The 57,230-nt window shown below is 52.1% G+C and carries 53 protein-coding genes, 3 tRNA genes, 1 pseudogene and 1 riboswitch (1 of these 58 only partly in view); of the genes and pseudogenes, 21 read left to right on the forward strand and 36 right to left on the reverse strand.

Annotation, left to right across the window (positions count from 1 at the left end):
* Nucleotides 1-51, forward strand: partial view of a type II toxin-antitoxin system VapC family toxin gene (locus IPI86_RS13810; RefSeq protein ID WP_345298594.1) — the 3' end only. Its footprint begins 291 nt before the window's first position; the window shows 51 of its 342 coding nt (coding positions 292-342); its start codon lies off the left edge, out of view; its stop codon occupies nt 49-51.
* 9 nt (nt 52-60) lie between these two features.
* Here IPI86_RS13810 and IPI86_RS13815 read toward each other — a convergent pair whose 3' ends face one another.
* From IPI86_RS13815 to ychF, 3 genes are all read right to left on the reverse strand, one after another.
* Entirely contained in the window at nt 61-1,917 is a 1,857-nt protein-coding gene (locus tag IPI86_RS13815) for a M3 family oligoendopeptidase (protein ID WP_345298595.1), read from the reverse strand.
* A 164-nt stretch (nt 1,918-2,081) separates the two neighbouring features.
* Nucleotides 2,082-3,041: a hypothetical protein gene (locus IPI86_RS13820; RefSeq protein WP_345298596.1), complete on the reverse strand. Its 960-nt coding sequence runs from the start codon at nt 3,039-3,041 to the stop codon at nt 2,082-2,084.
* A 78-nt stretch (nt 3,042-3,119) separates the two neighbouring features.
* The gene (gene ychF / locus IPI86_RS13825; protein WP_345298597.1) at nt 3,120-4,178 is read right to left on the reverse strand and encodes a redox-regulated ATPase YchF; all 1,059 of its coding nucleotides are present in this window, start codon (nt 4,176-4,178) and stop codon (nt 3,120-3,122) included.
* A gap of 53 nt (nt 4,179-4,231) precedes the next feature.
* Between ychF and IPI86_RS13830 the strand changes: the two genes are divergently transcribed.
* From IPI86_RS13830 to IPI86_RS13875, 10 genes are all read left to right on the forward strand, one after another.
* Nucleotides 4,232-4,314: transfer RNA gene (locus tag IPI86_RS13830), tRNA-Leu, on the forward strand.
* A 351-nt stretch (nt 4,315-4,665) separates the two neighbouring features.
* The gene (locus IPI86_RS13835; protein ID WP_345298598.1) at nt 4,666-5,916 is read left to right on the forward strand and encodes a glucose-1-phosphate adenylyltransferase; all 1,251 of its coding nucleotides are present in this window, start codon (nt 4,666-4,668) and stop codon (nt 5,914-5,916) included.
* 63 nt (nt 5,917-5,979) lie between these two features.
* Nucleotides 5,980-6,237, forward strand: a complete 258-nt coding sequence (locus IPI86_RS13840; protein WP_345298599.1) for a hypothetical protein — start codon at nt 5,980-5,982, stop codon at nt 6,235-6,237.
* Entirely contained in the window at nt 6,234-6,971 is a 738-nt protein-coding gene (locus IPI86_RS13845) for a DUF6754 domain-containing protein (RefSeq protein ID WP_345298600.1), read from the forward strand. Before IPI86_RS13840 ends, IPI86_RS13845 begins: the two co-directional genes overlap by 4 nt.
* Nucleotides 6,971-7,579, forward strand: a complete 609-nt coding sequence (locus IPI86_RS13850) for a hypothetical protein (RefSeq protein ID WP_345298601.1) — start codon at nt 6,971-6,973, stop codon at nt 7,577-7,579. Before IPI86_RS13845 ends, IPI86_RS13850 begins: the two co-directional genes overlap by 1 nt.
* On the forward strand, nt 7,579-10,668 hold the full coding sequence (locus IPI86_RS13855) for a hypothetical protein (protein WP_345298602.1): 3,090 nt from the start codon (nt 7,579-7,581) through the stop codon (nt 10,666-10,668). The genes IPI86_RS13850 and IPI86_RS13855 overlap by 1 nt, the downstream gene beginning before the upstream one ends.
* A gap of 1 nt (nt 10,669) precedes the next feature.
* Complete coding sequence (locus tag IPI86_RS13860) at nt 10,670-11,380, forward strand: hypothetical protein (protein WP_345298603.1); 711 nt, start codon at nt 10,670-10,672, stop codon at nt 11,378-11,380.
* 2 nt (nt 11,381-11,382) lie between these two features.
* The gene (locus tag IPI86_RS13865) at nt 11,383-13,140 is read left to right on the forward strand and encodes a glutamate mutase L (RefSeq protein WP_345298604.1); all 1,758 of its coding nucleotides are present in this window, start codon (nt 11,383-11,385) and stop codon (nt 13,138-13,140) included.
* Between the two features lie 4 nt (nt 13,141-13,144).
* The gene (locus IPI86_RS13870) at nt 13,145-14,200 is read left to right on the forward strand and encodes a hypothetical protein (protein WP_345298605.1); all 1,056 of its coding nucleotides are present in this window, start codon (nt 13,145-13,147) and stop codon (nt 14,198-14,200) included.
* Between the two features lie 60 nt (nt 14,201-14,260).
* The gene (locus IPI86_RS13875) at nt 14,261-14,851 is read left to right on the forward strand and encodes a hypothetical protein (protein ID WP_345298606.1); all 591 of its coding nucleotides are present in this window, start codon (nt 14,261-14,263) and stop codon (nt 14,849-14,851) included.
* Nucleotides 14,852-14,928: 77 nt separating this feature from the next.
* Here the strand turns inward: IPI86_RS13875 and IPI86_RS13880 are convergent, their stop codons facing one another.
* From IPI86_RS13880 to IPI86_RS13895, 4 genes are read right to left on the reverse strand one after another with little or no spacing between them, the layout of a single operon-like run.
* Entirely contained in the window at nt 14,929-16,611 is a 1,683-nt protein-coding gene (locus IPI86_RS13880) for an AMP-binding protein (protein WP_345298607.1), read from the reverse strand.
* Entirely contained in the window at nt 16,608-17,681 is a 1,074-nt protein-coding gene (locus tag IPI86_RS13885) for a hypothetical protein (protein ID WP_345298608.1), read from the reverse strand. The genes IPI86_RS13880 and IPI86_RS13885 overlap by 4 nt, the downstream gene beginning before the upstream one ends.
* 13 nt (nt 17,682-17,694) lie before the next feature.
* The gene (locus IPI86_RS13890; protein WP_345298609.1) at nt 17,695-19,146 is read right to left on the reverse strand and encodes an MBOAT family O-acyltransferase; all 1,452 of its coding nucleotides are present in this window, start codon (nt 19,144-19,146) and stop codon (nt 17,695-17,697) included.
* 3 nt (nt 19,147-19,149) lie between these two features.
* The gene (locus tag IPI86_RS13895; protein WP_345298610.1) at nt 19,150-19,392 is read right to left on the reverse strand and encodes an acyl carrier protein; all 243 of its coding nucleotides are present in this window, start codon (nt 19,390-19,392) and stop codon (nt 19,150-19,152) included.
* Between the two features lie 103 nt (nt 19,393-19,495).
* Here IPI86_RS13895 and IPI86_RS13900 point away from each other — a divergent pair, with 103 nt between their 5' ends.
* The 4 genes from IPI86_RS13900 to IPI86_RS13915 all read left to right on the forward strand — a co-directional run bounded on the left by IPI86_RS13900 (nt 19,496) and on the right by IPI86_RS13915 (nt 24,303).
* On the forward strand, nt 19,496-21,433 hold the full coding sequence (locus IPI86_RS13900; RefSeq protein WP_345298611.1) for an alginate lyase family protein: 1,938 nt from the start codon (nt 19,496-19,498) through the stop codon (nt 21,431-21,433).
* A gap of 80 nt (nt 21,434-21,513) precedes the next feature.
* Complete coding sequence (locus IPI86_RS13905; RefSeq protein WP_345298612.1) at nt 21,514-22,317, forward strand: class I SAM-dependent methyltransferase; 804 nt, start codon at nt 21,514-21,516, stop codon at nt 22,315-22,317.
* A gap of 209 nt (nt 22,318-22,526) precedes the next feature.
* Complete coding sequence (locus tag IPI86_RS13910) at nt 22,527-23,453, forward strand: magnesium transporter CorA family protein (protein ID WP_345298613.1); 927 nt, start codon at nt 22,527-22,529, stop codon at nt 23,451-23,453.
* A 1-nt stretch (nt 23,454) separates the two neighbouring features.
* The gene (locus IPI86_RS13915) at nt 23,455-24,303 is read left to right on the forward strand and encodes an SMP-30/gluconolactonase/LRE family protein (RefSeq protein WP_345298614.1); all 849 of its coding nucleotides are present in this window, start codon (nt 23,455-23,457) and stop codon (nt 24,301-24,303) included.
* Nucleotides 24,304-24,355: 52 nt separating this feature from the next.
* Here the strand turns inward: IPI86_RS13915 and IPI86_RS13920 are convergent, their stop codons facing one another.
* The 4 genes from IPI86_RS13920 to IPI86_RS13935 form a co-directional block, all read right to left on the reverse strand.
* Nucleotides 24,356-24,784 (reverse strand): hypothetical protein, encoded by a 429-nt coding sequence (locus IPI86_RS13920; RefSeq protein ID WP_345298615.1) that lies wholly within the window; start codon nt 24,782-24,784, stop codon nt 24,356-24,358.
* Nucleotides 24,785-24,797: 13 nt separating this feature from the next.
* Complete coding sequence (locus tag IPI86_RS13925; protein ID WP_345298616.1) at nt 24,798-25,547, reverse strand: hypothetical protein; 750 nt, start codon at nt 25,545-25,547, stop codon at nt 24,798-24,800.
* A 2-nt stretch (nt 25,548-25,549) separates the two neighbouring features.
* Nucleotides 25,550-26,218, reverse strand: a complete 669-nt coding sequence (locus IPI86_RS13930; RefSeq protein ID WP_345298617.1) for a SprT family zinc-dependent metalloprotease — start codon at nt 26,216-26,218, stop codon at nt 25,550-25,552.
* 35 nt (nt 26,219-26,253) lie between these two features.
* Nucleotides 26,254-26,325 (reverse strand) — tRNA-Met (locus IPI86_RS13935).
* Nucleotides 26,326-26,476: 151 nt separating this feature from the next.
* Between IPI86_RS13935 and IPI86_RS13940 the strand changes: the two genes are divergently transcribed.
* Nucleotides 26,477-27,382 (forward strand): diguanylate cyclase, encoded by a 906-nt coding sequence (locus IPI86_RS13940; protein ID WP_345298618.1) that lies wholly within the window; start codon nt 26,477-26,479, stop codon nt 27,380-27,382.
* Between the two features lie 79 nt (nt 27,383-27,461).
* On the opposite strand, the gene IPI86_RS13945 is transcribed toward IPI86_RS13940, so the two are convergent.
* The 4 genes from IPI86_RS13945 to IPI86_RS13960 form a co-directional block, all read right to left on the reverse strand.
* Nucleotides 27,462-27,773 (reverse strand): AzlD domain-containing protein, encoded by a 312-nt coding sequence (locus tag IPI86_RS13945; RefSeq protein WP_345298619.1) that lies wholly within the window; start codon nt 27,771-27,773, stop codon nt 27,462-27,464.
* Complete coding sequence (locus tag IPI86_RS13950; RefSeq protein WP_345298620.1) at nt 27,770-28,471, reverse strand: AzlC family ABC transporter permease; 702 nt, start codon at nt 28,469-28,471, stop codon at nt 27,770-27,772. The genes IPI86_RS13945 and IPI86_RS13950 overlap by 4 nt, the downstream gene beginning before the upstream one ends.
* A complete protein-coding gene (locus tag IPI86_RS13955) occupies nt 28,468-29,820 on the reverse strand; it encodes an FAD-dependent oxidoreductase (protein ID WP_345298621.1) in 1,353 nt (450 codons plus the stop codon). Before IPI86_RS13955 ends, IPI86_RS13950 begins: the two co-directional genes overlap by 4 nt.
* A gap of 143 nt (nt 29,821-29,963) precedes the next feature.
* Nucleotides 29,964-30,911 carry a type I phosphomannose isomerase catalytic subunit gene (locus IPI86_RS13960; RefSeq protein WP_345298622.1) on the reverse strand — a complete coding sequence of 316 codons (948 nt, stop codon included), beginning with the start codon at nt 30,909-30,911 and terminating at the stop codon, nt 29,964-29,966.
* 110 nt (nt 30,912-31,021) lie between these two features.
* Here IPI86_RS13960 and IPI86_RS13965 point away from each other — a divergent pair.
* Both IPI86_RS13965 and IPI86_RS13970 read left to right on the forward strand, forming a co-directional pair.
* Nucleotides 31,022-31,094: transfer RNA gene (locus IPI86_RS13965), tRNA-Glu, on the forward strand.
* 53 nt (nt 31,095-31,147) lie between these two features.
* Nucleotides 31,148-32,071: a DMT family transporter gene (locus tag IPI86_RS13970; RefSeq protein WP_345298623.1), complete on the forward strand. Its 924-nt coding sequence runs from the start codon at nt 31,148-31,150 to the stop codon at nt 32,069-32,071.
* 109 nt (nt 32,072-32,180) lie between these two features.
* Here the strand turns inward: IPI86_RS13970 and IPI86_RS13975 are convergent, their stop codons facing one another.
* From IPI86_RS13975 to IPI86_RS14075, 21 genes and pseudogenes are all read right to left on the reverse strand, one after another.
* Complete coding sequence (locus IPI86_RS13975; protein WP_345298624.1) at nt 32,181-33,176, reverse strand: polysaccharide deacetylase family protein; 996 nt, start codon at nt 33,174-33,176, stop codon at nt 32,181-32,183.
* Nucleotides 33,177-33,183: 7 nt separating this feature from the next.
* On the reverse strand, nt 33,184-33,948 hold the full coding sequence (locus IPI86_RS13980; protein ID WP_345298625.1) for a type III pantothenate kinase: 765 nt from the start codon (nt 33,946-33,948) through the stop codon (nt 33,184-33,186).
* Nucleotides 33,949-34,582: 634 nt separating this feature from the next.
* A complete protein-coding gene (locus IPI86_RS13985; protein WP_345298626.1) occupies nt 34,583-35,434 on the reverse strand; it encodes a hypothetical protein in 852 nt (283 codons plus the stop codon).
* Nucleotides 35,431-35,856, reverse strand: coding sequence for a hypothetical protein (locus IPI86_RS13990; protein WP_345298627.1), 426 nt, complete (start codon nt 35,854-35,856; stop codon nt 35,431-35,433). Before IPI86_RS13990 ends, IPI86_RS13985 begins: the two co-directional genes overlap by 4 nt.
* A gap of 117 nt (nt 35,857-35,973) precedes the next feature.
* The gene (locus IPI86_RS13995) at nt 35,974-37,818 is read right to left on the reverse strand and encodes a bifunctional homocysteine S-methyltransferase/methylenetetrahydrofolate reductase (protein WP_345298628.1); all 1,845 of its coding nucleotides are present in this window, start codon (nt 37,816-37,818) and stop codon (nt 35,974-35,976) included.
* A gap of 40 nt (nt 37,819-37,858) precedes the next feature.
* Nucleotides 37,859-39,589 carry a hypothetical protein gene (locus tag IPI86_RS14000; RefSeq protein ID WP_345298629.1) on the reverse strand — a complete coding sequence of 577 codons (1,731 nt, stop codon included), beginning with the start codon at nt 39,587-39,589 and terminating at the stop codon, nt 37,859-37,861.
* Nucleotides 39,590-39,594: 5 nt separating this feature from the next.
* Nucleotides 39,595-40,974: a glycosyltransferase family 87 protein gene (locus tag IPI86_RS14005; protein ID WP_345298630.1), complete on the reverse strand. Its 1,380-nt coding sequence runs from the start codon at nt 40,972-40,974 to the stop codon at nt 39,595-39,597.
* A 112-nt stretch (nt 40,975-41,086) separates the two neighbouring features.
* Nucleotides 41,087-44,599 (reverse strand): methionine synthase, encoded by a 3,513-nt coding sequence (gene metH, locus IPI86_RS14010; RefSeq protein ID WP_345298631.1) that lies wholly within the window; start codon nt 44,597-44,599, stop codon nt 41,087-41,089.
* 339 nt (nt 44,600-44,938) lie between these two features.
* The gene (locus IPI86_RS14015; RefSeq protein ID WP_345298632.1) at nt 44,939-45,424 is read right to left on the reverse strand and encodes a DUF5946 family protein; all 486 of its coding nucleotides are present in this window, start codon (nt 45,422-45,424) and stop codon (nt 44,939-44,941) included.
* A complete protein-coding gene (locus IPI86_RS14020) occupies nt 45,421-46,356 on the reverse strand; it encodes an alpha/beta fold hydrolase (protein ID WP_345298633.1) in 936 nt (311 codons plus the stop codon). The genes IPI86_RS14015 and IPI86_RS14020 overlap by 4 nt, the downstream gene beginning before the upstream one ends.
* A 2-nt stretch (nt 46,357-46,358) precedes the next feature.
* The gene (locus tag IPI86_RS14025; RefSeq protein WP_345298634.1) at nt 46,359-46,790 is read right to left on the reverse strand and encodes a nuclear transport factor 2 family protein; all 432 of its coding nucleotides are present in this window, start codon (nt 46,788-46,790) and stop codon (nt 46,359-46,361) included.
* A 2-nt stretch (nt 46,791-46,792) separates the two neighbouring features.
* Entirely contained in the window at nt 46,793-47,131 is a 339-nt protein-coding gene (locus tag IPI86_RS14030) for a hypothetical protein (RefSeq protein ID WP_345298635.1), read from the reverse strand.
* A 105-nt stretch (nt 47,132-47,236) separates the two neighbouring features.
* Nucleotides 47,237-47,337: riboswitch (SAM riboswitch) on the reverse strand.
* A 91-nt stretch (nt 47,338-47,428) separates the two neighbouring features.
* Nucleotides 47,429-47,881, reverse strand: coding sequence for a hypothetical protein (locus IPI86_RS14035; RefSeq protein ID WP_345298636.1), 453 nt, complete (start codon nt 47,879-47,881; stop codon nt 47,429-47,431).
* A gap of 29 nt (nt 47,882-47,910) precedes the next feature.
* Nucleotides 47,911-49,140, reverse strand: a complete 1,230-nt coding sequence (locus IPI86_RS14040) for a TIGR03862 family flavoprotein (protein WP_345298637.1) — start codon at nt 49,138-49,140, stop codon at nt 47,911-47,913.
* Between the two features lie 341 nt (nt 49,141-49,481).
* Nucleotides 49,482-50,642, reverse strand: a complete 1,161-nt coding sequence (locus IPI86_RS14045; protein ID WP_345298638.1) for a hypothetical protein — start codon at nt 50,640-50,642, stop codon at nt 49,482-49,484.
* A gap of 11 nt (nt 50,643-50,653) precedes the next feature.
* Nucleotides 50,654-51,508 (reverse strand): zinc ribbon domain-containing protein, encoded by an 855-nt coding sequence (locus IPI86_RS14050; protein WP_345298639.1) that lies wholly within the window; start codon nt 51,506-51,508, stop codon nt 50,654-50,656.
* Nucleotides 51,505-51,774: a zinc finger protein gene (locus tag IPI86_RS14055; RefSeq protein ID WP_345298640.1), complete on the reverse strand. Its 270-nt coding sequence runs from the start codon at nt 51,772-51,774 to the stop codon at nt 51,505-51,507. Before IPI86_RS14055 ends, IPI86_RS14050 begins: the two co-directional genes overlap by 4 nt.
* A gap of 158 nt (nt 51,775-51,932) precedes the next feature.
* Entirely contained in the window at nt 51,933-52,097 is a 165-nt protein-coding gene (locus tag IPI86_RS14060; protein WP_345298641.1) for a hypothetical protein, read from the reverse strand.
* 41 nt (nt 52,098-52,138) lie between these two features.
* Nucleotides 52,139-52,708, reverse strand: a pseudogene (locus tag IPI86_RS14065) (histone deacetylase); the annotation flags it as partial.
* 3 nt (nt 52,709-52,711) lie between these two features.
* Entirely contained in the window at nt 52,712-53,425 is a 714-nt protein-coding gene (locus IPI86_RS14070) for a hypothetical protein (protein ID WP_345298642.1), read from the reverse strand.
* A 63-nt stretch (nt 53,426-53,488) separates the two neighbouring features.
* The gene (locus tag IPI86_RS14075; RefSeq protein WP_345298643.1) at nt 53,489-53,713 is read right to left on the reverse strand and encodes a hypothetical protein; all 225 of its coding nucleotides are present in this window, start codon (nt 53,711-53,713) and stop codon (nt 53,489-53,491) included.
* Nucleotides 53,714-53,994: 281 nt separating this feature from the next.
* Between IPI86_RS14075 and IPI86_RS14080 the strand changes: the two genes are divergently transcribed.
* The 3 genes from IPI86_RS14080 (at nt 53,995) to IPI86_RS14090 (ending at nt 57,186) form a co-directional block, all read left to right on the forward strand.
* Nucleotides 53,995-55,023, forward strand: coding sequence for a sulfotransferase (locus tag IPI86_RS14080; protein WP_345298644.1), 1,029 nt, complete (start codon nt 53,995-53,997; stop codon nt 55,021-55,023).
* A gap of 94 nt (nt 55,024-55,117) precedes the next feature.
* Nucleotides 55,118-55,651, forward strand: coding sequence for a hypothetical protein (locus IPI86_RS14085; RefSeq protein ID WP_345298645.1), 534 nt, complete (start codon nt 55,118-55,120; stop codon nt 55,649-55,651).
* A 38-nt stretch (nt 55,652-55,689) separates the two neighbouring features.
* Nucleotides 55,690-57,186 carry a sulfatase-like hydrolase/transferase gene (locus tag IPI86_RS14090; RefSeq protein WP_345298646.1) on the forward strand — a complete coding sequence of 499 codons (1,497 nt, stop codon included), beginning with the start codon at nt 55,690-55,692 and terminating at the stop codon, nt 57,184-57,186.
* Nucleotides 57,187-57,230 lie beyond the last annotated feature (44 nt).

A 57,230-nucleotide genomic window follows, 5' to 3' on the forward strand; every position in this document is an offset into this window, starting at 1 on the left:
ATAAACCCAAAAAAAACCTCCAAGTTCTTCGCGAGAACTCGGAGGTTTTGACTCTACCTACTACTTCTTTCTTCTTACTTCTTTCTTCTTCCCACTCTTCTTCACAGGCTTCGCCGCTTTCTTCACCACAGCCTTTTTCACCTTCGGCTTATCCGCTGGCAACTGTTCCAACTCGCTCACCAGTTTTTCGAGCACATCGAAACCGCCCTGCCAGAACTTCGCCGAGCGAATATCCACGCCTGCTTCGGCGAGGACTTTCTCCGGCGCTTCTGATCCGCCTGCCGAAAGGATTTTGAGATACTTCGGCTTGAACGATTCGCCTTCCGCTTTGAACTGCTGATACAGCGAAAGCACGAGCAATTGTCCGAAGGCATAGGCATACACGTAGAACGGCGTGTGGTAAATGTGCGGAATGCCGACCCATTCCCACTTGAATTCGTCGCTCAACTCCACCGAATCACCGAATTGCTCTTTCAGGTTTTCCATGTACGCCGCGCACAGTTCATCCACTGAGGCGTTCTTCTGCACCATTTCGTGCGCCTGCTTTTCGAACAGCGCAAAATATGACTGGCGCAAAATGGTGGCGTAGGCATCGTCCATTTGCTTGAAAAGGATGTCGCGCCGAACGGATTCGTCGGTCTCTTCGGCCAGCATCTTGTCGATCAGCATCATCTCCGCAAATGTGGATGCGGTCTCTGCCAACGGGAGAGAGGATTGGAACGAGAAGGTGTTGTGTCCCGCCGCCAGCATGGAATGGATGGCATGACCGAGTTCATGCGCCAGCGTCGCAACCTCGCGTCCCGTCCCCTGATAGTTGACCAGCACCCACGGAGTCATCTCCGGCAGGACAGACCAACAGAACGCGCCGCCGCGCTTGCCCTTGCGAATTTCACTGTCAATGCGGTTTTCATCGAACACGCGCTTTGCCAATTCCGCCACTTTCGGGTCGAAGGCTGAAAAAGCCTCCAGGACCATATTTGCGGCGGTATCGAATCCGTAGGTTTTCTTTGAGCGTGCCACGGGCGCATAAATGTCATAGCGGCGCAGTTTCTTCATGCCGACATGTTTGGCTTTCAGGTTGAAATAACGCTGGAAGATTTTTACATTCTTACGGGCTGTGTTCAACAGCGCATCAACGGCTTCGTTGGGAATATCATTGGTCAAATTCCGCGCCGCAATGGGGCTGCCGAATTTGCGCATGTCAATGTTTTCGTTGTGCCAGTCGCGTACACGGGTCTGATACATCTGCCCGAGGATCACGCCGTCATTGCCATACACGCGGAACTGCTCCTGATAACTTTCCGCGCGCACCTTCGGGTCCGTGTTATAGCGGAAGGATTGAAGTTCCGACGAGGTCATTTCCTTTTCTTTGCCGCCCACGCGCATTTTGAAAGTATAGCGGTTGGTGATCGCATCGTAGAGATTGATCAGCGCGTTGGAACCAGTCACATTCTTGATGTTAACGATCTTCTCTTCCGCCTCGGTCAGGGTGTGCGGCTTGAACAGTCTCAGCGCTTCGAGATAGTAGCGATAATCGCCAGCGGCATCCAACAGGCGTTTGGCGTTGGCTTCGTCCACTTCCTTCCACCATAGGCTGAAGAACATCGTGCGGTTTTCGATCTCCGCTAAAAATTGCAGGGCGCGGTTTTGCAGGGATTGTGCAGCCTGATCCTGTGTATCGGCTGTGAAAGACAAGCCTGCGAAGGAATACAACTTGTTCGCGATGCGCACCGTCTCTTCACTTGCACGGACGATCTGCATGAATTGTTCGGAAGAAATCTCGGGGTTGAGTTTTCCGCGCACCCCTTCGAAAGAGGTGACCTGCTCTTCGATCATGTCGAATGCGTTTTGCAGTTCGGCACTTTCATAACCGGGGTAAAGCGGAGCCAGGCTCCATTTGGATTGAGTATAGGCCATTGTATTTTCTCCAAAAAATAATTTGCAGGATGCGACTTGCAGCCTGCAAATTATACGTCATGGGGACGGATTTTTGATGCTACCGTAGTATGGAATTGATTTGCTCAGAAAGCAGGTCACGCTTGAAACGTGACCTGCTTGAGTGGCGGATGCCGCTGGGAGCATTATGGCACAGCCAAAAAGTGATTCTTCAGCGTGTAGTGGATGTAATTCTCCCACAGCGGGATCACATCTGCCATTTTGTAATCATGATCCGAAAAGGTCTGGATGATGACTCGGCCTTCATAGCAGGTGGCCAGCACGCCTTCCTCGTTCGATTTCCGCGCGGCGAGGCCTGCCAGCAGCACCGCATCCCCGGAGCCGCCGAGGCGAATCTGATCTCCGGTTTGGTTGGCCCAGTATCGGTCATAGTGAAGAAGCGGAAGCACCGTATTCGGTTCATTGAAAATCGGATGCGTCGGGTCCCACCAGTAGATCGAATCGGCCAGTGAATAATCCTTTTGGTAGCGAATTCCGCAACCGCCTAATATCTTGCTGATCGGTCCATTCGCCTCGGTATCAAGATACCAAACCTCGGCGATCAGCGCCACTTTGTCACGGGTCAGGCGGGTGTTGATCACATCCCAAAACTCACCAGAGATGCGGTCCTTCGCTTCCGCGCCGACGATGATCAGGTCGTATTTGGTGCCGGAGTTGAGATACTCCATGAAATGTCCGCTGTAGGAACCGGTCTGTGTATATTTGATGCCCATGTTGTCAAGCGCATCTTGAATCCACATGCCGATGCCGTACTCGTCCGTGTTTTCGTAGACCAGCACATTGGCGGCGCGGATGCGCGCTTCCACATCCTGTGTGGGCGTGGGCTGCACCTGTGCGGGCGCTTCTGGTTGTGCAATGGTCGGTTGGGGTGGGGGTGAAGTTGGCTGAACAGCCTGTTGTGCGTTCAATGCGGCCTGAGTCAATTGAAGGGCCATGCTGGTGGCCTGAAGTTCGAGTGCCGCCTTGGTTGGGTCAAATGCAGGCGGGGAACTGGTGTCTGGCGTGATCGAGATCCCACAAGCCAGAACAAACAGAAAACTTAGCGATAACAGTATGGCCCCCCATACCCCACGCTCTCTAAACATGGTGCCCTCCCAAAAAATGAGATTGCGGAATTTTCCGCAATCTCATTATATAAAAACCAGAGGGGTGTATCAACTACATTATAGACTGGATCGGATGTGCATAATGTCACCATCCTTAACTGGATATTCCTTGCCTTCGAGTCTTAACTTCCCTTTGGCCTTCGCTTCATTCATGGACCCGAGGCTGACCAGGTCTTCGTAGGCAACGACCTCCGCCCGGACAAATCCACGCTGCAGGTCGGTGTGAATTTCCGCGGCAGATTCCGCTGCGCTTGCGCCTCGTTTTGTCGTCCACGCGCGCACTTCATCTTCGCCGACGGTGAAGAAGGTCTGTACCTTCAACAGGTCATACGAGAGGTTGATCATTCGGTTCAAACTTAATTCTTTAATGCCGTATTCTTCCATGAAAACGGCGGCATCTTCCGCGCTGAGTTGGGCGATCTCCATTTCGAGTTTGCCCATCAACGCCACGCTGGGATGATCGAGTTGGGCGTCTGGTGCAGTTTGCCCTTCACCCATGTTGAACACAGTGAGAATGGGTTTGCGGGTGAGCAGGCCGTAGCTGGCAAGTTCCTTTTGTTCTTCGTTCGTGAATTCCATGCTGCGCAGGGGTTTGTTATCTGAAAGCGTTGCGTGAAGTTTTTCGAACAACTCTGTCTGGCGCGCATTGACGACCTTGTCGGTGCCGCCTTTTTTACGTTCCTCGGTCAACTTCTCAAGCTTTCTTTCCACGGCGATCAGATCGTTGAGCAGAAGTTCGGTCAACATGCCGTCCACATCGCGCAGTGGGTTAACGGTCCCGCTGGGATGCATGACGTTCTCGTCCGTGAATCCACGCACGATGAGGATCAAGCCTTCCATTTGGTTGAGTTGATTCAACAGTTGCCCGGAAATGCCGCTTTTGGCCGAACCAGATTCCAGTCCGGCAATATCCGCATAGGTCACTTTGGCGAAGATCGTTTTCTTCGGGTTGAACATTCCAGAGAGTTTGGTCACGCGCGGGTCGGGTACATCCACAACTGCGGTGTGGACTTCGATGCGTCCGGCGGAGGCGCTGGTGGGGGTGTTGCTGCGCGTGAGCGCGTTGAAAATGGTTGTTTTTCCTGATTGGGGGAGTCCGATAATTCCTAGTTTCATCTTGACCTTATTCGTGAGAGTTTGTTATACTATCGGGCGCTCAGTAACCACAAGCCGAAGTGGCGGAATAGGCAGACGCGCACGACTCAAAATCGTGTTCCCTACGGGAATGAGGGTTCGATTCCCTCCTTCGGCACTGGCACAAAATACCCGAAGCGGTATTATAACCCGAACGTCCTCCCATTACGGGAGGACGTTTGAGTTTTATATATATTGAGTCTTATCGCGTTGACAACCCTTTTTAAAACTGTAAAATAATATGTGTAACAGTTATGTCGAAAAGTTTTACTGTGTTATATGAATCGTAAAAAAGGAGGTGTGTGATGAAGCTTTATCTATTCTTCGCCGTCATAGACCTGCTGATCTTGCTGGCGTATCCGATCGTTTATGTTGTGCATCGCGTGCGAAAAATAATAAGCGTAAAGCAGAAAAGCGTGTCTTAGCAAGTTGCCAAAAAAACAGTAAAATACACCCAGGAGACACTACTATGCCCTCGTTGAATGAAGTCTTGGCAGTGATTTTGGGTGGAGGCCGCGGTGCACGTTTGTATCCCTTGACGCAGATGCGCTCCAAGCCTGCGGTTCCGATCGCGGGAAAATATCGCCTCATTGATATTCCGATCAGCAATTGTATTAACTCGGGGATCTATCGCATTGCAGTGCTGACCCAGTTCAATTCGGTGTCTTTACACCGCCATATTACGAATACCTATCATTTCGACGCATTCCATCCTGGATGGGTGCAGATTTGGGCGGCGGAGCAGACTATTGAAAGCGCCGACTGGTATCAAGGCACGGCCGATGCGGTTCGAAAGCAGACGCTCGAGATACAATCCAGCGGTGCGAAGAATGTGTTGATCCTCGCTGGGGATCATCTCTATCGCATGAATTACAAGGAAATGGCCGAATATCATTGGGATACAAAAGCCGATATTACGGTGGCGGTTCAGCCTGTTCCGCGCGACGAAGCTTCACGTTTGGGCATCCTGAAGCGCGAGAAGAATGGCCGCATTTCCGCCTTTGTGGAAAAACCCAAGGATGTTGAAACTCAAGATAAATTCATCAGCCGTGATGATGTGGTGCGTCCGTTCCTGGGGTCGATGGGTATTTACATGTTCAAGACCCGCGTGTTGATGGAATTGCTGTCGAACTTCCCCAGCTTCCATGATTTCGGCGGCGATATCATCCCGCAGGCGATCCAATCCTACTCCGTCTATGGCTTCGATTTCAGCGGCTATTGGCAGGATATTGGAACGATCCGCTCGTTTTATGAAACCAACCTTGCCCTGACCACATCGGAAACCCCGTTCAATTTTTACGATCCGAAACTTCCCATCTATACCGAAACACGCTTCCTGCCCGGTTCCATTGTTGAAGACAGCAAGATCCGCGATGTGTTGATCGCCGAGGGCAGCCGCGTCCAAAAATCCGATATTACACATTCCATCATCGGCATTCGCAGCCAGATCTCGCGCGGATGCGTGATCAAAGACACCATCATGCTCGGTTCCGATTATTACGAGCGTGATGACGAAGGCCTGCCTATCGGTATCGGCGAGAACTGTCATATCGAAGGCGCGATCCTGGATAAGAACGTGCGCATCGGCAGCAACGTCACCATCCGCCCGTTCCCGCGCAACACCGATATCGATCATGCGAAATGGTATGTCCGCGATGGAGTTGTCGTGATCCCGAAGGATATGGTGATTGAGTCTGGAACGCAGATCGGTCCTGAATAAAGGGTTGTTTCCTGATCTGCAATTTACTTGTTATCAACCCTTGCGCGAGACATCAATAAAATTATGCTATACTCGCTTTATATGAAGCCATCGCGCGAATACTGGCCGCGCTGGGCAGAAACCCTGCGCCGTTATCAGCTTCACGAATTTGCCGCCTCGCTCCTTGATGCAGGAAGTCCTCTTGCCCTGCTTGGAGCGCAGGCGCTTTATTTTGGCCGTGGTTTGATCGAGAGCGATCAACTCATGGCTTTGGCCGTGACCCTTGAAGAGGATAGCGAAGCATTTGCATCCTTTCTGGTTAAAGATGGAGCCGCATCGTGAAGATCCTTGAGTTGGCGATCCTTGCGGTCAGTGCGATCCTTTTATTGACGATCACACTCTGGAAGCGCAAATCCCCTGCGAAATTAAGAGACATTCCCGCCCTGACCCGCCTGTTCCGCACACTGGGTTTGAGCGTTGAAGATGGTACGCGCCTGCATATTTCACTTGGGCGCGGCAGTTTTCTCGATTCACGCGGCGGCTCCGGTTTGGCCGGGCTGGCCGTGCTACGTTACATTGCAGAGCGAACTTCTGTCAGCGATGAACCTGCGGTCGCTTCTGCCGGTGACCCCGCGCTTGGTTTGCTTGCACAGGATACTTTGCAGGCTGGCTATCAAGCCGCTGGTGTGGAGGAACTCTATGTTCCCACGACCGGGCGTGTTACGGGTCTGACCCCATTCGGGTATGCCGCCGGGGCGATGAATATTTCACAGAACGAAAATGTTTCCACGAACATCATGCTCGGTCATTTCGGACCCGAAGCCGCATTACTTGCCGAAGCCTCCGACCGTGAGAACATTACGGTGATCGGCGCGAGTGATGACCTTGCCGGGCAGGCCGTCCTATTTGCAAACACTCAGGATGCTTTGATCGGCGAGGAATTATTTGCGGCAGGTGCCTATCTCGGTGCGGGCGCTTCACATACAGCCAGCCTGACCGTTCAGGATATTTTGCGTTGGACCATCATCGTCGCCTTGCTGGGCGGCGCATTCGCCAAATTAGCGGGGATCTTCTAATGCGAATATTCACAGCACTTATCGCAATTACTGCTGGGATTCTGGTCCTTTTCGGGTATTTCATTCCCGCATTTTCAGGATTGCAGATCCTTTTGTTGAATTGGGCCATCATCCTCGCCGGGGCGGCCGCGATCGTCGGCGTTTTCAACTTGATCCTGGTGCATTCCGACAAAGTACGCCGCAGTGAAAAGGGAAGTGTTTACAGTGCTTTGCTCGTTGTCAGCCTGGTGGCGACATTAATATTTGGAATCATTCTACGGCCCGGACACACCATTATGAAGATGGTGGTGAGCGGGATCATCGTCCCCTCCGAAGCTGCATTGATGGGTCTGCTGACCATTTCCCTGCTTTATGCGGCGATCCGCTTGTTGCGCCGTCGTGTTGATCTCATGAGCATCATCTTTTTGGTGACAGCCGCGTTCGTTATTTTGGGCACTGCTTCTTTGCCTTTTGGTGCAATTCCCCTTGTCAGTGATTTCTCCCGCTGGGTGACAGAGGTGCTGGCCTTGGGCGGCGCGCGCGGTATTTTGATCGGCGTTTCGCTTGGCATCCTCACTACTGGTTTGCGCGTTTTATTCGGCACCGACCGGCCTTACGGGGGTAACTAATGGCTGACCTCATTAAGTGCCCCGTTTGTGGCGAAAATAATCGGCCCGACCAAGAGTTCTGTCAGAATTGCCAGACTCGGTTGGGCCCGTTACCCAGCTCTTCCAGGGATGGCGATGAAATCCTTAAACCCGGCCAGGCCCCAACCAAAAAGAATACAGCTGAACTCGAACCGATCCTTCCGCAATGGTTGAAGGATGCGCGTGATTCAGCGCGGAATCTCAATACAGGGGACCCGCAAGCCGAACAACCGCCACAGAAGCCACAACCCGCTTCGCCCGTCGACTTTTTAGCTGGTCTGCAATCCCAGGCACATGACGGCGACGAAGAGGATATTCCGGACTGGCTTGCAAGCCTCACTGGTGATGCGCCGAAGCCCAAGAAGGCCCCGCCAGAATCTTCCGAGGTGCGCTGGGTGGAGATGGGTGCGAAGAACGACTTTGCCCAGGATGAACAGCCTGCGGGTGAACCCGATGCCCCGCCGTGGTTATCCGGGCTGGCTTCGACCCCGCAGCCTGATGAAAAAGATGAATTAACCGATTGGTTCCGCGATGCAAGCGGAATTCAAAAGCCCCCAGCGCAGGAGCCTCAGCCGGAAGCATCGAGCGCCGATACCCCGGACTGGCTGCGTGCTATGGCCGCAGAGAGTGACGTGCAGGATAGCTTTACGCCGTCGAACGAGTCCAATGATATGTTCGGTGGCCCTTCCACTTCAAGTGATACGCCAGATTGGCTGCGTGCCATGGCTGCGGAGAGTGATCCGCAGGTGACCAATGCGCCGTCCAATGATTCAAATGATCTTTTTGGCGCATCTTCCGCTTCAACTGACACACCGGATTGGCTGCGTTCGATGTCTGCCGATGGTGGCGCACAAGCCAGCAATGCTCCGACGCATGATGAAAACGATCTATTCGGTTCTGCTTCAAACGATACACCCGACTGGTTGCGTTCAATGTCTACCGATGGTGGACAAAGCGGAAGTAGTGCGTCAGTAGCAAATGAATCCGATGATCTTTTCGGCGCATCTTCTGCTTCTTCAAACGACACGCCAGATTGGTTACGTTCGATGGCTGCGGATAGTGGTGCGCAGAGCACGAATGTTCCGTCTAATGATGCCCAAGATCTTTTTGGCGATCCTTCTGCTTCTTCAAACGATACGCCGGATTGGCTGCGCTCAATGTCTGCCGATAGCGGTGTGCAAAGCAGCAGTGTTCCGTCGGACGATGTCAACGATCTTTTTGGGGCTCCCACGGATTCAAATGATGCGCCAGACTGGCTGCGTGGTGTTCAATCTCAAAACGCTGAGCCTGCTGGTTTTTCAGAACCAGTTTCCAGTGGAATTCCTGAATCGTCTGCCGACCTTTTTGCCGGAGATGTTCCAGACTGGTTAAAAGGCGCCGAGCCTGAAAAATCCGCACCCGCGTCATCCTCCGATCAGGAGTGGCTGGCGAGTTTGCAAACGGGCGGCGATGAAAAGACTTTATCAGATCAGCCTCCCGCGTGGGCGGCTGGTGCAGGTGCAACCTCTGGCGATGAATTGGAGATGCCCTCGTGGTTATCCGGTGCGAAGACATCGGAATCTGCAGCGCCTGCGCAGGATGATTCTTTGGGTGATGTGCCGAGTTGGTTGAAGGCCTCCGCTCCACAGGAATCCATGTTCGGAGAAACACCGGCGGCGATGCCTGCTTCTGCAGAATCTGCTTCGATGCCAGACTGGCTCAACTCGATCCAATCCGTGGAACCTGAGTCTTCATCGAAACCTGCCGATGCGCAGCCTACTTTTGCGGACAATTCGGGCGGCAACATTGATGAGCTATTTACCGACCTTCCCGATTGGCTTTCAAATGCAGGCGATACAGCTGCACCGGCTTCCTCTTCCCCGGCGCCGATCACCAATACCGATGCGATAGCGCCCGGCGAGTTGCCTTCGTGGGTACAAGCCATGCGCCCGGTGGATTCTGGCGTGCCATCCTCTTCATCAGGTTCACTCTCCAGCGATCAGACGCTCGAGTCTCGCGGTGCGTTGGCGGGGCTGCAGGGTGTACTGCCCGCCGTGCCGGGTTTTTCTCCGGCGAGCAAGCCAAAAGCCTATTCGATCCGTTTGCAAGCCAGTGATGAACAACAAGCTCATGCCGCACTGCTTGAGCAGATCCTTGCTGCAGAGACCGCTCCCGTTCCGCTTTCATCGTTTACTACACTGAAGAGTTCGCGCGGTTTGCGCTGGTTCCTTGTTGCGTTGTTCTTCCTGATTTTGCCTGTGATCCTGATCATGCGCACGCAGACCTTCACCCTGCCCTTAAGCGAGCCAGCCTTCGCAGTAAGAGGAGCGTTGGATGTGGCCCAGTTACTTCCGGAAGGCGCGCCTGTGTTGGTGGCCTTCGATTTCGAACCCGCCCGTGCAGGCGAAATGGAAGCAACAGCTGCACCGATGTTCGACCAGATGCTGTTGCTGCATCATCCGCGATTTACCTTTATCTCCACCAGTGAGTCGGGTGCGGTTTTGGCAGAGCGCTTCATTTCCACTGGACCTTTGGCCGGGCACCAATATCAAAGCGGGATCGAATATATGAATCTGGGTTACCTGCCCGGTGGACAGATGGGCATCCATGCCTTTTCACAGGACCCGCGTAGAAGCACTCCGTATTTGTTCAACAGCGGCATTACTGAAAGCGTTTTATTTGACTTCAATCTCACCCCGGCATGGACGGCTGACCCGTGGAGCAATATCACATCACTTTCGCAGTTTACGGCCTTCGTCATTGTGACGGATAACGCCGATTCCGCCCGCGCATGGATCGAGCAGACCAGTTCCGCGCGTGGAACAATTCCAGTGGTGGTGATCTCCAGCGCACAGGCTGCGCCCATGATCCGCCCGTATTATGACTCGCAGCAGATCAGCGGCATGATTTCCGGTTTGTATGACGGCGCTGTCTTCGAGCAGAACAATCTCAATCGCCCGGGCACCACCCGTGTATATTGGGATGCGTACAACATCGGCCTGTTGCTTGCCATGGCCTTGATCGTGCTTGGCGGTCTGTGGAATTTCGTTTTGGGTCTGCGTGACCGCGCTGCAGCCAGGGAGGCAAAGTAGCATGGTTCTCACTCCTCAAATGCTTGATTTGATCGTTGGTGCGATCAGCTTTTTATTTACGGTTCTCATCTTCAGTTATGTGCTGGGAGATAATCCTCTCTTTCGCATTGCGGTATATATTTTTGTGGGGGTTTCTTCCGGTTACATTGCTGTAGTTGCCTTTTGGCAGGTCATCTGGCCGCAGTTGTTTTATCCGCTGTTATTCGGTGCCATTTCCCCGCTTGAGAAGGGATTATTGCTGGTGCCCCTATTTGGATTGGCATTGATCCTGATGAAGATCTCGCCGCGCCTTGCCGGGCTGGCGCGCATCGTGATGGCTTTCATTGTAGGTGTGGGGGCGGCGGTGGCAATTGCGGGCTCTCTCTCTGGCACATTGATCCCACAGATCATGGGTGCCATCAATGCGTTCGATATCGTTGCCGCAGGTGCGCGTAACATCGGCTTCCTTGAGGCGATCACGAACGGCTCAATCGTTCTGGCTGGCACGGTTTTCACGCTTATTTATTTCCACTTTGGTGCACGCGCCAAGGCAGACGGCACCATGCACCGCTTTGGGTTGATCGAATTGTTTGCCTGGGTGGGACGTATCTTCATCGGCATTACATTGGGCGTTGTGTTTGCAGGCGTATATTCCGCGGCTTTGACCGCGTTGATCGAACGCTTCAGTTCGTTGGTTAATTTCATTACCAGTTTCCTTGGGAACTTCCAATAATTATGGCTTCCTCGCTGATTGACGGTAATTCCATTCTCGCCATAGATGTTGGCGCAGCCAATACCCGAGCGGTCTTCTTCGACGTGGTCGAAGGGGAGTATCGTTTCGTGGCTTCTGGTATTGCGCCTTCCACCGCTGAAGCGCCGTACAAGGATGTGAGTGAAGGCGTTCGTAATGCCATCGGGAATTTGCAGGCGATTTTAGGTAGAGCCCTGCTTGATAATTCACGTAATCTGATTACGCCGAGCCAGCCCAACGGGTCCGGTGTGGATGCGTTGGTGGCGACCCTGTCCGCTGGCCCGACCATTCGAACGGTCCTCGTGGGATTGCTCAAAGATGTCTCGCTCGAAAGCGCGCGCCGTCTTGCAGAATCCACATACATGCGCATTGTTGAGACCCTCAACATCAGCGACCGCCGCAAACCCGATCAGCAGATCGATGCCGTTCTGCGCGCCAGGCCCGACTTGATCGTGATCGCAGGCGGAACGGATGGCGGCGCTTCCCGCTCCATTCAAAAACTGCTCGAACCCATCGGCCTCGCGAGTTTCACGATGCCGGATGATAAACGCCCCGCTGTTTTGTATGCAGGCAACGAAAAGATCGAGGAAGAGATCAAGACCTTGATCGGTTCGCTTGCGACCTCATTGCATTTCAGCCCGAATGTGCGCCCCTCGCTCGATACCGAAGATCTCGAACCTGCCCAGCGCGAACTAGCACGTATGACCATCAATATTCGTAAGCGTCAGATCAGAGGCGTTGACCTTTTGGATAGTTGGTCTGGTGGACATTTACTTCCGACCGCTTATGCAACAGGACGCATGGTGCGTTTTCTTGCAAAAGTCTACAGTTCGAAGAAAGGTATTTTGAGTGTGGACCTCGGTGCATCCGCCGCGATTATTTCAGCGGGCTTCAGTGACAAATCCACCTTGAACGTGTATCCGCAATTTGGATTGGGCGAGAACCTCACGGGTCTGCTCAATTACACAAAGCTCGAAGATATTTTGCGCTGGTCTTCGCTTGATGTTTCGCCGGGCGTGCTGCGCGATTACATGTATCAAAAAGCAATGTATCCATCCGCGATCGCGGCCACCAAGGAAGACCTTGCCATTTCACAGGCGATCGCGCGGCAGGCGCTTTACCTTGCGATGCAATCGGCTCGTCGCGATTTTCCGCGCAACGTGGCTGGCATCAAACCGACTTTGACTCCGCTCTTTGAGCCGATTCTGGCAGGAGGCGGAGCCTTGAGCGACGCTTCGCGCCCCGGCCAGGGCCTGCTTCTGCTTCTTGACTCGATCCAACCTGTGGGTGTGACCACAGTCATCATCGATCAAAATAACCTGTTGCCTTTGTTGGGTGTGACCGCTTCTCAAAATAATATTCTTCCCGTTCAAGTGCTTGAATCTGGTGCGTTCCTCAGCGTGGGGACCGTAGTTGCCCCGGTGGTCTCTGCCGCCTACGGTACACCCATTCTGCGTGCCACATTGACTTATGAGAACGGCACCGAATCACGCATGGACTTGAAATACGGAAGTCTTGAAACCCTGCCGTTATCAAGCGGCGAGGCTGGCAAGTTGACCGTCCAATGCTTGCGCGGCGCAGATGTGGGCTTTGGTCCCGGTCGTGGCGGCACGATCCCTGTCAGCGGCGGCGCGTTGGGCGTGGTCTTCGATGGCCGTGGACGTCCGCTCGACCTGCCAGCGGATGGCGTGCGTCGTCGTGAATTGATCAAAAAATGGAATTGGACTCTCGGAGGCGAATAGACTCATGCAAGCGCCCGTACATCATATCGTTGGCCTGACATCCATTGTGCGCGAACGGCTTCTGCCGGTTTCGGGTACTGTGCTGGCGCGCCTTAACCAAAAGGTCAGCCCAACAGATGTAGTCGCCGAAGCGACCTGGTCGCGTGAGCATGTGCTGTTGAATGTCGCTCATCAACTTCATGTGAGGCCTGAAGTTGCCGACCGTCTGATCAAATTCAATTTTAAAGATATGGTCCCAGCCAACGCGGAAGTGGCGATCGGTGAGGGATTATTTCCGCGTGTTGTGCGTGCCCCGCGTGAGGGACGTGTCGCTGCAGTGGGCGGCGGACAGGTTCTGCTCGAAGTGGGCGAATCAAAGATCGAACTGCGGGCCGGTATTCCCGGCACGGTGATCGAGATCGTCCCGAATCGCGGTGTGATCATACAAACTGCGGGTGCTCTTGTGCAGGGTATCTGGGGAAATGGCCGTATTGATTCAGGCCTGCTTGTGAACATTGCTGAAAAACCCGATGGCGTGTTGACCGCTGACCGCCTGGATGTAAGCCTGCGCGGTTCCATTATTCTGGCAGGCATGGTCAAGGATGCTGAGGCGTTACAAGCTGCGGCTGAACTGCCCGTGCGTGGATTGATCCTTTCAAGTCTGTATCCATCCTTCATTCAACTGGCGCGTGAAATGCGTTATCCCATTGTCGTAACCGATGGCTTTGGCTCCATGCCGATGAATTCGGCTGCGTTCAGGCTGCTTAGTACCAATGCCAAGCGCGATGTGACCGTCAATGCGGAAGTGTTTGACCGTTACAGCGGCGCCCGCCCGGAAGTGATCATTACCCTGCCCATTTCCAGTGAACCGCCTGCCTCGCGTGAAGTGGAAACCTTCGCACCGGGTTTGCAGGTGCGCATGCGTCGTCCACCTGCGATGGGGATGATCGGTGTGATCTCAGCCATCAAGCCCGGATTGACCACACTTCCAAGCGGTTTGCATGCTCATGCGGCGGATGTCAAACTTGAAAATGGCGAAACCGTTGTTGTGCCTCTCGTAAATCTTGAAGTTGTGGGATAATATTCAAAGTTATTGTAAATAATTCGTCTATAACAGGCGATATAACAAGGAGAGTGCTCCATGTCTTTTGATGAAACCAATTTCGATGATAACGGTGAGGCTCCTCTTCCAGAGGAATCAAATAACAATCGTACCTTTTTGGTTGCGGTTGGTATTTTGGGCGGGATCATCCTGATTTCCGTTGCCTGTCTAACTGGGGTATGGTTTTTTGGATCACGAAATAGTGCTTCGGTGCAGCAGACCGAAGTTGCCAATGCGGCGATCACCACAGCCACCGCCAATGCGGTCAATGAGACGGTGAACCGCGCGATCACGGCTACCTTCGAAGCATCCATTTTGCCGACGGCCACAACCACTTTTACGATCACCCCGACCTCTCCCGTAGGTGTTGCGTCTTCCACACCCACCCCTGACCCCGCGTTTGCGGGTTTGAATGGCACGTCCATTGCTCAGACCGCCACCATTGGTGCGGCATATACGCAGGCTGCCCTTGCAGCGCTTAGTACTGTGCCTCCCACTTCAACAGCCCTGCCAAACACCGGCTTTGCCGATGAGTTCGGGTTGCCGGGTATCGTGGTCATGGCGTTGGCTTTTGTTATTGTGATCCTGCTGGCTCGCAGACTGCGCACTTCCCCCGAAACTATTCGATAATTTATTCCTGAAATGCAAACGGGATGGCATGCTATGCGGCCATCCCGTTTTTGTTTTCGTTTTAATGACTGAAGTTGCTACGACGATGATTCTAGCTCCTGCAAAAATTTTTCACGGTTGGCGGAGCGGGCGGTCTTGCCGCTGGATGTTTTAAGGATCCATTTTGGGTCAACGATGTGGGCGTGGCGCAGGGCAATGGCGGAATTTTGGGTGATGTGTTTGCGCAAGGCGTCGGCGATGCGCTGACGTTCTTCGGGATTTTCGGTATCCACTTCGGCGACGATGACCACTTCTTCGGTGCCTGCTTTTGCATCTTCGATGCCGAATGCAACGGCGCGTCCTGCGTGGATGCCAGGCACTTCATACGCCAGCGATTCCAGATCCTGCGGATACACGTTCTTGCCGCCGACGATGATCATATCCTTTTTGCGGCCCGCCACAAAGACCTCGCTGTTCAAGGTGTAGCCGTAATCTCCCGTAAGATACCAGCCATCGCGCAGCGCTTTTTCGGTGGCGTCGGGGCGGTGATAATAACCCGTCAACATGCAGTCGCTTTGCAGGGCGATCTCGCCGATCACTTTATCGGGGAGGGGCTTTCCATCTTCAGACAGGATCAGCAAACGGGTATTGGGAAGCGCGCGTCCCGAAGACATCATCTTCAACGCGGGTTTTCCATCCATAGGCGGATTTGCGATCCGCTCGTTGATGTAGGACTCGCGGTCGATCTCATCGGTAACTGGTTTTGTCCCGAGCGGGGTTTGAGTGACCCCGAAAACATTCTCTGCCATGGCGTAACTGCAATTGAGCGCGGACTCACGCAAGCCGTACTTTTCGAAGCGTTGAAAAAAGGCCTGATGGCTTTCCCATTTGACGGGCTCGGAGCAATTGGTGATGACGCGCCACGACGAAAGATCCACGCCTTCGAGGTCGCGCTCGCGGACCTTTTGCGCGCAGAAGTTGTAGGCGAAATTCGGCAGCCACGAAAGCGTACCTTTGTATTTGCTGACCGATTGAAATAATTTATGCGGCGCGCGCACCCAATCGAACGGCGATTGCAAAACGAGGGTGATGCCCATGAGGATGGGCATGAGGAAGCCCGCGATGAGTCCCATATCGTGATACAGCGGAAGCCACGAGACGAGGACATCGTCGCTGGTGAGTTGAAGGGCGCGGGTATAGGCGTTAAGTTGATTGAGCACAGCCTCATGCGAAAGCGCGACGCCTTTTTGCAGGCCTGTGGTGCCTGAAGAGTGCTGGAGCAGGACGATGTCGGTGGGCTTGCAATGCAATCCGCGCAGTTGACTGAAATCAGGCTCGGTTTCGGGCGCGAGTTGGCTGGTGAGCAAAACCGTGCGGACGGAACTATCTGCTGTCATTGCGGATCGAATATCCGATTCGAATTCGGGATAAGTGACGATGGCGGTCGGTTGTGTTACCGAAAGGAGTGCGGCGAGATCGGCGCGGTAGCGCTCGGGGGAGAGCTTTTCGGTAAGGAAGGGCATGATGGCGGGAATTGCGCCATGCAAGATAGCTCCCCAGAACGAATAGACCAGGTCTTCGCCGTGCTGCAAAATGAGGATGATCACTTCGCCGGGTTGAAGCCCTGCTTCGGCGTAGGTACGGGCATATCGCGCAGAACCTGTTACCAGGTCATGATAAGAAACGGGTTTGTCATCCTGCCCTGCATGCTGGAGGATGATGGCGGCCTTTTCGGGATTCTTGCTATAGTTTTGATGGATCAGGTCGGCAAGCGTGGTCATTTTTGGGATTCTTTATAAGACTTGATGGGGGAATCGAATTGGGAAAGATAGTTATTGAGGTTTTTCAAACTTCGTTCCACAATTTCGATGACGATTATATCCGGGTTAAATTGCTCGATGGCTGCGCGGTTTAGATACATGGGGGTATCTTCTCCGCTGTTAATAAAATAAGCTTTTTCGAAATTCATACTCATGTATTCATTGAGGAAGCGGTAGCCGAACGAGTCGTGGATCATCAGCAGGGTGGGCAGGTTTTCATCATCGACAGAGGTGATGTGATTGAAGCCGTAATAATCTATCAGCGTGAGCGATTGAACGGGATGGCCTTTGGGCATGTAGAAGAAGTGCGGCTCTTTGATGAAGTTGGCCTGCAATAGTTTGGCGATGTCCTGCACGGTGGCGCGTTTTGTGCCCAAATCCAGTTCTTCAGGTTTGTAGGGACGCAATTCAGGATGCGTTTTCGAGAGCTCATTGAGAATGGCAGTATATGCCGCGAAGGCACCGTATCCGTTCCAATGGGTGTTTGTCTTGTAAAAAACATCCTGTTCAAGTCTCGCATTTAGTAATGCAGGCCTGAGGTCTAATATTGTGGGGAGGTTGTTTGTATTTAGATGGGAGACTATATAGTCGAGCCTTGATTGCTCTGACAGGATTTTTATCTGTTCCGGAAGTTTGTCTGGATAGATGCTGGCTTTGTTTGGGGCGATTACAATTAATAGCGTAATACCTTGTGCCTGTAGATATTGGTTGAATGATTCCAGTCTTTTTACAAGAATTTTTTCGCCATTTTTGGGAATTGGGATCGCATTCTGATAATCATTAAGATTTCCATCGCCTGTGTATTCCATCCATCCGTCTTTCCCTATGAGTACGTTGGGAAAGACCCTATCTCCGATTTTGAGGCGCAGCCAGTTGGCTTTTTCGATGAGCAGGTTCTTCAGGATGAGGTTGTTTTCGAAATCTGAAACTCCAACGAGGCTGCTCGAAACCATGATAAAGAGCAGGCCGCCCAGCAAGAGCAGGACAAAGGCTTGGGAATACCGCTGGCGTGAAGTGGATTCGGCGGACATGACGTTTTCCATTTTAGAATTTTGCATACAAGTTCGGCAGGAAACTGCCGCTCAATTGAAGTGCCAGCCCGAGGATGAAAAACAGGATCAGCGAAACATCTTCCACGACCTGAAACAGGAAATAGGAACTGGCTTGGCGCGATTCAAATCGTTCACGCAATTGCCGCCACAACGAGGTGAGCGGGAACGAGAACAGCGTACCTGCGATCATTGCCATGACGAAAGACGGCTCAATGAACGGCATGGGCGTGGTCTGGCTGAATGGCAATGGCGTCAGGTTAGAACTGTCACCTGCGAGGCGGCGGAAGAATTCGAAGGCAAAGTCCAGATTTCGTGAGCGGAAGAATACCCAGCCTGCGATGACGATGGTCAAGGTGTAGATGTGTTGCAAAGGCCGCCATGTCCCTTTGAGCCAGCGTCCAAAGCCGAGACTTTCCGCCGCCAACGCGATTCCGTGGATCATGCCCCAGACGATGAAGGTGGGATTGAATCCATGCCAGAGACCGGTCAGCAGGAAGACGATCAAAATATTGATCTGCTGTCCCATCCACTTGAAGCGTTTGCGCTCCAGCGGATAGAAGACATATTCACGAAACCATGTAGACAGGGTGATATGCCAGCGTCGCCAAAAATCGCTGACGCTTTGCGCGATATAGGGAAAATTGAAATTTTCAGGCAGGCGGATGCCGATCATTAGTCCCAGCCCGAGGGCCATATCGGTGTAGCCTGAAAAATTGAAGAAGATCTGCAGGGTATAGGCGGCCAGCCCGAGCCATGCGAATTTCGGTTCCACATTGGCGGTCGGCAGGTTGAAGACGGCATTGGCCATCAGTGCCAGTTGATTTGCGATCACGGTGCGTTTGATAAACCCCGAAAGCAGGCGCCGAAACCCTGCGGCGACATCGTCCATCGATGGGTTGAGTTGCTCCATCTGCGCTGCAAAAGGTTTGTAGCGGGTGATGGGACCCGAAACAAGTTTCGGAAAGAACAGCAGGTAGGTGGAAAAGGCGATGAAGTTTTTTTCAGCGGGAGTGTTGCCCTTCCACACATCCACCAGATAGGCGATCAATTGAAAGGTGACATAGGAAAGGCCAATGGGCACGGCCAATCCGCTCAGGTCGTCGAGCCAGACTTTGGGGATGTTGAGCCAGAGCAGGCCTTTCTGTCCGAAGGCGGTCAGGTATTTGAAAAAGGCGAGCAGCAATATGTTGACCCCAAGCCCGATCCATAGCCATTTTGCCGCGCTTTGACCTGTCTGCTGCGCTTTTGCGATGGCGAGCCCCACCCAATATCCGCTGACCAGAATGCCGCCCAGCCACCAGATTGCGGCAGCATTTCCCCACGCCAGAAAAATGATACTGGCAAGTAGGAGAATGCCCGTCCGCGATTTCCCACTGCTGACCAGATAGATCAACAGAAAGACTGGCAGGAATAGGAAAAGAAAGAGCGGCGAAGAAAGGTCCATGAATTACTGGCGCGATTGAATCAGTTTGGCGAGTTGTTCCAACGTATCGAAGGTTTCTGCATTAAGCTCAGTATCGTCAATGCGGACGCCGAAATTTCCCTCCACGAACAGACTGATATCCATGAGGCTGAAGGAGTCGATCAGTCCGCTGGAAATCAGGGCTTCATCGGCGCGGATGGCGCGTTTGGGCTGTTTGAGAATATCGGTGGCAATGAAGGCGGCGAGTTTTGAAACGAGTTCTTCCATGAAAATTTCCTTTTTGTTTGTGATTAGCCTCGAATTCTACACTAATTATCAGGGGCGGGCGAATGCTGCTCGTTTACGAATTGGCTGGTAAACTTTGGGGATCATGACATCGAAATTCATTGTCGGCATCAAATATCTGTTCCAGTTGGGCTTTCGTCCGCTGGCTTTGTATGGCTTGTATAAATTGGGGTTGAAGACTGGGCATTACAAACGCGTCACACCTTCAATCTCTACTTCCCAAATTCCAAGTTCCCATTCCCTGTTCTCCCTTCCCAACCGCGATCAACTTGAAAAAATTCTCGGCGAGGAAGGAAAATCGAATCTTCTCAACGAAGCAGATGAAATTGTCGCTGGAAATATCCGCGTGTTTGGAGAATCGACCGCACTCGATTTCAAGCTCAACCAACCGCTTCAGCATTGGACGGAATACGAATCCACGCCCGCACTTCTTTCTTCTTTCCTCTTTCTTCACAACGATATCAAATTCCTCTGGGAACCCGCCCGCTTCGGCTGGGCCTTCATCCTCGGCCGCGCTTACCACCTCACACAAGAAGAAAAATACGCCGAAACATTCTGGAAAAATTTCGAATCCTTCACCGAATCGAATCCCGTCAATATGGGGCCGCATTGGATGAACGGACAGGAAGTTGCGATTCGCTTGATGGCTTTCGTCTGGGCTGACCATGTTTTCGAAACAGCATCAGTTTCCAGCGCGGAAAGACGCGCGGTTCTTCATCGGTCAATTAGCCAGCATGCAGAACGCATCGTGCTCACCCTCGTCTATGCCCGCGCGCAAAATAATAATCATCTCATCACCGAAGCCGCCGCGCTTTACACAGCAGGCTTGTTCTTCAAAAATAAAACCTGGCGCGAGTTGGGCTGGCATTGGCTCAACTGGTGTTTTCAAAATCAGATCGGTGACTTCGGCGAGTACATTCAACATAGCGCCAATTATCATCGGCTGATGTTGCAAACTGCGCTGTGGGTTAATTTGATTAAACAGGATGTCTTCTCGGCGCACACATCACAGGCGATTGCACGCTCTGCCCACTGGCTTTTCTCTCTCCTCGATAACGCATCGGGGCGGACCCCGAACCTGGGTGCCAACGATGGGGCTTTGATCTTCCCTTTGAGCGCGACCGATTTCCGCGATTACCGCCCGACAGTGCAGGCCGCATCGCGCGCGTTTTTGAGAACCAGCCTGCCATCAGGTGTGTGGGATGAAATGTCGTTGTGGTTTGGGCTGCCCGCCAACGAACGCGTGATCAACTCCGATGCGTATTTGACGGAAAACGTGCGCGGAAAAAATTCATGGGCGTATTTGCGGGCTTCGCGTTTTCGTTCGCGCCTTTCGCACATGGACCAATTGCACCTCGACCTGTGGTGGCGTGGACTGAACATCGCGCAGGATGCAGGGACCTATTTGTATAACGCCGAATCGCCCTGGGATAATCCACTGGTGACGACTCGCGTGCATAACACGGTGACCGTGGATGGCCGCGACCAGATGACTCGCGCAGGCCGCTTCCTCGTGTTGGATTGGGCGAGTGCCTACTCAAAAAATTTGATCGAAGCCGACGATACGATTTTGGGCCGCGCGCGTGGCTACCATCGTGGTTATCACGGCTTGAAGCATGAGCGCACAGTGACGGTTTATCAAAACGAAAGGTGGGTGGTAAATGATCACTTTTTTGCGCGTAGCCGCTCAGAACGCGTATACCGTTTGCATTGGCTGCTCCCCGATTACGAATGGGAGTTGGAGAATCGGGACGCTTCACAAGGAATCGGGCTTCGTATTAAATCACCTTATGGTTGGATCACACTCTCGGTTCATTCATCATTCATCATTAATCATTCATCACTTTCTCTCGTCCGTGCTGGTGAATTGGTTCATGGTCAACGGGATGTTCAACCTTACGAAGGCTGGGTCTCCCATATTTACGGACAAAAATCTCCTGCACTGTCATTTGTGGTTGAGTTGAGTTCTGCTTATAACATTGAAATAACCAGTGAGTTTATCTTCCCTGATTCGGCGGCATGATAAAATATTTTCAAGTTTCAAATCTGGGATAGGCCGCTTTTATCAGCGGTCTTTCTTAATGGAATGGAGTCGATTGCTTCATGAATGTCAACTTTGGGTTAACAGCAAGTGACTATGCCAAACATCGCGCAGGATTCCCAGATAGGTTCTTTGAGCGAGTGTTCAACGAAGGGATCGTCAAAGCAGGCGATTTGCTTGCAGACCTGGGCACAGGGACAGGCACTCTCGCGCGCGGATTCGCCGAACGCGGCTGCACGGTGACGGGTATTGATATTTCTGCGCAATTGATGGAACAGGCGAGGGATTTTGCCTTGCAGGCAGGCCTGGAAGTTGACTTCCGTTTTGCCAAAGCCGAAGCAACTGGTTTGCCTGATGATCATTATGATGTTGTCACCGCGGGGCAGTGCTGGCACTGGTTCGACCGCCCAGTTGCGGCGCTGGAGATGAAGCGAATCCTCAAGCCCAACGGACGCGCGGTCATCGCGCATTTTGACTGGATTCCGCTCGATGGCAATGTGGTCGATCTCACCGAGAAATTGATCGAAACCTACAACCCAAAATGGTACGTGGAATTCGGCGGGAAGACGGGCGTATACCCCGATTGGCTGCGTGATCTTGGCGAAGCGGGCTTTCTAGACATTCAAACCTTTTCATTCGATATGGATGTGCCCTACACCCACGAAGACTGGCGGGGACGCATCCGCGCGAGCTCGGGAGTGGGGGCGAGTTTGTCGGAGGCGGAGGTTGGTAGATTCGACTCTGAGTTGAAGTCCATGCTTGAGGTGTATGAGCAGGATGCGGGTGGGCGCGAAGCGGGTTCACATCCCATTTTGAAAATTCCGCATCGAGTGTCTGTCATCCATGCGCAAAAACCGAGTTTCTAAGTTGTACGGTTGTGTAATTCAATCAATGGGCGTAAAATACCTCAGCCAATAATGGTAAGGAAATCATGTATCACACGGACGAGAGTGACCTAAGTTCTTCAGATAGTAACCCGCCCAGTAGACGCGGGCGGCATATGTTTAATTTAATTTTCAACATCACGTAGGTGCATGTGCCTCTGCGTGATGTCAATTCACGCAAGGAGGTTGCCATGCTGAGTATTTACAAAACCACTGAGCAGGGGCTCGAAAAACTCGATATGATCGCGAACGGTGCCTGGGTCAATGTTGTGGACCCTACACCCGAAGAGATGGAAAAATTGGTCACGTGGGGGATGGACATGGACTATATCAATTATGCACTTGACCAGGATGAAATGGCGCGTATGGAACGCGATGAAGATTACACCTTCATCCTTCTTCGCATTCCCATGCATCAGCCTGAGAGCGATGTCCCTTTTAATACCGTGCCGCTTGGCATTATGATCCTGGGAAACAAGATCATTACTGTTTGTCGTTATGACAGCGATATTTTTAGAGTGCTTGCAAATGGGAAATATCGTTTGCTGAAAACAGGTAAACGATACCGCCTTGCGTTATACATCTTTCTCGAAACCTCGGCTCGTTATTTGAACCTGTTGCGCGAGATCAACCGCTCCACCGAGCTTGTGGAAGACCAGTTGCAAAAATCCACACGCAATCGTGAGGTGTTGGAGCTGCTCAAGTATCAGAAGAGCCTGACGTATTTTGCTACTGCGCTGCGTTCCAACGAGGTGATGATGGAGCGCGTTCAAAAGACACAGCTGTTTAATTACTATGAAGAAGATCAAGACCTGCTCGAAGATGTGCTCACGGAAAATCAGCAGGCCATTCAAATGACCAGCATCGCCACAGAAATTCTTTCAGGCATGATGGATGCTTTCGCTTCGATCATCTCCAACAATTTGAATGCCGTGATGAAAGCACTGGCCGCGCTCACGATTATCCTTAATATGCCTTCATTGGTTGCCGCATTCTACGGAATGAATGTTGCCCTGCCTGGTGAAGGTCATCCGCTGGCGTTTCTCACGGTCATCGGCTTATCGCTTGCGCTCACTGCGGTCGCCACGTATATCTTCTACAAACGGGATTGGTTCTAACATGCAAACCGAATTGCTCCTCGATGCCAAAGCTACATTAGGTGAAGGCCCCGCATGGGATGCGAAAACGCAAACCCTTTATTGGTTGGATATTCTTGAAAAACGCGTTTACGCGGATACTCAAATCCTTGCTCAACTGGATGAATTCATCGGGTGCCTTGCCCCGCGCAAGAATGGAAATCTGCTCCTCGGCACGCGCTTCAGCTTCGCGGACCTTACGCCTGATTCTGCCCAATTGACAGTTCTTGCCACGTTGAATGAACTTCCCACCAACCGCATGAACGACGGCAAATGTGACCCCGCTGGCCGTTTCATCGCAGGCACGATGGACATGAATGAGAAAGACCCGCACGGTGCGTTGTATTCCTTCGATGGGAATCAAGTAACCCGACTGCTTGATGGCGTCACCATTTCCAACGGCCTCGCGTGGAGTGTTGACCATAAAACCTTTTACTACATCGATACGCCTACACGCGAGGTCAAGGCATTTGATTACGACCTCGCCACTGGGCAGATCGCAAATCCGCGGGCGGCGATTCGCATCCCGGAATCTCTTGGCTGGCCCGATGGCATGACCTCCGACACCGACGGCAATTTGTGGATCGCCCTCTGGGGTGGGGCGCAGGTGACGAAATGGAATCCGAACACGGGTAAGCTGCTCGAACAGATTCCCGTCCCTGCGCTGCAAAGCTCCGCGTGTGTGTTCGGCGGCAGAGACATGAACGAGTTGTACGTCACCTCCGCGCGGGTGGGAATGAGCGATGCCGACCTGAAAAAATACCCGCTCTCAGGCGGGCTGTTCAAAATCGTTACAGGGGTGACGGGGATGCCGACGTTTGAATTTGGGTAAATGAAGAAGAAAGAGGAAAGAAGGATGATGAAAATCTTTCTTTCCTCTTTTATTAGCCCCAGAGCTCTTTTGTTAATCTCACAACATCCCCACATTGACTTTCCGACAGCGGCACAAATGGGGAATTTTCGACAACTGTGTCGCGGTTTTCCACGATCAACACATGGGCATCTTCGCTGAAGGTGTGCGAATGCCATACGCCTTTCTTTACGTTATATAGCTTGTACAACTCCATGTCCACCGCGTGGATCTTGGTCACGGTCTCTTCCCCCTCGCCGATAAATAAGATGCAACGGCCCTTCATCAGCACGAAGACCTCATCGGTCTCGGTGTGTTTTTGCACACGGTTGATCTTTTCAGGGAGCAGGTCGGCGGTGTAGTTCATCAATGCCACACGCCATGATTGATAATCGACCATCGGCTTGTAATCTGGCTCGTGGTGCTCGCGGATCTCGATCAGGGATTCGGGTAATACGGTCATCAGTGTCTCCATATTAAGTTTGGATTCTGCCTTGAATTAACTCATCGAAGAACTTCCAGCGTTTCGTCTGTGTATAATCACCTTCTGGCGGGTAAAAATAACGGGCGTAATCTGACCATTGGTCCGCGATTCGGTAGAGCGGGTCTCGTTCGCCGTTGGGCAGGGTGTAGCGTTCGATGCGTCCATGGGCAATGCGCGAGAGCAGGTTGTTTTGCCCCCAACCGCAGTACATGACCAGTGATTCAGCGAAATCCTCTTTGCGGTTGAATTGCCAGTTCGAGCCGCTGGGTTTATCGCCGTAGAAATATCCAAAGGCGTTCACACCGGGTTTCCTGCCATAGCGGCCCGGGATTTGTTCCGCACCGTGCCTGCCCGCATCCCATTGACCGGGAATCCATTTTTTGATGCGCGATAAAAGACGGGAAGTAAATCCGCCTGTGTATTTTTCCAGCAGCACAGAAAGCATCCAATGATGTTTTGCATCCCATGCGTGCGAGAGTTCGTGAATCACAGACCAGGCTGAGAACGGAGTGCTTCTGCTTAATTGGATTCGTCCGCGATAGGCCAGCCCGAGATGTTTCCCCGTATCGGTTCGCTCAACAAGAACTTCTCCAAGCCGCTGCTTGAAGTTTTCTTTTCCACCCATTGCGTTTGAAAGAATTGTGATGGAGGCGCGAAGGAATTCCAGATCGCTTGGCCGCCAAATTTCATCCCCTGCAATCTTGATCTGAAAATCGGCATACAGGCGCGTTGCCTCTTCCATAATTAGAAGTATAACGTTTCTCCGTATTCGCGCAACCATTTTCTTTTGGTTTTGTAATCGGGGTCGATGGATTCGACGACCTGCCAGAACTTGCGCGAATGATTTCGGACGCGCAAGTGGGCAAGCTCATGCACGACGACATAATCGATCACACTTAACGGAGACATGATCAGCCTCCAAGTGAAATTCAACGTCCCGTTGGCACTGCACGATCCCCAGCGTGTTTTCGCGGAGGAGATTTTCACCTGTTTGGGTTGAAAGCCATATTGAGCGGAGAAATGATTGACGCGTTCGGTAATGATCTCGAGTGCGCGTTCCTTGTACCAATTGGTGAAGACCTGCCTGCCTCTTTTCTGCGCGGCGGCGCTGAGGATGAATCCGTTCTCAAAGCGCAGAGCAGGCCGCTGCCGCCCGACCAGTTTCAAGTCAAAGGAGGAACCGAGGAAGAGGAAACTTTCCCCGTCTGTGAATTGTTTCTCGGGAGCGGTCAGGATGGGAGTCAGTTTTTCGCGCGTGCGGGTGATCCAATCCGCTTTTTCGTGGATGAATTCCTCGATGGCCGCCTTGCTCGCGCGCATCGGCGCACGGACGGTGAGGGTACCGTCACGTTCGATGATCAATGCGATCGTTTTGCGCCTGCTGCGCGTGAATTTATCGATTTGAATTTGCATATCAAAGAAAAAACCCGTTTGCACGGGTTTTTGTGTGCCGAGGGGGAGATTTGGACTCCCGACCAAGGGCTTATGAGTCCCCTGCTCTACCACTGAGCTACCTCGGCATTTTGCGGTGAGCGGGGCAAATATTACTATGGGAAATGCCATTTGTCAACGTGAGGTCTGACAATCATATTAAAACCAGAACAGGTGACCAATGGGGATTTGTTCAATCGGCTCTCCTGCTATAATTGTAAAATCATGGAAGGTGCATCAATGAAAATACTGGTGCTTGAAAACGACCCGAAGGAACTGGCGATCATTCAACAGGCATTTAACGACGGCAAGACCAGCCTGATCCCGATCGCTTCGAGTGAATTGGCCTGGCCGTATATTCAATCTGGTGAGGCGCGTTTTGTCATCGCGAACTGGGATACGAGCGATGTGCGTCATTCGCAGTTTATTTTGCGTGCGCGGGCGATCAAACTCAGCCATCCCCTGTATATATTGCTGACAATGGAAAAGGTCACCGACGATGACCAGACCCCATCCGGTGCGGATGATATTATCCAGCGGCCGTTCAGGGCGAAGGATCTTAAGAATCGCATCGGCATGGCAGAGCGGATCATTTCGCTGGCAAGTAATTTGGCGGTTGCGCGCGATCAATTGGAACATCAGGCCGTATTCGACAGCCTGACAGGCTTTTTGAATCGCACCGCCTTTTTCAAACAAGCCATGGGTGAGTTGGAGCGTGCACGGCGTACCTCCATGCCCGTGAGCTTGATCGCATTGGATGTGGATAATTTCAAAGCCATCAACGATACGTTGGGTATGGAAGTTGGAAACCAGGTTTTGCACACTGTGGCACAGTCCATCCGTGAAAAGAGCCGACCGTATGACTGCATCGGCCGCTGGGCGGGAGATGAGTTCGTGTTGATGCTCTCAGGTGTAATCGGCACGGATGCGGAGAAGGTCACAGAGAGGATCATCACCGGGGTTCGCAGCTCCCGCATCGTGGTCCAGAAAGATACGCCGCTGAATGTAAAGGTCAGCGCGGGAATTGCTTCCGTGGCGCGTATCAGCACTTCGGTTGAGATCGAGCCGTTGATCCAGCAGGCATTGCAGGCCATGAAACGCGCCAAAGAGGCAGGCGGCGATCAGATATTCCTGATCTACATGTAAACAGAATGACTTGAAAAAAAGCGCGGATTTTGCTTTCCCCTAGCAAAATCCGCGCTTTTTATATTAACGAGCCAAAGGGTTACAGAAATTGTAAAAGCAGCAATGCCAGCATCCCTGCAAGGATGGTGAGCAGGGTGTTCTTCGTGTACCAGGCCACCAGGATGGCGACGATGCCTGCGAGCAGGCGTATGTTACCAAATGAAAAGTCGATCTGATTGGCTTTATACAACAACTCGGGGAAAATGATCGCGGAGAGAACTGCAGGCGGGACGTAATGCAATGCCTTGCGCATCGTTTCTGGGATCTCGAATCTGCCGAACAAAAAGATGAGGGAAAATCTCATTCCGAACGTGATCAAACCACCGATGACCATGACCAACCAGATGTTCATTGCGCCCCCTTTGCGGCTTGTCTGCTTTCGAGTACCGTTCCAATGGCAATGCCTGTCAGCGCGGCGAGGATGAGTCCAAGTTTAAATGGCAGGCTGTAGGCAAGCAGGGCCATGGCCCCGGCGGATAGTGCCGCAGCGACCATCGGACGATTTTTCAAGGCGGGGACGACCATCGCGATGAAGGTCAACGGCAGTGCGAAATCCAGGGACCATGATTCAGGGATGGATGTGCCGAGGAATATTCCGATCGCTGTGCTGACCTGCCAGGTAGACCAAAGCGAAAGCCCTGCGCCAAACAGGAACCAATGGCTTGAGGCATTGACCCCTTCGGCTTCATATTTGAGCACACTAGGTGCGTAGGCTTCATCTGTCAGCAGGTAGGAAAGCAGGGCCTTCCATTTGAGCGAAAGGTTTTTCAGATATGGCGCAAGCGATGCACTGTATAGCATGTGACGCAGATTCACCACCGCAATGGTCACAATGATGACCATGCCGGGCGCGGCATCATGCACCAACTGGGCGGTGACGAATTGCGACGAACCCGCAAACACGATGGCTGACATCATTTGCGATGTCAGCGTGGATAACCCTGCATTGAGCGCCAATGCGCCGTAGATCATGCCGAAGGGGAAAACGCCGATCAATAACGGGAACTCGGCACGCACGCCTTCCCAAAACGCCTTTCTTGCTTCACTCATACACTCTCCATGATATTTTTCGCGGCGCGCTGACCGCTTTCCACTGCGCCTTCCATAAAGCCCTGATAGATCGTTGCGTGTTCGCCTGCGAAGAACAGACGGCCCGCAGGGGCGGATAATGTCTTCCAATGTGCGGTTACTTCACCGGGGGCAAGCGCCATGTACGAGCAGCGGGTGAACGGTTCGTTCATCCATGCGACGGTGGCGGTGTTTTCGATCAAGTCTGATGAACCGGGGAATATTTTTTCGATGACGGCAACGGCGGTTTTCGTACGTTCTTCGTCTGAAAGCGCGGATAACTTTACGCCTGGTTCGCCGCCGGTATAAGCAGTGAGGATGCCTCGTTCGCCTTCCAGATGACTGGTCGCATCCCATGTCTGAACGATGGCCTGGTCGGTGGACAAGCGGCCGTTCCAACCCGTATCATGCCAGAAGCGTTTGCGGTATTCGATCATCACCTTGGTGACGGCTCCGTAGGAAATTTCATTCACCATGCTTTGATGCGCCTGTGGCAGGGAGCCGTTGAAATCGATCAGGCGCGCCGTGGTGAGCGGAATGGCTAGAATGGCAAAATCTGAATTGATGGTGTGAACCATATCACCCTGCTTGTAGGCCACGATCACTTTTTGCGGCTGGATGTTGATGGACATTACAGCCGCATTCATGCGCACATCGGGCAGCAGGGATGCGATCGCGCGCGGAATTTGGTCATTGCCGCCCACGATGCGATAGGTGGGGTTGAGAATATTTGCGGAACTGTAGTACATGGCGGCATTTCGCGCCAGATCGAGCATGGAAAAATTTTCAGGCTCACAGGTATATTCAGAGCGGATATGGTCTGCGAAGGCCCTGCGTGCCAGTGGGTGTGCGGTTTGCGCGTTGATCCAATCGGCGGCGGAGCGTTTATCCAACTCTCCTGCATTCGGCGCGGATTCGGGATGGGCGGGGTCGGGCATTTGTTTTGCCAGTTCCGCGAGTGCGGCCCACATTTTGTCATATTCGCTTCCCAGGTCAAAGCCCCACACAGCGATGTCGTTCGATGGACCTGCCTTGCCTTCATACGCGCCCCAATCGCCAGTTTGTCCCTGCCAACTGCCCACCTCACCCAGCGATAATCCAAACTCTTTTGCGAAAGCCAGCATGCGCGTGTGATTCTTGTCAATGTACTCACCGCCGCCTTCGGCGATCAATCCGTTGGAAAAGGTGCGTACGGTATGCACCCGCCCGCCGACGCGGTCACGTGCTTCAAGCACGGTGACCTGCCAGCCTGCGCGATGCAGGTCAAGCGCAGCGGAAAGACCAGCCATGCCCGCGCCAATGATGGTTACGGTTTTGTCTGTGGTTGTCATGATTGTTCCCTTTGAGTTGATATGGGGCAATATAAAAAAATAGCCGTGTAATTTGTGGAAAAGAATTCAGTTTCAGAGTGATGGTCACGAATGAAATTGATCTGACCAAACGCTCATCCCTGATTGAAATGGATTGAAAAAAATTAAACGCTGGATTTCAAAATGCGGCACGCTTCTTCCAACGGGCGGAGCTGGTACTTTCCCAAACTGGCAGGGACCAGCGCCGTTTGAAATTTTTCGAGGGTCACCGTTTCGGTTGCAGAGACAAGCTCGGCGCGGCCTTCGATCACCGTCAGCGCGTGGAATGTTTCGTTTTGGGTATCCAGCTCAACGGTCCGCGTGGATGCGGAAATTAATTCGAGCGTGAAGTATTCGCATTGGGTGAGGATGTGCCGTGTCCCATCGCCAAAGGTTGGTGATGGAAGGATCGGCGCGGCGAGGTCGTGACGGGTGACCGCGATGGATTTATCAATGTGCAGGCGGCGCGTTTCGGTTTGCGGACGTCCCCAATCGTAGACGCGGTACGTCCAATCGGAGGTTTGCTGAACTTCGTAAATGAGCAGGCCCGGACCGAGCGCGTGGAGCGTGCCCGCGGGCATGAAAACCGTATCGCCCTGTTTTACGCTGGCATATTGCGAATATTCGGTGATCGTGCCGTTGCGGATGGCCTCCGCAATTTCAGCCGCACTTGCCCCGGGTTTGATTCCCGCGATCAGCTTTGCTTCGGGTTGGGCTTCGAGCACATGCCAGGCTTCGGTCTTTCCAAATTGCCCGGGGCCTTCGAGTTGAACGGCTTGTTCGTCGTTGGGGTGAACCTGCACCGAAAGCCATTGCGCGCAATCGAGCAATTTGACCAACAGCGGAAAGCGTGTGCCTGTACTTTTTAGGACTTTTTCGCCGAGCAATGCCGCGCCAAATTCATTTGCGGTTTCGCTCAATGTTTTGCCAGCCAATGCGCCTGCTTCGATGCGGTCATTTTCATACACCACCCATGCTTCGGCAGTGGGGTTGTGTCCGGGTCGCAGTTTCTCTCCACCCCAGATGTAATCGCGATATTCGGGTGTTAGTTTTAGAAAAGAGGGGAGAGTCATGGAGCGAATACCTTTTAAATCAGTGGTTGGCTGATTATACTAATGTTTATTCTTTACCAAACTTGTTGACGGGTAAAATTTGCGGTGATACAATGCAACCCGCCAAGCAAGCCCCCATCGTCTAGTGGCCCAGGACGAAGCCCTCTCAAGGCTTAAACCGGGATTCGAATTCCCGTGGGGGCACAATTCTGACAGTCACCTACAATTGCAGGTGACTGTCTTTTTTTGGAGCAACCATGAAATCATCGTCCCAACTTTCGCGCGGATATGTCATCGCGCTCACGGCTACGGTCATTTGGTCTACCACGGGGATCATCATCAGTTACCTGAGCAAGACCTATTCCCTGCCGTCATTGGTGTTGGCTTTCTGGCGTGACTTGTTCGTTTCTTTCGGCATGGCGGTCGGATTGCTGGTGTTCAGCCGTCCGCTCTTTCAACTTGATCGCAAGCATTGGGGATTCATGGTCTGGTATGGATTGACCCTCGCGATCTTCAACTCGATGTGGACCTTCTCGGTTCAATACAACGGGGCGGCTGTTGCCACCGTAATGGCATTTTCCTCCCCGGCAATGACCGCCATCCTGAGCCGCATTGTGTTGAAAGAGCAGTTCAGCCGCATCAAGATATTTTCCATTCTGCTGAGCCTGGCGGGCATCATTTTTGTTTCGGGCGCGTATGATCCCTCGGCGTGGAATCTCAACCCGCTGGGGATCATCTTCGGTCTGCTCTCGGGTCTGCTGTTTGCAATTTACAACCTCGAAGGCAAACACGCTTCAGACACCCACATCGATTCATGGACGGCCCTGCTCTACAGTTTCGCATGGGCGACCGTCTTTTTATTCTTCTTCAATTTGGGAAATGACCTGTTCCTGACTGGAAAAGGCGCGTTTGCCGATCTGCTCTGGCTCGGGGATTCGGTCAGCGGGTGGGGATTGTTGTTCTTCCTCGGCGTGGCCCCCACACTCGGCGGATTTGGGCTTTACACCTTGAGCATCCGCTATCTTTCCCCGACCACTTCCAATTTGATCGCCACCCTCGAACCCGCCTTCACTGCCATTTGGGCATACTTCCTTCTGAATGAAGTGCTGACGGGTACGCAACTCTTCGGTGGTCTATTGGTTTTGATGGGCGTGGTCTTGTTGCGGTTTGGGGAGAAATAAATTAAGACCCTAAAGGTTTTCTAGCTCGATTAAGACTTGGCAAGACAAAAATGATTTGCTGGCTAAGGTCCTGTTTTCGAGGAAAACCTTTAGGGTCTCTGTCTATAAATTACGGCGTTGACGTACTCGGCACGATCCATGTGTAGGTTGGGATGGGTGTGCGGGTGGGAGTCATTGTTGGTGTGGGGGTATCGGTGGGTAAAAAGATGGAATCGCCCTGCCAGGGGAGGAAGGATGCGAATTGCTTCACGTCATATGTCCCTTTCACATCGCGGCGTTGTAAATTGAACAGATTGGTCAAGCCTTGATCGTGGGTGTAGCCCAACCCCATGCCGCCGATATAACCAGCGAAGTGGGCATAGTCAATCACGCTGCTGTTGCTGACGCCGAATGGATAGGCGATGGTGACGACGGGCACGCCGAGTCTGGATTCCAAAATGGCGCGTGAATCCACCACTTCAAAACGCTGACGTTCGGGTTCAAGCGAGGTCAAATCGGAGTGGCTGATGCTATGGCTGCCGATCTCCCAACCTGCGGCTGCCATTTCCTTGATCTGCTCCACGGTCAGGTAATCTTCGGCATCGAGATAATTGGCAACGAGATACAGCACGCCCGTGAATCCATATTTCTGCATGATGGGGAAGGCGTTGGTGTAATTGTTCATGTGACCGTCATCGAAGGTGATGATGACGGGGCGCGGGGGTAATTCGGCGCCTTCACGGATGGCTTTGATAAGCATCTCGGTGGTGATGGTGGTGTAGCCCCAGTCGTACAGCAATTTCATTTCTGCATCGAAGACTTCTGGCTTTACATAGTAGGGACTGTCGTAATTTGTATCTTCGTAGGGGGAAACTGCGATCCAATGATAGAGCAGGATGGGTACTTCCACACTATCGGGGCCTTGATGCACCCAGGTGGGTGTGGGGCTGGGCGAAGCCGTAAATGTTGGGGTGATGGTAAATGTTGTTGTCGCTGTAGCAGTTTCGGTTGGGGGAAGAGGCGTGAAAGTCATGGTCGGTGTTGATGTTGGTTCGGCGAATACTCCAGTTCCGCATCCAGACAATAAAATAGACATCCCCAAAAACAAGGCATATATTTTTTTCATTCGATTCCTATTGATTGAGTTCCCAGATGATTCGTAATCCGTCGAGTGTGAGCCACGGCGCAATGTGATCCACGACCTGTGTTTCCTTGGCGATGACTTCTGCCATGCCGCCCGTGGCGATGACTTTCATATCGCTTCCCAGTTCGGACCTGAATCTGGATACCATGCCCTCGACCATGCTCACATACCCGAACAGTAACCCCGATTGCATGGCATGGACAGTGTTGCGCCCGATGACGGACGGCGGGCGCTGCAAGTCAATGCGTGGAAGTTTGGCGGCATGCGTGAATAGCGCTTCGGCGGCCAGGTTGACGCCAGCAGTGATCGCGCCACCGAGATATTGACCATCTTTGGTGATTGCGTTGAAGGTGGTGGCGGTGCCAAAATCCACCACGCAAGCGGGGCCGCCGTAAAATTTCATCACGGCCACGGCGTCGCAAATGCGATCTGCACCGACAGCTTTGGGGTCTTCATAGCGGACCTTGATGCCAGTCTTCACACCTGCATCCACGATGAGCGGTTCCTGTTTGAGATATTCGCGGCAGGCTTGAATGACACGCCCCGTGAGCGGCGGCACGACTGAAGCCAGTGAAATGCCGTGAATGTCTTTCAATGTTTTTCCCGCATTTTGCAGCAGACCTAAAAATTGCAAGCCGTATTCATCGGGCATGCGGCTGTGGTCGGTGGCAAGACGCCAGTGCGCGCCGAGTTGGTCGCCTTCATAAAGGCCAAGGGTGAGGTTTGTGTTTCCAACGTCAATGGTGAGGAGCATGGGATACCTGTTACCACAAAGGGTCACAAAGGTACACAAAGGGAATTTCGTTTTCCTTTGTGACCCTTCGTCTCCTTTGTGGTTTAAAAGGGTGTTGGTGATGAGTTATTCCGCAAAAATCATTTCCGGAGTCTGACTCGCGGCGAGGGTGACGAACAAAATGGTGGGATACACGTGGATGAAAAGGCGGTCAATGGAGGAACTGAGATGCCAATCCAGTTCGTAGGGCGAGATCAAGTAAAAGGCATAATACCCGATAATCTGCAGGGTGAATATGGCAAAGCCGATGAAGACCGCCTGCGGATTTTCCTTTGCACGCGAATGAAAGACCAGAAAGTAAACGCACAAAATCGGCAGGATGCCGACGCGATACCAGCCGTTGCTGAAAAGGAAGATGTTTTTGAAATAGGCGAGGATGATTCCGTGGCGGGCTGGGTCGGCGATGTCTTGCAGGATCTTGGTCAAGCCGCCGCTGAGGAATTCGCTGGCAGGAGCGAGGGCGACTTTGAAATACAGCGCAACACACAACGGGAGGACTGATCCTGCTACGAAATAAAGAATCCCACGAAACGAGCGCAGACGCAATTCGTTAATTGCAACGACCGCACCAGCGATGAGCAAAAACAACAACCCTTCATTTTTCGTCCATGCGGCGAGGGCGGCGGTGAAGCCTGCAAAGACAAGCAGGGAAAATCTCTTTTCTTCGTAGATGGAAAAAGATAAACACGACTGTAGCGAGGAAGAAAAATGCCAGCGGAAGGTCTGCGGTTTGGCGGCCACCCTCATAAAGGTAGAACGGGACTCCGCCGAGCAGAATCAGCCCAAGGCTGGCCTGACCCGTGGATTTGAATTTTCCAAGCGCGCCGAAGACCAATCCCAGCGCGGCGAAGGCGAATAGCACGCTTTGGAACATCGGCACGTAGGGCGTTTCCTTGTTTAGGATATCCCAACGGGCGGCGACGTTGGACGCGAGCAGCAGGGGATAGTCCGCGTGGAAGATGACGCTCATTTCCTGCGGAAAGGATTCCTGCCAGTTTGCCTGGTCACGGTAAAGAAAACGCGCGGCGCGGTTGTAGATCATCCATGCATCCCAATCGCCTTGTGCGCGCTGACGCGAGTAGTTGAGGATGCCGAGGGCGGTTGTGAGGAAGACAATGCCTGCAAGGATGAGCACCCAGGTTTGCAAAGAGTTTATTTGTTTTTTCTCTGTGTCTCTGTGTCTCCATGGTTTCAGTTTTTGCCATGTAAAAAACAGGATGATTCCAGCCATAAAAATTTCAACAAACAAAAACCAGCGGCTCCCCGCAAAGAGAAACAGATAAACAAAGTACAGCAGGGAGGAAAGCCCCAGCCCGATTCCCGTTCCCAAAGATAATTTCAGCGCCCAATCGAAGAAATTGTTTTTCTCCGCCCACAAGGCATGGACGAGCAAAATCCCCGTCAACACGGGCAGGCTGAAAGAAAGCAGACTGAGCAACAGGTTCATGGAGACCCCTTGTGGGCCAGATAGAATTTCCCGCCGAATTTGATGACTTCATAATCAGTCCCTTTTTCCGCGCTCCATTTTTCGTACGCTTGCGGCGTAAGGCTGAGGATATTCCATTCCTGTTGGTCTGACCCCTGAATCAAAACAATGGGCGCGATGGCGAACTGCGTGAGGGTGAATTCGCCCACGAGGTTCTGCCTGTCGTAGGCAATATCGGGAATGTCAATGTCTGAGATGTAGCCCACGAATCCGCGCTTGAAAGGGAGGGCCTCAGTTACAGCCGAAACGCGCTCATCCCAATTCGAAACTGCATTGTCAGGGCTGGCCATGTTGATGGTGGAGATGAATCCCTGAACCCCCGTTTTTATGCCCAGCAAAACGAGGATCACCAGAATTGTTTTTTGAAGAATCTTTTTCCACATAAAAGATGTGCCTGAAAAATAGTGATTTGGATTGTTCTAAAACCTGAAAAATCTCTGCCGCAAATTACGCGGATTTTTACGAATTTATAAAAATTCGCGGCAAAATGTTCGAATTCTTTAGCGAATCTTTTCGATGATCTCCGCGACCATGTCGTAGCGATGGAATTGCGGCATGATGTAAATGCCTTTCGCCCAACCCTTGATCTGCTCGATCAATTCGACAGCCAACTCCACCCCGACCTTGACTCCGCGCTCGGCGTCGCCTGCGGATTCGATCTTCTTCCGCGCTTCTTCGGGGATGAAAATGCCTGGCACTTCGTTGTGCAGGAAATTGGCATGCTTCGCGCTGACCAGCGGCAGAATCCCCGCCAGAATAGGCTGCTGTAATTTGCCATGTTTGGCTTCGTACGCCTGAATCAACTTCGGCCCGTCATCGGCGCGGTAAATCGGCTGGGTGAGGAAGAAATCCGCGCCTGCTTTTACCTTGCGGTGCAAATTCTTGATCTCGTTATCCACATCCTGCGGGCACAGGTTCAGCGCTGCACCCACGAAGAAATTCGTCGGCTGGCCGATGCTGGTGCCGGAGTGATCCACGCCCATGTTGAATCCCTGCTTGATGAGTTTGATCAGGCCCGAGGGGACGAGATCGTAGTTGTCTGTCGCTTCGGGGTAATCCCCGATGGAGGTTGGGTCGCCCATTACGACGAAGACATTTCGCAACCCAATCGCATGAGAGGCGAGCAAATCACCTTGCACGCGCAGCAGGTTGCGTCCGCGGGTGGGGAAGTGCAGGGTCGTCTCCACGCCGATTTGGCGCTGGACGAGGTCGCACACGGCCCATGCCGACATGCGCATGCGTGCCATCGGTGAATCGGCCACGTTGATCACATCTGCGCCTGCATCGTAAAGCAGGGATGCGCCAGCCAGCAATTTGTGGGTCGAGAGTCCGCGCGGGGGATCCATTTCAACGCAGATCGAAAATTTTCCAGCGGAAAGTTTTTGCGCCAATTCGGTCGGCTGATCGGCGGGTTCTTCTGTGATCTCATCTTCATCCACGATCGTCACGGAATCCATGACGAAGGCGGGGGCGGTTTCAAAGGCCTTCTTCATCGCGAAGATGTGTTGCGGAGTCGTGCCGCAGCACCCGCCGACGATGTTTGCACCCGCCTCACGGAAGGCCAGCGCGTAATCGCCAAAGTAATCGGCATCGGCGGGGTACATAATTCTTCCGCCGACCTGCTCGGGCCAGCCTGCATTCGGCTTCACCCAGAACTTGCCATCAGGCACGGCATGTTTCATTTGCTTGAGAATCCGCAGCAGTTGCGAAGGTCCGCCTGAACAATTCACGCCGATCACATCTGCGCCTGCCTCTTTCACTTTGCGCGCCACCTTCATCGGATCATCGCCGAGCACGGTAAGGTCATCACGGGTGAAGGTCACCGAAGCCACAACAGGCAGGTCACAGGTTTGTTTTGCGGCTTTGATGGCTTCCTGAATTTCATATAGGTCGCTCATCGTTTCGATCGCGATCAAGTCTGCGCCTGCTTCGGCCAGCGCCTTTACCTGCTCGGCGAATGCGGCGCGCGCCTCTTCGGGCTTCACACGCCCATACGGCGCGATGCGTACCCCAAGCGGACCAATGTCTCCAGCGATCAAGATGTCCTTGAATGATGCGGCGATGATCTTTTTGGCAAGCTCCACACCTGCGCGGTTGATCGCAGTCACCTCACTGGCGAGTCCATGCTTGCCGAGCTTGAATCGATTTGCGCCGAAGGTGTTCGTGATAATAAGCTGCGCACCCGCTTCGATATATTCGCGGTGAATATCGGCCACGGCGGCGGGCTTGGTGAGATTTAACTCGTCGAAGCATTTGTCAAAGTTAACGCCGCGTGTGTGCAGCATGGTGCCCATGGCGCCATCGGCGAGTAAAGTGTTTTGTGAAATTGATTCTAGGAAGTTCATGGTTTCTCTTTCGATTGTTTGTAACGCGAATCATATCGCGTTACGGTTTTTTGATGACAGTCAGCACGGCATTTCCGCGCACGATCCTGTGGATGATCTCAGCATCTGGATACGATCTTTGATCCATATTGTTGCGGACCAGCGCGATGACGAAATCATAATGGTCTGCCCGCTCAATCTCATGATCCGAAAACAATTTCAGATCTTCGCGTGCATAAAGCTCGAACAAATGAGACGGGCCTTCGATCCACACCACTGCATTGGCGGGGGCGATACTGTTCACGTATTCCGCCGCCTCGCGATACGAAGCGCCCCAGTAATCCAATTCAAAGCGGCCCTGCGCACCGTCCACGCCGCCGATGAAACGGTTGTAATAAATATACTCGTACGGGTGCAATCGAATCCCATCCACAATGCCAGGCAGGATAATGATGGCGATCAGCGCAAATTGCAAAACAGGCCGCTTGATCTTTTCGATTGCAACGCCCGCCATCCAAAAGATCGGCGGAAGGATGAAAAGGACCTGTCTAAAATTATCATACAAAGCTGAACGCAGGATGATGAACCCAGCAACAGGGAGGATGAACCATAGGACAGTCAACTCGATGAGGTTCCGCTTCTCTCTTAAGCTGAAACCTGCCACAACAACCCCAAACAGAGTCAGCACCCAGACAGGTTCGGTCAGTTGAATACCGAACAGCATGGGCAGGTACGTGTAAGGCAGGGATGTGGAGGTGTATTCACTGCCATTGAAGAGGACATGTCCCGTCCACGGGTAGAGGGACATGGTCTTGAGGCTGTCTATGAAATTGCCAAGCGGGTCGGGCCAGAGATAGGGCCAGGTGAGATACATGGTGATGACCGCGACGATGGCGTAGGCCGTGAGTGCGGGAAGCGCCTGTCTGCCTTTGGTCCGCAACGCGTAGTAGGCGACGATGAGCCCAGCAAATGGGCCGAGGATGCGCAGGGACGAGGTGAAGCCTAGAATCAATGCGGGAATGATGAATGATGAATGACGAATGATTCGTGTGGAAAATAGAAAGTAGAAAGAGGAAAGTAGAAAGAAGGCGGCGCGGGCGCGAAGGAAGAGGATGAAATATTTTTGGATGTAGATCTCGGGCGCGGCGGTTTGAATGTCTGATGCGGCGAGGGAGATGATATTCGTTTCACCAGCCTGCGCGGCGTGGACCATGTTGACGATGGCGGAGTGAAATGTGTCGGTGAGGAGAAAGAGCGAGAAAACAGAAACAAGCCACAGCGCGGCGAGAAGCGCGGCTTTTCGATCCGTATTTTGAATCGGTTGTGGTTCTTTGTCGAAGAGTTTGAATCCAAAATGAATTGAAAGAAGAAAGAAGGAAAGGAAAGGCGTGTCTTTGGGGTTGAAGAAGGCGTGCCCCCATAGAAGCGGTTGGGTGAGGTAAAGCAGGGTTGCGCCGAGCGCGGCGGGTTGCGAGAGCCAGCGCAGGCTTAACATGTAAAATGCCCAAACGCCTGCAAGGAATGTGGCGAAGTAAAGCAGGTGACGGATGTCGGGATTGTCTTGCGAGATCAGCGCGACGGCCATCACGTAGGAAGGCCCGTAACTTCCGAGGTCTTTGGTTGTGATCTGCGCTTCGCCGCGCGTGAACCAGGTGCCGTATGCTTCGAGCGATTTGGCGGCGTATTTGCGGAGCGAGAGGTCATCCCAGCTATCGCCGTAATCGCCCAATGTGAGAATGCCAATGAGCAGGCTTACGGCAAGGATGATGGAAATGGGGAGATGTTTCTTCATGAAGGTTAGATTGGCAATCTTTCAAACCATGCATTGGCCGCGCCGAAGAAATGCGACTCTTCGCGTTTGCTTGAAACAAGCCCCATCAATACGAGGACGATAATGGGCGCGATGAGTCGGCCAAACGACCAGGGGAAGAAGTCGAAGGACGGCAGGATGAATTCAAGAAAATAGGCGAAGCCGAACCAGGTCCATGCGGCGGGGGAGGAGATGCACTTGAGCAGCAGCAGAAATGACAGGGTTGTGAAGATGCCGTGGTGGTCCCACACGATGGGAGAGGTGAGAGTCATGACGATGAACAGGGATGGGATGGCGTTGAGCAAAATCGGGCTGGCGGCTTTTTCATCTACAAAAGCATGGCCGCGGACATTTTGCGCCATTACGTAAAGAGTCGCAATGCCAAGCAAACCTTTGATTGCCATCGTGATGAGGCGGGTGGTTTCGATCCCGATCCCGAGGAACGGGTTGAAAAAGCGGAAGAAAGAATCGAATGAAGTGTCGTGGAAGTTCGTGTCTGTGATGCGGGTGAGAATGCCGATGTTGGTGAGGTAATCGAAGTATGGGCCGACGCCTTCAAGCGCCACAGGGATGAGCGCGATGACGATGAAGGTCAAGGCGAACCATGCGATCCATTTCCAATTGCGTTCGAGCAAAAAGGCCAGTACCAATGCGGCGGGGGATGTTTTTAGATGAACAGCAAGCGCCAGCATCAGCGCCGAGGCAAAGTCGTTTTTGCGGAAGAGCAGCATGCCCGCCATCACCAGAACCAGCGTGATCAGGTTTACCTGCACATAGCCGAGGCTTCTGTGCAGAGGCGTGTTGACCAGCATGAACAGGACGGTGACGGTCACGGCGAAACGGTTGGAGTAACCATAGCGTTCAAGGACGCGTACGAGCAATATGTAGAATAGTCCCAGCATGATGATGTTGACCGTCCACAAAATCGCCAGCATACCCTGGTCACCGAGCGGGACGATGTATTGCAGAATGGTGGCCCAAAGCGGGAGGTAAAGATAGGTGTCTGGAAGAGGTTGGTTGTTCATCAGAGCTGTGGCAGCTTCGAGATAATACTGATAGTCGCCGTAGCGGAAACGCTCGCGCAGGATGTTCAAATAAAGCAGAATGACGATGAAAAATCCCGCCACAAAAAATACATTGCCCGCGTTGACCTTGTCATTTGCCAGCATGTAGAGGATTGCACCCGCACAGAACCAGGTGTAGACGGTCGCTTCCAAGGTCACCACCAGGTTGGAAAGGGGCCATTGCTGGATAAAGAGATTAAGACCTTCCGTCCCATTTCTGAGATAAATGGCGATCACGCTGGCGATGACCAGCAGAGTAATTCCAATCCATAGCTTGAATGCAGTTTGCAGGGAATGTTTCATTGTGTATTCCAGTTTATTTACTGGATGTAAGTTTATCATGCAGATTTATAAAAAGGATGCATGGAAACAGGCACACAGACTCTATGTCAGAGCCTGTGTGCCTGTTTAGACTTTACTTCATTAGTTGTTCAACGCGACTTTCACCGACACTGTAGTACTTTGCATCCTTGTGGTGGACAATGATCGCGGCAGTGGATTGTTCGGGGACGAGTTGACCCGAAGTGGCGAGACTCATGCCTAGCTCAGTCTCTGCGCCAGGCAATAGTTGGAAGACCTTGAAGTGATCTTCCAATTCGGGGATGGCGGGATAGCCCCATGAATAACGCTTGCCCTGATCTTCGCTCAGACCTAACTCGCGGCGGATGTGTTCGTGCAGGTAGTTCGCTGTCGCTTCGGCAGTTTGGACGGCGAGGCCGTGGGTGAAGTAGGCTTCGGTGTAGTCATTGGCAGCTTGCATCTTCTCAAATTTTTCGGTGGCTTCGAGACCAACGGTAACGACTTGCAAAGCAACCACATCCATTTGACCTGACTCAACGGTGGCATAGTAATCTGAAAGCGCGAGATGATCATCATAGGGCTGGCGCGGGAAGTGGAAGCGCATGATCTCTTTTTTATTCTCAGCAGTTTCGTAGATGATCAGGTCATCACCATCGGCCTGACAGGGGAAGTAACCATACACGGCCTGCGGTTTGAGCCAGCCATCTTTGAGGGCTTCCTTGGTCATCTTGGCGAGGCGGGCATCGAAGTCTTTCTTCATCTTGTCCCATTCCGCGCCGTGGGTGTTCTTCGCACCCCAGGAGAGACGATACAACTCATTGATGTTGAGATGTTTGAGAACCATTTCCAACGGCATGTCTTTGACGATGCGTTGACCCAACTTGGCGGGCAATGGGATCGGTGCAGGGACAATGTTCGAGCGTGTGCCTTCGGTCTTGCGATGTTCGGGAGTCTGCGAAGCGCGGTTCATTTCCATGTCCGCATCTTTGCGGAGTTGTTCGAGCATGGCTGGTTTGCGCTTGGGGTCGATCAACGAGTCCATTGTGTCGAGGCCTTCGAAGGCATCCTTACAATAGAAGACACCAGGCTCGTAGGCGTTGCCATCCTCCGCAAAGAGGATGCGGCGGCCAAAGCGGCGATTGATGGCCGCGCCGCCGATGAGGATCGGGATCTTATGTCCGCGGCGGTGCATTTCGTTGACGATGAGCGGCATCTGCTTGGAGGTGGATACCAGCAAGGCAGACAGGCCGATCGCGGTGGCGTTTTCTTCCACGGCTCTTGTGATGATCGTTTCTGCGGGGACTTGCTTGCCAAGGTCAACCACGGTGTAGCCGTTGTTGGCGAGAATGGTCTTGACGAGGTTCTTACCAATGTCATGCACATCACCATAGACTGTGGCAATGACAACGGTTCCCTTGGTGACGCCTTCCACTTTTTCGAGATAATTCTCAAGATGAGAAACGGTCTTTTTCATCGTTTCAGCTGATTGCAGCACGAAGGGCAGGATCAATTCACCCGCGCCGAATTTGTCCCCCACTTCTTTCATGGCGGGGAGGAGCACGGTGTTAAGGGTGTGGACAGCGACTTCATGGCGAGCAGAACGCCCGCCAGTTGGTTCGCGGTTGATGATCTCATCAATATCTGCTTCGACACCTTCCTTGACGCGATGCAAAATTTTCCAGTGCAAACGTTGTTCAGGGGTCATGCCTGCTGTGGGATCAGCAACAACGGACTCGGTTGAAACGGTGACGGTTTCAAAATGCTCGATGAAACGTTGCAAAGCATCTTCACGGCGATTGAAAATTAAATCTTCGCACAGATTACGTTCTTCGGTGCCGATCTCGGCGTAAGGCATGACATGCGCGGCGTTGACGATGGCCATGTCCAAGCCAGCTTGTACGCAGTAATAGAGCATGACGGAATTCAGAGGAGGACGGGCTTGTGGGGCAAGACCAAAGGACAAATTGCTCACACCGAGCGAGGTCATCACGCCAGGTAAATTCTGTTTGATGAGACGAATGCCTTCGATGGTCTCTTTTGCGGAATCAACAAATTCAACATCACCAGTAGCGAGGGTGAAGGTGAGATCATCGAAGACCAAATCTTCGGGTTTGAGACCGTGGTCGTTGACGGCGATGTCGTAAATGCGCTGCGCCACTTCGAGTTTGCGCTGTGCGGTCTTTGCCATGCCATTCTCGTCAATGGTGAGACAGATAACAGCGGCGTTGTATTTCTTGGCGAGGCCGAAAATCTTATCGGCTTTTTCGCGGCCAGATTCAAGATGCGTGGAGTTAATCAAACAACGTCCAGGCGCAGTTTGCAATGCGATCTCAAGCACATCCACTTCGGTGGTGTCGATCACGAGCGGAACATCCACACCCATTTGCAATTTCTTGATGACCTTGCGCATCTGCTCGCCTTCGTCAGCGCGTTCGGTGACAGCCACGGAAATATCCAGGGCGTGCGCGCCGCCAGCGACCTGTTCGCGGGCGATATCAAGAATGCCATCGTAGTCTTCTTCGAGCAGGAGACGTTTGAACTTGCGCGAGCCTTGCGCGTTGCAACGCTCACCAAGCAAGGTGGGGGCGGGTTCCTGTCGCATGGAAATTGCTGACATGGCAGAGGCAAGCTGAGGCGTAGAGTGAAGCGGTCGCTTGGGATGTGGATGAGCATCCAGTTTTTGAATCAGCAGCTTAAGATGTTCAGGCGTCGTGCCGCAGCATCCACCTACGACTGAAATGTTGTGCTTGGTCACGAATTCATACAAGTCATTCGCAAATGGTTCAGGCTCAAGCGGATACACGGCTTGACCATCCACGTTCAATGGAAGGCCCGCATTTGGAATGCACGAAACGGGCAGCGTGGAATTTTCGCCGAGGAAGCGAATGGGCTCGCGCATGTGTTCGGGGCCAGTGGAACAATTGAGGCCGATGACATCGATGCCCATGCCTTCGAGGATGGTGAGGGATGCGTTGATATCGGTGCCGAGCAACATGCGGCCCGTCGTATCAAGCGTGACCTGAGCCTGGATCGGCAAATAAACATTCGTTTCGCTGAAAGCTTTGTGAATGCCCGTGATGGCGGCTTTGACTTCGAGAATGTCCTGCGAAGTTTCGATCAGCAGAACATCCACACCGCCTTGAATGAGCGCGACAGCCTGCTCGCGGAAAATATCGATCAGTTCATCGTATTTGACATTGGAAAGTTCGGGATCATTCGTAGAGGGAAGTTTGCCTGTGGGACCCATTGAACCAGCGACGAAACGCGGCTGACCTGTCTTGGCGGCATATTCATCCGCAAGTTTGCGCGCGAGATTTGCGGCAGCAATGTTGATCTCGAGGATGCGGTCTTGTAATTTGTACTCCGCCATCGTCAAGCGGTTCGAGCGGAAGGTGTCTGTTTCGAGCACGTCCACGCCGACTTCGAGGAAGGAGCGATGGACTTTTTCCACGGCTTCAGGATACGAGATGACGAGATAGTCGTTGCATCCGTTGTATTGTTCGCCGCCAAAATGTTCGGCGGTGAGGTTTTGCAATTGCAGGCTCGTTCCCATCGCGCCATCGAAGACGAGGACTTTCTTTTCGAGGGCGTCAAGGTAACGGCGGTTTGTGTATTTGCGATTGGTCATTAAATCTCCTAAATAATGCTTGTTTTCAATTACAAACGTATTTCATTTAAAGCGTTCATGACTTTGTTCCAATATCTTCTGCCTAACTGATAGTAGAGAAGAATTTTCAAAATATTTCATCAAATTGGTCCTTAACCCCGTGCTTCAGACCTGTTTGCCCGAGGTCATGACCGTCGGGGGATGGGGTGAATGTATGCGTATCATTGCTCATGCCTTAGCATCATTACACTGGTAAGACTCCAGGTGAAATTTCAATTGGCTATCCTTCCATTTCACTTGCCTGTATGCTCTTGATTTGAATACACTAAACAGACAAAGGTGCTCAATTGATACTGAACATCAAATGGCCTTTTTGAAATGGCAACTGAAATATTTTTTATTTGCAAGTTTAGTTTCTCCAAAACTTAATTTCAAGTCCAATCTTTCCGCATCTTCCAACACAGACCTCGCCCACGCGTTCACATCCGCGCAATAGACTTCCGTATTCTCCGCACGGACATCGAGAATGGTCTTCGTCCACGAGGTTTTATTTATAACAGGTAAACCATCCCTTGAATTGATCTTGAAGGTGCGCTTGCCACTATCAACCAAATCTTTGTTCTGTTTCCTAATGAAGGCAGGCGGCTTATTTTCCACGAGGAATTCATGTAGTAATCCGCGCTCGTGCAGCCAGCCTTCGCGAGTCAACCTGCTGGAGTGTTGGAGCATGTACACGGTTACGGTCAAGTGATGGACGATGCCGTAGCCAGCATCTGTGAATTCCAGGGCAAGGAACTCATGAAAACGGGATTCGCAGTCTGCTGCGCCGCATTCGGGGCAGGTCATGGCAGGGTTCGGTTGAAAAAGCCGACCACGCGATCAATATATTCCTGCGGGTTGCCAGCAAGCGCCACACCGTGAAGCCCGTCGTGGATTTCCCATCGTTCGCGGGGGTCTTTGGCTGCTTCGTAAAATAATCGGCTGAAGTAAATGTCTTTCGAGCCGCTGGCAATCAGCAGGATGGGGCGAGGCGCGATTCTTCCGATCACCTCCAAAACACCCGCATCCCTGCCGCGGATCATGTATTCATACATCCGATAGTACAGCCAGTTGAAAGGCAGGTTGAGCCAGCGCTGTATGGATCTGGGGGAGCCGCCATGGTCGGATAATCGGGCAGGGCTTAGACCATCGAGGACAAGTGCGCGGATCTTGTCTGTTTTCAACGCGCCGCGCAGGGCAGCTTGTGCGCCGAGCGAAATCCCCAGCGCGCCGATCTTTGCCCCGTTGACATCCACGCGGCTGAGCAGGTAATCCACCGCGCCTGCAACATCGTCTGCTTCGCGCAGGCCGTAGGTGGATGTGTCGCCGTCGCTGCTGCCATGAGCGCGCAGGTCGATCATGAATACGCCGTAGCCTGCGTTGACAAGAAATGAAGCATGGACCAGCATGTCGGTGCCTGCGCCTCCCAACCCGTGGATCAGGATAATAACGGCGCGATTTCTGCCAGCATGGAATCGCCCGAAGAGGGTCAGTCCGTCACGCGATTTGAAAGTGACTTCCTTGAACACCAGGTTGGATTTGCTGTCCCAGTTGAATCTTCGGGATGGATGCGCAAATTGAAAGGCATTCCCGAAAGCCGAACGGAGCACCCATATAAACAGTACCAGGGTCCAATACAGCGGGTGTTCCAACGCGTAGCCGCCGATCATGAGAACGACGAAAAACAATATCCACAGCAGGGTCACGTTGCGATAATATCGCCAGCCTTTTCGATACATGGCTAGGCTTTGGCCCCTTTATGAATGGATGAGACGCCCTCGCTCCACAAGACTTTTTGCGTAATGCCGCTGATCTTCCATGCCCCCCATTGCCTTGCAAGCTGGAAATCATACATGCAGTGGGTGGTGAATTCCTCTGTTTCGGACCTTCTCCAAACCACCATTGAGGCGCGGCAGGCGGCGGCATCGAAATCGGGGAAGGTAACCTCGTAATTCCCGACCAGGTGATGAAGTTTCAAGTGGTCAAGCGACTCGCGGCGGAGTCTTACATACTCACTGGCTGAGATGGTTTCGGGCGGCGTGCCGCGCAGGTCGGAGTAATCGGTGTAAAGTGATTCGGTGAAACAGGCCTGCAATCCATCCCAATCTTTCATGTCGAAGCTATTGGCGAAACGGGCGACCAATTGCTGGATATTCAAAATATCTTCGTGCATATTTAGATTCCTTTTGGTAACAGTACTCGCCCGGCTGCGGTCATTTTTCCTTCTTCCATCATTTTTCGCGCCCGCTCGATGTTCGCATCTGTCCAAATGGATTTCTGCCTGCGCGGCGAGAAGCGTTTTGCATAGCGTTGATCGTCCATGCCTTTTTCGAAGCCGTCGATCCAGCCGAAGCAAATGGCTTCCTCCACCGCATCCACATAAGGGATGGATGGCTTCTGGGTGAATTTCTTGTACTGGATCAACCAGATCTCTTTGCAGGTCTTGTGATTCTTTTCCAGCCATTCGCGGAATTCCTCGCGGGTGGTGACGTAAATTGTTTCGCCGATTTCCATTTTAAATTCTCCGTGTCATTGCTTCGTAAGGCAAAACGCCTTCCTCTCAACGACATAATAAAAACGCCTCTCATTGTGAGAGGCGACATGCGAGACACATATCATCTCTCATCTACCAGACTCGTTTACGGTCTGCCGAAGTTGGCACCGCTTGAACGGTTGCCGAGGCTTCAAAGGGTCGGTCCCTCAGCCTCTCTGGATGAGTACAGCTAAAATATTGTTTTCGTTTTTATATCATAGCGAATAGGGCATGTCAACTCAAAAATTTTCGCGGCGTCTCTTTCTCTTTATAACAATTCATAGTACACCGTACAAACCCAGAATAAATAATACAAGACTGAGCAGCGCAATAAACACATGTGGAATTGCAACATTCACTTTTTGCATGTACTTGATGGTCTGGTCGCCTTTTGCATTATATTCCTTTGACCAGCTTGCGTAGGTCTGAAGCGGTATCGCTTCACCATGCTTTTCCTCCCGGATGATCTTTTCGATTTCCTGAATCCGCGTCGAAAAGAAATGAGATAAACCCCGCCAGTGACCTTCAAGAAACCAAAACACAATCGAGGCGCCAAAAGCAATAAGGAACAAAACGCTGTTCTTGTACAGGAATCCAGCGCCGATCGTTGCGAGTGCGACCGTGATCGCCCAATTCTTGATGTTCAACCCTTTGCTGTCCATGTCTTCGTAGAAATGTTGCAGCATGATGTATTCATCTTTTAGCAATTCCGCGCGTTTATCCTTGTTCATATTCTCTCCTTTTCAAAGAGTTTCTGGAATTATTGATGAGCTTTTATCCATGCCATTGCGCTGTTTCCTGCTTTGCGTCCACTGGCGAAACAGGCGGTCAATAAATAGCCTCCTGTCGGCGCTTCCCAATCGAGCATCTCGCCTGCGCAAAAGATCCCTGGGAGTTCGCGAAGCATCAAATGTTCATCCAGCGATTCGAACATCACGCCGCCAGCGGAACTGATCGCCTCATCCAGCGGACGTGTCGCGATCAATGGGATGGGCATGTGTTTGATGAAAGCCGCCAACCGTTCTGCATTTGAAAATTCCTCTTTTGGCATGAACTCATGCAGCAGCCCCACCTTCACGCCTTTCAACCCCACCGTCTTTTCAAGATGACTCGACATCGAACGCGAGCCGCGCGGTTTTGATAATCTTTCTACCAGCCACTCGTGTGACCTGTCAGGTGTCATGTCCAATTCAAGGACTGCCTTGCCATTGACTTCGATCGCATCACGGAGCGGCGCCGAAGCAGCGTAGATCAAACTCCCCTCCACGCCTTCCTTCGTCACAATGAATTCACCCTGTTGATGGAACGACCCAAATGACAACACAATCGATTTCAGCGGCTGACCATCGAATCGCTCCCGAAAATGCGGACTCCACGCCACATCAAATCCGCAATTGGATGGTTTCAACGTTTCGACCTTAACCCCGGCCTGCTTCAACCAATTGACCCATACGCCGTCCGAGCCGAGTCTTGCCCAACTGCCCCCGCCAAGCGCCAGAATCACCGCATCGGCATGGACAGTTTTTTCGTCCCCGGGCGTTTCAAATTTAATGATGCTCCCGCCACTGTCCCCGGCGGTGATTGCTCCAACCCACCTGTGCCGCAAATGAAAATTGACTCCCGCATCGCCCAGCCGTTTCAACCAAGCCCGCAGCAGGGGGCTGGCCTTCATCTCTTTCGGAAAGACTCGACCCGATGTACCAACGAAAGTTTCCACCCCGAGTCCGCGCGCCCACTCGCGCAGGTCATCGGGCGTGAAATCAGATAACCACTTTTCCACTTCATTTTTTCGATTTCCATAGCGTGAAACGAATTTCTCGAACGGCTCTGCGTGCGTGAGATTCAATCCGCTTTTGCCCGCCATCAGAAATTTCCGCCCCAGCGATGGCATGGAATCGTAGACATCCACCTGCACACCATTTCCACTCAAAACCTCTGCCGCCATCAACCCTGCAGGCCCGCCGCCGATAATTGCCACTATCTGATTCATATGGTCATTATAAAGGGATTTCGTTTTCAACATGTCATCGCGAGCCGCCGATGTTCTTCCGGCGGCGTGGCGATCTCCGGGCTATGGGCGGTGCGCTGTAATTAAAAGATTGCTTCGGCGGAACTGCTCCGCCTTGCAATGATATTAACAATCAAATTTGATGATACAGTCTTTGCCCCGCTGGGATGTTACGTATTCTGCTCACGCTGTTTCCAATTATGTTCGTGATGTAAAGGTCGGTCAAATCATCGCCGCCGAAAGCGGGATTGGCAGGCGCGATCTTTCTGCATTAAATGGTTTCATTTTTATGCGCAATCAAATTGATGACAATTGGAATGGTTTTATGGTTTCCAAAGTTGAATACTTTCCATAATGTGTTGAAAACTTGGCGAAAAGTTTTCAACAAGACTTGGATTGTCTATTAGTTCGACGACCTTTGGGTCTTGAAACTCCTCTAACAAGAAGATTGCAATTTGTTCGTCTTTGTTGTAGAGAAATGCTTCCAGGAAGATGGATGGTTCTTTCCATAAAATCTCAATGCCTTGAAAATCAATCAGATATACAGACTGCTTCCAGTGCGTATCAAAACTTTGAGGTTCGGAGGTTCTTGTATGGGATATGAGATTTTCCCATTGGGAAATAGGCTGCGTAAACACCATTTGGGGAAACCTGAGAAATTCATCCGGGTCTGAGTTATTAATCACAAGATTGGAAATAATAAGGCTGATGCCTTTTATTCTCGAGTCTTCGGGGGATTCTGGGGGAGGAATCATGTAAAAATAAAATACTTCTGGGCCAGCTACTCCTTTTTGAATATTCCAATTGCCAGGGGCTTCAAAGTATATCTTGTTTGAATTATGATACACCCATAAATCGTTCGTGTTGGGAACGATTGGTAACTTTGTCGAGCAGTCTGAATCTGGTAGGAAATAGCATTTGGGAAACGGAGTTGCTGTAACTACTACAGCAGGCGCAGTCTCCACTGTAGCTGGAGGATCAGATGACCAACTCGAATCGATAACACCCCAAGCTTCACTCACTGTCATTCCAACGAAATTATCAAGTGGAAATCGTTCCAATTCCTTTTCTATATCTTCCCGAAATGATTCACTTGCAAATTGAGCTTCCCATTCCCATTCCTCTTTCAACCTGTTTATCTGCTCCTCTGTAATTCGAACCGTATCGCCTTCGCCGTTTACCAAAGCTTCGATCCCTAGGGTAAACAAATCCACTACTTGCCAGAATTCGTCAAGATGTTCCGGGTGGGCGTTTACTATCTGGTATTGTTCTTCGCCGTGTTTTATTAGCAAACCTCTATAGTATGGCCCGGCAGATGATTTTTCCAAAATCTCAGCATCGAAACGCAAAAATATGGCAACGGCATGGGTCTTGTCGTAGAACGCTCTGACGGAATCGTTTAATGGAGAAAACAATAAAATCAGAAAGGTAAATGTAATAATAGTAAAGGCTATCACAAACCTGCGTTTCTTTGAATTTTCCATATATCTACCTTCTATTCAGCAATTCGTGCGTGATGCATCACACGGAGGCTTACCTTTGGGCAGGGTTTCTTATGCTTCCTTCTCCTACCTTCCACGCTCAAAACCCCGCCCAACGCGTTCAACTTCAAAGTCCATGTACTGCCGATCTGGAACTGTTGAAACTCGCTGACCGAGCTCGGCGAATAGGTAATGGTTCCCTTCGGCGTATCGAAGGTGACAGTCAGGGTCGCCGACGCATTCCCCAAGCCGCTGACCATTGAATACACTGGGCTCTGCATACTCTGAAACAGGTCGCTGCCGCTCAAATCATATGATTGAATGGTCGCCCACTCATCGACGGTATAACTACAATAATCCTGGCTTTCGGTGCGGCACTCGGTCACAACCTCGGCGAAGCCATTGCCCCTATCCACGGTCTTGTCTTCGCAAATTTCCTGGCTCTCCGTATGACACGAAACATCATACGCACCCGAGGGCGGGCTTCCACGCTCATTGGAATAATTCACCGCGCGGATCTCCTGCAAAGGAACGGAAGTCTGCCAGAACACGTCGGCCACGGTCCCCTCCACAGACTTGGATGGGAACACAAACAGGGCAAAGATCGCGATACAACACACCGCCAAAAACGCGCCGATGCCGCCGAACAAAAGCCAGTTTACCTTTTTAGGCTGAGCCTTTGCCGCAGGTGTCACTACTCCCGCCGCGGGAACTGGCTCAACGACTGTGCGTGGCAAAGGTGCGCCGCATTTGCCGCATACCCGTTCACTGCTCGGGTTCTCAGCTCCGCAATTTTTACAGTTGATGATCTTTACAGCGGGAGCCGCCTGTATAACCTGTCCCGCCTGTCTTGCCTTGCCTTCCTTCAAATCGCCCCCACACTGCGAACAATTTGTCGCAGTGACAGGGTTGCGCGTGCCGAAAAACCGCAATGGATGTCTGCGCCTGCTTTTGCCGCGCTGGCAACCTTCTCATCGGTAATGATTTTTTCATCCGCTGCGCGCTGAAACTTGACATCATCAGGCTGGGGCGCTCCGCAAGCCTGACAAGTCTTCCTCGACCCCTTGTTGACGCCGTCGCAACTTGGGCAAACCCATTCAAGCTCAACGAAACCTTTACTTTGTTTTCTTTGCATGACTCTCTCCTTTAAACAGGAGTGATTCTACAACAAAATTTTTTTATTGTGCGATACCATGCCATTTCAAAATATCATGAATGCGGGACTCGTGATCCGAATCAGGATAAGGCGACGGATCGCCCGCATCTTTCTTTAACGGAGAGTGGGTCAATGCGTTAATACCCGCGCGTGGAGAGTCCCAGCGAGGTGATCGGGTCGTTCCAATGCGCATCGAAGCCTGCCGAGATCAACAGCATCTGCGGGTGGAAGGATTCCACCACGGGCTTGAAAATCTCGTCAGCCACGCGCGCGAAGGTTCCGTCGCCTGCAAACTCATGCAAGGGTACATTGACCAGCCGTCCTTTGCGTGAGGCGCGTCATTGATCCAGCCTGTCCGGGGTAAATTCCCCCACTGGTGGGTCGAAATGAATCCAAAACGGTCGTCATCCACACAAACCGCCTGTGTGCCGTTGCCGTGATGCGCGTCATAATCGATGACCATCACACGCTGTAATCCGTTTGCCAGCGCTTCGCGCGCTGCGATGGCAATGTTGTTGAAAATGCAAAAGCCCATCGCGCGGTCTGGCTCGGCATGGTGCCCCGGCGGTCGGACAATGGCGAAGGCGTTCTGCGCCTCGCCGTTGAGCACCGCACGCGCGCAGGTGATCACGCCGCCTGCTGCGAGCAATGCATCTTCATAAGAGGTCTGTGTAATATAGGTTGGCGCGTGATCGATAATGCCCGGTCCACGTTTGCAAACCTCCGCAATGGCTTTGACCAATTGAGGGTTGTGTGCCTGTGCGATCTGCTCAGGCGTAGCGTGCACCGCCTCAATTCTTTCCGCATCCACCGAAGCAAGCAGCGGCTCCAGCACATCCAACCGCCCGGGCCTTTCGGGGTGGTCTGGGAATTCATGCGTTTTTGAGGGCACAAAAGTAAAAATGGTTTTCATGAGTTAATAACTTCCAGTAATCTGCTGCCAGATGAATTTTGCAAAATCCTGTTCGTAGTTTGGCTGATTTAATTTGACGGGAGGCAGCGGATACGGCGTAATGACGTTGAAGTCGTAACCGAGCGGCGGATTGAAGTTGGGAGCGCTGAAAGAAGGTCCCTGATCAATCAGGGATGTGTATGGAATTGTCCACGAATAAGACGAGGGACTTCGATTGCCGTCCACCTCAAGGTGCGGCATCGTGACCACGATATTCGTGTTGAATTTCGGGTTCAAAACCCACTTGCATTCGCCGTTTTCGGGTTTGGTAAAGGGAAAGGCAAGGATTCCGAAAACGGATGCGGATTCAGCAGTAGTGTCTATGGATTGCGCCAGGTTGTAATCGTCGTGGCTGTGTGGCACTTCCAGATTTTCCGAATTGTTGAGAACAATCTCGCTGACAGGGAGTTTGATGGTGTGCCGTATTGGGCTGACGCTATTGTTGTCAGTGGTGATCGTGAGCAGGAACAATAATTCCTCGCGGGCGGCAACCTTGGCAAGCATGGCTTGAAGCTGATCTTGAAACCCGCTGGTGGGATACCCATCTTTTAACACTCGGTTGATGTACACGACCTGAAGAAGTTCGGGGCTGATGAAGGTGAGTGTGATTCGCAACCTGCTGGTTTCATCCAGTTTGATCGTTTCCGTATCAGACCAGCGTTTTGTTTCGCTGATCAACTTTTGGAAAGCGGCATACTGCGCTCCTTGAAGTTGGGTGAATGCTGGAAAGGACGGGATGGATCAGGGAATGGAGAGGACGGGAGTCGTCGGGTAGGCATATTCAAAGATCATGTTCGCCCACGGTTGTGGAATTGTCCGATATACATTCACGTTCTCTGCAGGGACTGGCGTGCAGGCCTCCGAAGGGGCAACGACAGCCGCCTGTGTCATGATGGACGGTGGAACACACCCAACACTCCCCAGCATAACCGCCAGTGCCTGGAATCCGCACAGGAAAATTGACAAGCGCTTTTTGAACAAAGATAAAACCCCGTGACATTCGCCCCGCCTTTCCGACATTAAGTGCGCAAAATAAAGGAATTTTGCGATGAATAATATTTAGCATTGTACAACCGTTTGAATGAAAAGTTAAGCAGCAGCGAAGTGAAGCGGGGATTTCCGCAAAGTATCCTCAAAAAACCGTGTGAATTAACGTAATTTGCAGCAAAGAATCTGGATGAATCTCAAGGTGGTAACTGAAGCAGGCGATATTTCCAGTAAAATCAGGCGGTTAGGAGAAACAACCCTTGTTGAATCGCTTGAAACTTGCCGCAAAAATTCTATTGCGCGGCGAACCTCAAAAGAAAAACCGCAACCCCATCCCTGCCATCACCGCCGAGGAAGTTGCCGAAGCCCGCGCCTTTTTTTCGCGCGATAAATTTTTCATCTTCGGCCATGCCCGCTCGGGGACGACTCTGCTCATGCGCCTTGCCCGTTTGCATCCCGAAGTTCACTGCAATTATCAGGCGCATTTTTTCACGCGCAAACCGCTGCTCAAATCACTGGTTGATTCGCCCGAAGCCGAGGAATGGCTTACCCGCAAATCCAACCGCTGGAATCAGGGCAGTGACCTTTCTCCACTGGTACTGCGTGCCGTCGCAGATTTCATCATGGAGCGCGATGCCGCCCGCGAAGGCAAAATGATCGTCGGCGATAAAAGCCCATCCTCCACCATCCATGGGCAGGCCGTGCGCGATATGCACGCGGTTTATCCCGATGCGAAAATGATTTGCATCGTCCGCGATGGACGTGACGTGTTGATTTCGGAACGTTTTCGGAATTTCGTCGAAGAATCAAAGTTTCTGACGTCGGAAGACAAACGCATCATGTCGGACCTGCGGCTTGATCCTATTCCCTTTTCAGATGGCCGCCGTTCGATATTCACCGAAACCTTCATCCGCCGCGTTGCCAAAGACTGGGTGAAAGACCTGACCGAGACAGAAGACGAAGGCCGCAGACTGTTCACCGACCATTATTTCGGAATGCGCTACGAAGACCTGCTTTCCCAGCCGTTCGATGAAATGAGCAAACTGTGGAAATTCCTCTCCGTGAAAGGCATTGACCCAGCCCTCGATGCATCCCTGCGCGCTGAAATGTCCACGAATCCTGATGAAGAGTGGCAATCCAAACGTAACGAAAGCATTGCATCCTTTTTGCCGAAGGGACAGGCTGGCAACTGGGCGCGGCTGTTCACCGAGCGTGACAGGGTTATCTTCAAAGAGGTTGCGGGCGAGATGTTGATCCGCTGGAAGTATGAGAAGGATTTGAATTGGTAAGGTGCAACGCACCGTTGACTGATAATGCCCCTCGAAACAGAATCAACTTTCGGTTAAGTGCGAAGCGTTGCAAGTCGTAAAGGAAATATTCCCCTTGGACATCGTCAAAAAGATTCCCCGCTGGGAGCAGATCATCCCCGTTTATGCCGTCATTGTGATGATGGTGTATGTGTGGTCGCTCTTTCAGTATTTTTGGAGGCTTTCAAGCTGGCTCAATTTTTCAACGCTGGGACAGGTTGGGGGCATTTATGTTTATACGGCGGCGGTTAATTTTATTGAAAGCCTTTTGATCCTGTTTGCGCTGCTTGTGTTGAGCGTGATCCTCCCTTCGAAATGGTTTTATGAACAGTTCGTGGTGAAAGGCAGTACGTTGACCCTTTTCACCCTTGGCGGGTTGATGCTCTTCAACCAAGCCCTGTTCGAGGATATTTTGCATCCTTCGATATTGCTTCCGAAACTTCTGGCTTTTGCGGCTGTTGTTGTTCTTTTGATCTTTCTGTTTGGCCGAATTGGTTTCTTGAAAAAAACGATGGAAGAACTTGCGAATCGCATGACCGTGTTTCTGTATATCTGGATGCCGATCACTGCGATTTCGATTTTGATTTTGCTGGTGCGAAACATTTTTTAAACTTGAAGAAGCGCGATGCACATAAAGAAGGAAGATAGATGCCCAAATTCAACCGCCGTAGTTTTTTGAAATTGATCGGGGCCGCCGCTCCTGCAGTTTTGCTGCCCAGCCTAGCACATCGTGTCGGCGGGTTGGATGCTTCACGCCCAAATATCATTGTGCTGTTGTTCGATGCCATGAGCGCGCGAAACCTCTCGTTGTATAAATATCCGCGCCCCACATCGCCCGCGATGGAGCGTTTCGCCGAACACGCAAATGTGTATCACGCGCACAACTCCAGCGGAAATTACACCATCCCCGGCGTGGCCTCGTTGATGACGGGAACCTATCCGTGGAAGCATCGCGCCATCAATCATCGCGGCGCGATTCGGCAAAGCATGGTGGGGAATAACCTCTTCCGCGTTTTGGGCAGTGACTATCACCGCCTGGCCTTCCCCCAAAATTTTTGGGCCACCCTTTTGCTTTCGCAATTTCAAGATGATATTGATGTGCTGCTTTCCTCAGGCGAATTCTCCGAGTTGAGTTATCTGTTGAGCGATCATTTTCCCAAAGATAAAAACATGTCAGCGCGCGCGTTGGATGATTTTCTGTTCAGAGTGGGGGAGGCGCCGCCTTCTTTGGTGCTGGGTTCCCTGGAAAGATTGTTGTATTCGTGGCAAAGCAATCACCTGCCTACAGACGGCTACAGGGAATTGCCTCATGACCTCAACTATCCGATCACCTTTCGGTTGGAGGATGTGTTCGATGGTTTGATCTCGTTGATTCCGAGTCTGCCTGCGCCGTTCTTCACGTACCTGCATCTGCTTCCGCCGCACACGCCTTATCGCCCCACCGACAAATTCTTCAACGCCTTCCGCGATGACATGAAACCCATGCGCAAACCTGACCATCGTTTTGCCGATGGTACTTCGAATGCTGACCTAAATCTGGCGCGGCGTTTATATGATGAGTACATCGCCTCCCTCGATCAGGAATTGGGCAGGTTGTTGGATTCGCTTGAAAGCCAGGGCCTTTTCGAGAATAGTTATGTCATCCTCACCGCTGACCATGGTGAGATGTTCGAACGCGGCGAGAAGGGACATTCCACGCCGTTGTTGTATGACCCGGTCATTCACATCCCGTTGTTGATCTCTGCGCCAGGGCAGAAGACCCGCCGTGATATTTACACCCCCACAAATGTCGTGGACATCCTCCCCACGCTCGCCCACCTGACGGGCAATCCGCTCCCTGCATGGACCGATGGAAAGCCGCTGCCCGGCCTCGGCGGTGAAGAAGATTACGAACGCAGTTTATATTCCGTGGAAGCCAAACTCAGCCCCGCCAATGGCATCCTCAACAAGGCCACGGTCGTTTTGCGAAAAGGAGACCGCAAACTCATTTATTACACAGGCTACGAAGCGGAAGATTCCTTCGAGTTGTACGACCTGAGCGAAAACATCGAAGAACTTCACGATCTGTATCCAGACCAGCCTGCCTTCGCAAAGCAAATGAAGGAAGAATTGCTCGAAGCGTTTTTCGAGGCAAATAAAAAATAAAAGACCTTTTGCAAAAGTCTAAAGATGTAACCACGGAGACACGA

Origin of the sequence: Candidatus Villigracilis affinis, assembly GCF_016705895.1 — a bacterium.
GTDB lineage: Bacteria > Chloroflexota > Anaerolineae > Anaerolineales > Villigracilaceae > Villigracilis > Villigracilis affinis.

Excerpts from the sequence above, each read along its gene's own strand:
- IPI86_RS13815 (WP_345298595.1), bottom strand. The coding sequence starts at position 1,917 with ATGGCCTATACTCAATCCAAATGGAGCCTGGCTCCGCTTTACCCCGGT.
- IPI86_RS13820 (WP_345298596.1), bottom strand. The coding sequence starts at position 3,041 with ATGTTTAGAGAGCGTGGGGTATGGGGGGCCATACTGTTATCGCTAAGT.
- ychF (WP_345298597.1), bottom strand. The coding sequence starts at position 4,178 with ATGAAACTAGGAATTATCGGACTCCCCCAATCAGGAAAAACAACCATT.
- IPI86_RS13835 (WP_345298598.1), top strand. The coding sequence starts at position 4,666 with ATGCCCTCGTTGAATGAAGTCTTGGCAGTGATTTTGGGTGGAGGCCGC.
- IPI86_RS13840 (WP_345298599.1), top strand. The coding sequence starts at position 5,980 with ATGCTATACTCGCTTTATATGAAGCCATCGCGCGAATACTGGCCGCGC.
- IPI86_RS13850 (WP_345298601.1), top strand. The coding sequence starts at position 6,971 with ATGCGAATATTCACAGCACTTATCGCAATTACTGCTGGGATTCTGGTC.
- IPI86_RS13855 (WP_345298602.1), top strand. The coding sequence starts at position 7,579 with ATGGCTGACCTCATTAAGTGCCCCGTTTGTGGCGAAAATAATCGGCCC.
- IPI86_RS13860 (WP_345298603.1), top strand. The coding sequence starts at position 10,670 with ATGGTTCTCACTCCTCAAATGCTTGATTTGATCGTTGGTGCGATCAGC.
- IPI86_RS13865 (WP_345298604.1), top strand. The coding sequence starts at position 11,383 with ATGGCTTCCTCGCTGATTGACGGTAATTCCATTCTCGCCATAGATGTT.
- IPI86_RS13870 (WP_345298605.1), top strand. The coding sequence starts at position 13,145 with ATGCAAGCGCCCGTACATCATATCGTTGGCCTGACATCCATTGTGCGC.
- IPI86_RS13875 (WP_345298606.1), top strand. The coding sequence starts at position 14,261 with ATGTCTTTTGATGAAACCAATTTCGATGATAACGGTGAGGCTCCTCTT.
- IPI86_RS13880 (WP_345298607.1), bottom strand. The coding sequence starts at position 16,611 with ATGACCACGCTTGCCGACCTGATCCATCAAAACTATAGCAAGAATCCC.
- IPI86_RS13885 (WP_345298608.1), bottom strand. The coding sequence starts at position 17,681 with ATGTCCGCCGAATCCACTTCACGCCAGCGGTATTCCCAAGCCTTTGTC.
- IPI86_RS13890 (WP_345298609.1), bottom strand. The coding sequence starts at position 19,146 with ATGGACCTTTCTTCGCCGCTCTTTCTTTTCCTATTCCTGCCAGTCTTT.
- IPI86_RS13895 (WP_345298610.1), bottom strand. The coding sequence starts at position 19,392 with ATGGAAGAACTCGTTTCAAAACTCGCCGCCTTCATTGCCACCGATATT.
- IPI86_RS13900 (WP_345298611.1), top strand. The coding sequence starts at position 19,496 with ATGACATCGAAATTCATTGTCGGCATCAAATATCTGTTCCAGTTGGGC.
- IPI86_RS13905 (WP_345298612.1), top strand. The coding sequence starts at position 21,514 with ATGAATGTCAACTTTGGGTTAACAGCAAGTGACTATGCCAAACATCGC.
- IPI86_RS13910 (WP_345298613.1), top strand. The coding sequence starts at position 22,527 with ATGCTGAGTATTTACAAAACCACTGAGCAGGGGCTCGAAAAACTCGAT.
- IPI86_RS13915 (WP_345298614.1), top strand. The coding sequence starts at position 23,455 with ATGCAAACCGAATTGCTCCTCGATGCCAAAGCTACATTAGGTGAAGGC.
- IPI86_RS13920 (WP_345298615.1), bottom strand. The coding sequence starts at position 24,784 with ATGACCGTATTACCCGAATCCCTGATCGAGATCCGCGAGCACCACGAG.
- IPI86_RS13925 (WP_345298616.1), bottom strand. The coding sequence starts at position 25,547 with ATGGAAGAGGCAACGCGCCTGTATGCCGATTTTCAGATCAAGATTGCA.
- IPI86_RS13930 (WP_345298617.1), bottom strand. The coding sequence starts at position 26,218 with ATGCAAATTCAAATCGATAAATTCACGCGCAGCAGGCGCAAAACGATC.
- IPI86_RS13940 (WP_345298618.1), top strand. The coding sequence starts at position 26,477 with ATGAAAATACTGGTGCTTGAAAACGACCCGAAGGAACTGGCGATCATT.
- IPI86_RS13945 (WP_345298619.1), bottom strand. The coding sequence starts at position 27,773 with ATGAACATCTGGTTGGTCATGGTCATCGGTGGTTTGATCACGTTCGGA.
- IPI86_RS13950 (WP_345298620.1), bottom strand. The coding sequence starts at position 28,471 with ATGAGTGAAGCAAGAAAGGCGTTTTGGGAAGGCGTGCGTGCCGAGTTC.
- IPI86_RS13955 (WP_345298621.1), bottom strand. The coding sequence starts at position 29,820 with ATGACAACCACAGACAAAACCGTAACCATCATTGGCGCGGGCATGGCT.
- IPI86_RS13960 (WP_345298622.1), bottom strand. The coding sequence starts at position 30,911 with ATGACTCTCCCCTCTTTTCTAAAACTAACACCCGAATATCGCGATTAC.
- IPI86_RS13970 (WP_345298623.1), top strand. The coding sequence starts at position 31,148 with ATGAAATCATCGTCCCAACTTTCGCGCGGATATGTCATCGCGCTCACG.
- IPI86_RS13975 (WP_345298624.1), bottom strand. The coding sequence starts at position 33,176 with ATGAAAAAAATATATGCCTTGTTTTTGGGGATGTCTATTTTATTGTCT.
- IPI86_RS13980 (WP_345298625.1), bottom strand. The coding sequence starts at position 33,948 with ATGCTCCTCACCATTGACGTTGGAAACACAAACCTCACCCTTGGCCTT.
- IPI86_RS13985 (WP_345298626.1), bottom strand. The coding sequence starts at position 35,434 with ATGAACCTGTTGCTCAGTCTGCTTTCTTTCAGCCTGCCCGTGTTGACG.
- IPI86_RS13990 (WP_345298627.1), bottom strand. The coding sequence starts at position 35,856 with ATGTGGAAAAAGATTCTTCAAAAAACAATTCTGGTGATCCTCGTTTTG.
- IPI86_RS13995 (WP_345298628.1), bottom strand. The coding sequence starts at position 37,818 with ATGAACTTCCTAGAATCAATTTCACAAAACACTTTACTCGCCGATGGC.
- IPI86_RS14000 (WP_345298629.1), bottom strand. The coding sequence starts at position 39,589 with ATGAAGAAACATCTCCCCATTTCCATCATCCTTGCCGTAAGCCTGCTC.
- IPI86_RS14005 (WP_345298630.1), bottom strand. The coding sequence starts at position 40,974 with ATGAAACATTCCCTGCAAACTGCATTCAAGCTATGGATTGGAATTACT.
- metH (WP_345298631.1), bottom strand. The coding sequence starts at position 44,599 with ATGACCAATCGCAAATACACAAACCGCCGTTACCTTGACGCCCTCGAA.
- IPI86_RS14015 (WP_345298632.1), bottom strand. The coding sequence starts at position 45,424 with ATGACCTGCCCCGAATGCGGCGCAGCAGACTGCGAATCCCGTTTTCAT.
- IPI86_RS14020 (WP_345298633.1), bottom strand. The coding sequence starts at position 46,356 with ATGTATCGAAAAGGCTGGCGATATTATCGCAACGTGACCCTGCTGTGG.
- IPI86_RS14025 (WP_345298634.1), bottom strand. The coding sequence starts at position 46,790 with ATGCACGAAGATATTTTGAATATCCAGCAATTGGTCGCCCGTTTCGCC.
- IPI86_RS14030 (WP_345298635.1), bottom strand. The coding sequence starts at position 47,131 with ATGGAAATCGGCGAAACAATTTACGTCACCACCCGCGAGGAATTCCGC.
- IPI86_RS14035 (WP_345298636.1), bottom strand. The coding sequence starts at position 47,881 with ATGAACAAGGATAAACGCGCGGAATTGCTAAAAGATGAATACATCATG.
- IPI86_RS14040 (WP_345298637.1), bottom strand. The coding sequence starts at position 49,140 with ATGAATCAGATAGTGGCAATTATCGGCGGCGGGCCTGCAGGGTTGATG.
- IPI86_RS14045 (WP_345298638.1), bottom strand. The coding sequence starts at position 50,642 with ATGGAAAATTCAAAGAAACGCAGGTTTGTGATAGCCTTTACTATTATT.
- IPI86_RS14055 (WP_345298640.1), bottom strand. The coding sequence starts at position 51,774 with ATGCAAAGAAAACAAAGTAAAGGTTTCGTTGAGCTTGAATGGGTTTGC.
- IPI86_RS14090 (WP_345298646.1), top strand. The coding sequence starts at position 55,690 with ATGCCCAAATTCAACCGCCGTAGTTTTTTGAAATTGATCGGGGCCGCC.